Annotated in this window: 41 protein-coding genes and 1 tRNA gene (1 of these 42 cut by a window edge); 17 read left to right on the top strand and 25 right to left on the bottom strand. The window is 70.8% G+C overall.

Annotation, left to right across the window (positions count from 1 at the left end):
• From Q9R20_RS11410 to Q9R20_RS11390, 5 genes are all read right to left on the bottom strand, one after another.
• A partial coding sequence (locus Q9R20_RS11410; RefSeq protein WP_311249444.1) for a DUF2510 domain-containing protein occupies positions 1-591 on the bottom strand: 591 nt, incomplete at its 3' end.
• 64 nt (positions 592-655) lie between these two features.
• Positions 656-4,105, bottom strand: coding sequence for an error-prone DNA polymerase (locus tag Q9R20_RS11405; RefSeq protein ID WP_311249443.1), 3,450 nt, complete (start codon positions 4,103-4,105; stop codon positions 656-658).
• 33 nt (positions 4,106-4,138) lie between these two features.
• On the bottom strand, positions 4,139-5,683 hold the full coding sequence (locus tag Q9R20_RS11400) for a DNA polymerase Y family protein (protein ID WP_311249442.1): 1,545 nt from the start codon (positions 5,681-5,683) through the stop codon (positions 4,139-4,141).
• Positions 5,683-6,399, bottom strand: a complete 717-nt coding sequence (locus Q9R20_RS11395) for a hypothetical protein (RefSeq protein ID WP_396653684.1) — start codon at positions 6,397-6,399, stop codon at positions 5,683-5,685. The genes Q9R20_RS11400 and Q9R20_RS11395 overlap by 1 nt, the downstream gene beginning before the upstream one ends.
• A gap of 141 nt (positions 6,400-6,540) precedes the next feature.
• The gene (locus Q9R20_RS11390; protein WP_311249441.1) at positions 6,541-7,098 is read right to left on the bottom strand and encodes a cysteine hydrolase family protein; all 558 of its coding nucleotides are present in this window, start codon (positions 7,096-7,098) and stop codon (positions 6,541-6,543) included.
• A 226-nt stretch (positions 7,099-7,324) separates the two neighbouring features.
• On the opposite strand from Q9R20_RS11390, the gene Q9R20_RS11385 reads away from it, so the two are divergent.
• The 4 genes from Q9R20_RS11385 to opgC are packed head-to-tail and all read left to right on the top strand — an operon-like array spanning position 7,325 to position 12,470.
• Positions 7,325-9,241 (top strand): glycosyltransferase family 2 protein, encoded by a 1,917-nt coding sequence (locus tag Q9R20_RS11385; protein WP_311249459.1) that lies wholly within the window; start codon positions 7,325-7,327, stop codon positions 9,239-9,241.
• 1 nt (position 9,242) lies between these two features.
• The gene (locus Q9R20_RS11380) at positions 9,243-9,578 is read left to right on the top strand and encodes an STAS domain-containing protein (RefSeq protein WP_311249440.1); all 336 of its coding nucleotides are present in this window, start codon (positions 9,243-9,245) and stop codon (positions 9,576-9,578) included.
• Positions 9,571-9,987 (top strand): ATP-binding protein, encoded by a 417-nt coding sequence (locus tag Q9R20_RS11375; protein WP_311249439.1) that lies wholly within the window; start codon positions 9,571-9,573, stop codon positions 9,985-9,987. The genes Q9R20_RS11380 and Q9R20_RS11375 overlap by 8 nt, the downstream gene beginning before the upstream one ends.
• On the top strand, positions 9,984-12,470 hold the full coding sequence (gene opgC / locus Q9R20_RS11370; protein ID WP_311249438.1) for an OpgC domain-containing protein: 2,487 nt from the start codon (positions 9,984-9,986) through the stop codon (positions 12,468-12,470). Before Q9R20_RS11375 ends, opgC begins: the two co-directional genes overlap by 4 nt.
• A 78-nt stretch (positions 12,471-12,548) precedes the next feature.
• Here the strand turns inward: opgC and Q9R20_RS11365 are convergent, their stop codons facing one another.
• The 4 genes from Q9R20_RS11365 to Q9R20_RS11350 form a co-directional block, all read right to left on the bottom strand.
• Positions 12,549-13,709, bottom strand: coding sequence for a SpoIIE family protein phosphatase (locus Q9R20_RS11365; protein WP_311249437.1), 1,161 nt, complete (start codon positions 13,707-13,709; stop codon positions 12,549-12,551).
• 48 nt (positions 13,710-13,757) lie between these two features.
• Positions 13,758-14,255 (bottom strand): HNH endonuclease, encoded by a 498-nt coding sequence (locus tag Q9R20_RS11360; protein WP_311249436.1) that lies wholly within the window; start codon positions 14,253-14,255, stop codon positions 13,758-13,760.
• A gap of 337 nt (positions 14,256-14,592) precedes the next feature.
• Complete coding sequence (locus Q9R20_RS11355; RefSeq protein WP_311249435.1) at positions 14,593-15,513, bottom strand: M23 family metallopeptidase; 921 nt, start codon at positions 15,511-15,513, stop codon at positions 14,593-14,595.
• Positions 15,514-15,779: 266 nt separating this feature from the next.
• Entirely contained in the window at positions 15,780-16,478 is a 699-nt protein-coding gene (locus Q9R20_RS11350) for a metal-dependent transcriptional regulator (protein ID WP_311249434.1), read from the bottom strand.
• 98 nt (positions 16,479-16,576) lie between these two features.
• On the opposite strand from Q9R20_RS11350, the gene serC reads away from it, so the two are divergent.
• Positions 16,577-17,698 (top strand): phosphoserine transaminase, encoded by a 1,122-nt coding sequence (gene serC, locus Q9R20_RS11345; protein WP_311249433.1) that lies wholly within the window; start codon positions 16,577-16,579, stop codon positions 17,696-17,698.
• Positions 17,699-17,760: 62 nt separating this feature from the next.
• Here serC and Q9R20_RS11340 read toward each other — a convergent pair whose 3' ends face one another.
• Both Q9R20_RS11340 and Q9R20_RS11335 read right to left on the bottom strand, forming a co-directional pair.
• Positions 17,761-18,426 carry a DUF3027 domain-containing protein gene (locus tag Q9R20_RS11340; protein ID WP_311249432.1) on the bottom strand — a complete coding sequence of 222 codons (666 nt, stop codon included), beginning with the start codon at positions 18,424-18,426 and terminating at the stop codon, positions 17,761-17,763.
• Entirely contained in the window at positions 18,410-18,793 is a 384-nt protein-coding gene (locus Q9R20_RS11335) for a cold-shock protein (RefSeq protein WP_295781691.1), read from the bottom strand. Before Q9R20_RS11335 ends, Q9R20_RS11340 begins: the two co-directional genes overlap by 17 nt.
• Positions 18,794-18,900: 107 nt before the next feature.
• Here Q9R20_RS11335 and Q9R20_RS11330 point away from each other — a divergent pair, with 107 nt between their 5' ends.
• From Q9R20_RS11330 to Q9R20_RS11310, 5 genes are all read left to right on the top strand, one after another.
• Positions 18,901-19,182: a multidrug ABC transporter ATPase gene (locus Q9R20_RS11330; protein ID WP_311249431.1), complete on the top strand. Its 282-nt coding sequence runs from the start codon at positions 18,901-18,903 to the stop codon at positions 19,180-19,182.
• Position 19,183: 1 nt separating this feature from the next.
• The gene (locus Q9R20_RS11325; RefSeq protein ID WP_311249430.1) at positions 19,184-20,911 is read left to right on the top strand and encodes a helicase-associated domain-containing protein; all 1,728 of its coding nucleotides are present in this window, start codon (positions 19,184-19,186) and stop codon (positions 20,909-20,911) included.
• Positions 20,912-20,958: 47 nt separating this feature from the next.
• Complete coding sequence (locus tag Q9R20_RS11320; protein ID WP_295837217.1) at positions 20,959-22,608, top strand: DNA repair helicase XPB; 1,650 nt, start codon at positions 20,959-20,961, stop codon at positions 22,606-22,608.
• Positions 22,609-22,677: 69 nt separating this feature from the next.
• A complete protein-coding gene (locus Q9R20_RS11315) occupies positions 22,678-23,370 on the top strand; it encodes a response regulator transcription factor (RefSeq protein WP_055838218.1) in 693 nt (230 codons plus the stop codon).
• 134 nt (positions 23,371-23,504) lie between these two features.
• On the top strand, positions 23,505-25,172 hold the full coding sequence (locus tag Q9R20_RS11310) for a HAMP domain-containing sensor histidine kinase (protein ID WP_311249429.1): 1,668 nt from the start codon (positions 23,505-23,507) through the stop codon (positions 25,170-25,172).
• Between the two features lie 283 nt (positions 25,173-25,455).
• On the opposite strand, the gene groL is transcribed toward Q9R20_RS11310, so the two are convergent.
• From groL to Q9R20_RS11285, 5 genes are all read right to left on the bottom strand, one after another.
• Positions 25,456-27,075, bottom strand: a complete 1,620-nt coding sequence (groL, locus tag Q9R20_RS11305; RefSeq protein ID WP_295837211.1) for a chaperonin GroEL — start codon at positions 27,073-27,075, stop codon at positions 25,456-25,458.
• Between the two features lie 170 nt (positions 27,076-27,245).
• On the bottom strand, positions 27,246-27,446 hold the full coding sequence (locus tag Q9R20_RS11300; protein WP_055838224.1) for a cold-shock protein: 201 nt from the start codon (positions 27,444-27,446) through the stop codon (positions 27,246-27,248).
• A 132-nt stretch (positions 27,447-27,578) separates the two neighbouring features.
• The gene (locus Q9R20_RS11295) at positions 27,579-28,181 is read right to left on the bottom strand and encodes a LytR C-terminal domain-containing protein (protein ID WP_311249428.1); all 603 of its coding nucleotides are present in this window, start codon (positions 28,179-28,181) and stop codon (positions 27,579-27,581) included.
• 35 nt (positions 28,182-28,216) lie between these two features.
• Positions 28,217-28,471 (bottom strand): DUF3263 domain-containing protein, encoded by a 255-nt coding sequence (locus Q9R20_RS11290; protein ID WP_311249427.1) that lies wholly within the window; start codon positions 28,469-28,471, stop codon positions 28,217-28,219.
• Positions 28,472-28,480: 9 nt separating this feature from the next.
• Positions 28,481-29,470, bottom strand: coding sequence for a DUF2332 domain-containing protein (locus tag Q9R20_RS11285; protein WP_311249426.1), 990 nt, complete (start codon positions 29,468-29,470; stop codon positions 28,481-28,483).
• A gap of 71 nt (positions 29,471-29,541) precedes the next feature.
• On the opposite strand from Q9R20_RS11285, the gene msrB reads away from it, so the two are divergent.
• Positions 29,542-29,949, top strand: a complete 408-nt coding sequence (msrB, locus tag Q9R20_RS11280) for a peptide-methionine (R)-S-oxide reductase MsrB (protein WP_311249425.1) — start codon at positions 29,542-29,544, stop codon at positions 29,947-29,949.
• A gap of 14 nt (positions 29,950-29,963) precedes the next feature.
• A complete protein-coding gene (locus Q9R20_RS11275) occupies positions 29,964-30,515 on the top strand; it encodes a nitroreductase family protein (RefSeq protein WP_311249458.1) in 552 nt (183 codons plus the stop codon).
• Between the two features lie 175 nt (positions 30,516-30,690).
• Here the strand turns inward: Q9R20_RS11275 and Q9R20_RS11270 are convergent, their stop codons facing one another.
• Positions 30,691-31,635 carry a DMT family transporter gene (locus Q9R20_RS11270; protein WP_311249424.1) on the bottom strand — a complete coding sequence of 315 codons (945 nt, stop codon included), beginning with the start codon at positions 31,633-31,635 and terminating at the stop codon, positions 30,691-30,693.
• 80 nt (positions 31,636-31,715) lie between these two features.
• Positions 31,716-32,216 (bottom strand): hypothetical protein, encoded by a 501-nt coding sequence (locus Q9R20_RS11265; RefSeq protein WP_311249423.1) that lies wholly within the window; start codon positions 32,214-32,216, stop codon positions 31,716-31,718.
• Between the two features lie 79 nt (positions 32,217-32,295).
• Between Q9R20_RS11265 and Q9R20_RS11260 the strand changes: the two genes are divergently transcribed.
• The 3 genes from Q9R20_RS11260 to Q9R20_RS11250 all read left to right on the top strand — a co-directional run bounded on the left by Q9R20_RS11260 (position 32,296) and on the right by Q9R20_RS11250 (position 35,013).
• Entirely contained in the window at positions 32,296-34,185 is a 1,890-nt protein-coding gene (locus tag Q9R20_RS11260) for an alpha-amylase family protein (protein WP_311249422.1), read from the top strand.
• A gap of 4 nt (positions 34,186-34,189) precedes the next feature.
• On the top strand, positions 34,190-34,462 hold the full coding sequence (locus tag Q9R20_RS11255) for a hypothetical protein (protein ID WP_311249421.1): 273 nt from the start codon (positions 34,190-34,192) through the stop codon (positions 34,460-34,462).
• Between the two features lie 77 nt (positions 34,463-34,539).
• A complete protein-coding gene (locus tag Q9R20_RS11250) occupies positions 34,540-35,013 on the top strand; it encodes a nucleoside deaminase (protein ID WP_311249420.1) in 474 nt (157 codons plus the stop codon).
• Between the two features lie 25 nt (positions 35,014-35,038).
• Here the strand turns inward: Q9R20_RS11250 and Q9R20_RS11245 are convergent, their stop codons facing one another.
• From Q9R20_RS11245 to Q9R20_RS11230, 4 genes are all read right to left on the bottom strand, one after another.
• Entirely contained in the window at positions 35,039-35,383 is a 345-nt protein-coding gene (locus Q9R20_RS11245; RefSeq protein WP_311249419.1) for a hypothetical protein, read from the bottom strand.
• 157 nt (positions 35,384-35,540) lie between these two features.
• Positions 35,541-35,613, bottom strand: a tRNA-Thr gene (locus Q9R20_RS11240).
• A gap of 60 nt (positions 35,614-35,673) precedes the next feature.
• Positions 35,674-36,051 (bottom strand): hypothetical protein, encoded by a 378-nt coding sequence (locus Q9R20_RS11235; RefSeq protein WP_311249418.1) that lies wholly within the window; start codon positions 36,049-36,051, stop codon positions 35,674-35,676.
• A gap of 43 nt (positions 36,052-36,094) precedes the next feature.
• Positions 36,095-37,048, bottom strand: a complete 954-nt coding sequence (locus tag Q9R20_RS11230; protein WP_311249417.1) for a thioredoxin domain-containing protein — start codon at positions 37,046-37,048, stop codon at positions 36,095-36,097.
• A 210-nt stretch (positions 37,049-37,258) separates the two neighbouring features.
• On the opposite strand from Q9R20_RS11230, the gene Q9R20_RS11225 reads away from it, so the two are divergent.
• A complete protein-coding gene (locus Q9R20_RS11225) occupies positions 37,259-38,362 on the top strand; it encodes an ABC transporter ATP-binding protein (RefSeq protein WP_295783526.1) in 1,104 nt (367 codons plus the stop codon).
• Positions 38,363-38,444: 82 nt separating this feature from the next.
• Complete coding sequence (locus tag Q9R20_RS11220) at positions 38,445-39,767, top strand: DUF4032 domain-containing protein (RefSeq protein WP_311249416.1); 1,323 nt, start codon at positions 38,445-38,447, stop codon at positions 39,765-39,767.
• A 214-nt stretch (positions 39,768-39,981) separates the two neighbouring features.
• Here Q9R20_RS11220 and Q9R20_RS11215 read toward each other — a convergent pair whose 3' ends face one another.
• The 3 genes in view from Q9R20_RS11215 to cysS are tightly spaced (at most 19 nt apart) and all read right to left on the bottom strand, a layout consistent with a single transcriptional unit that may run on beyond the window.
• Complete coding sequence (locus tag Q9R20_RS11215; RefSeq protein ID WP_311249415.1) at positions 39,982-40,623, bottom strand: NAD(P)H-binding protein; 642 nt, start codon at positions 40,621-40,623, stop codon at positions 39,982-39,984.
• A gap of 19 nt (positions 40,624-40,642) precedes the next feature.
• Positions 40,643-41,638, bottom strand: a complete 996-nt coding sequence (gene rlmB / locus Q9R20_RS11210) for a 23S rRNA (guanosine(2251)-2'-O)-methyltransferase RlmB (RefSeq protein ID WP_295786838.1) — start codon at positions 41,636-41,638, stop codon at positions 40,643-40,645.
• Positions 41,631-41,785: the 3' end of a cysteine--tRNA ligase gene (cysS, locus tag Q9R20_RS11205; RefSeq protein ID WP_311249414.1), read on the bottom strand. Its footprint extends 1,246 nt past the window's final position; only the last 155 of its 1,401 coding nucleotides appear in the window; its start codon lies beyond the right edge, outside the window — the gene reads right to left on this strand; it ends in the stop codon at positions 41,631-41,633. The genes rlmB and cysS overlap by 8 nt, the downstream gene beginning before the upstream one ends.

Below are 41,785 nucleotides of genomic sequence, written 5' to 3'. Positions count from 1 at the left end.
CGCGGCGTGGGTCGGGGCGGCCGGGGCGGCGTCGGCCGGGGAGGTGGCGGTGGGCGGGGCCGGAGGGGTGGCCGGCGCGGCGCTCGGGGTGCCGTCCGTCGCCGCGGGCTCGACGATTCGCGGGGCCTCGGTCGCGCCCTCGGTCGCGGCCGCCGTCGACACGCTCTCGGGCGCCGTCGAGTCGGCGTCAGCATGCCCGTCGCCGGCGCGGGCGGCGCCCTGCGAAGCAGCGGCGTCGTGCGAAGCAGCGGCGTCATGCGACACAGCAGCGTCGTGCGAAGCGGGGGCTGCCGACTCGGTGGGCTCGGACGCGGTGAACGCGACGGCGGGGTCGTGACCGCGATCGACGTCGGAGTCGTACGCGGCGACGGCGGGGTCGTACGCGGCGACGGCGGGGTCGTGCGCGGCGACGGCGGGGTCGTGCGCCGCGTCGGAGTCGACGCTCTCGCGCGAGGGCTCGGCAGGCGCCGGCGCGGACCCGTCGGCCGCGCGCAGCTCGTCGGTCCAGCGGGCGCCGTCCCACCGGCGCAGTCCGCCGCCTCCCGCGGGGTCGGGATACCAGCCGTCGGGCGGGGTGGGAGTGTCAGTCATGTCGTTTCCCCTGTCAGGTGCGGAACCGGGCGAGATGGCCCGAGTCTAGTGATGGCGTCCGGCGTCACCGGAAGTCGCGGGACGCGTGGGCGACTCCTACGCGCAGATCGGTGAACCCGTCGGCGACGACGTTGGTCACGCCTTCGACCGACCGCTCGAGCATCCCCCGCACGATGAGCGCGGGCGATTCGCGGGCGACCCGTCGGTATCTGTTCCACACGCCCACCGAGCAGATGACGTTCATCAGACCGTGTTCGTCTTCGAGGTTGAGGAACGTGATCCCGGAGGCCGTGGCCGGCCGTTGCCGATGCGTGACGAGTCCCGCCACCTCGATGCGCCGGTCCGTCTCGAACGTGCGCAGCTCTCGAGAGGTGAGCACCCCGCGGGCGTCGAGCGCGGCGCGGAAGTGGGTCAGCGGGTGGTCGTCGGCCGAGAGACCCGTCGCCCACAGGTCGGAGGCGAGGATCTCGTAGCTCGACGGGTCGGTGAACAGCGGCGGCTGCACGGCCACGAGGGAGTCGGGGAGGAACTCCGGGCGGTCCAAGGCGGCCGAGCCCGACAACCAGATCGCCTCGCGGCGCGTGTGCCCGAGGCAGTCGAACGCTCCGGCCGTGGCGAGGGCCTCGAGCTGTGCGGTGACGAGTCCGGTACGGCGCACGAGGTCGCGCAGGTCCCGATAGGCGCCGCGCTCCTCGCGCTCGGCGACGATGCGCTCGGCGACCCTGGTTCCGATCCCGGTGACCCCGGCGAGTCCGAGCCGCACGGCGAATCCCCCGTCCCGGCGATGGGCGAGAGTCTCGTCGGGCTCCGAGGGGTCGAACTCCCCCGTCGGCGGCTGGGCCGCTCGGGCGCACGCGTCGAGTCCGGTCGGCGCGCCGCGCCCGGCGGCATCCCCCCGCTGCGCTCCCGCCCGATCCGGGGCGTCGTCCACCGCTTCGAGCGTCGCCTCGACGCCCGAACGCAGCAGATCGGGCCGGCGCACGACCACCCCGTGCCGGCGGGCATCGGCGGTGAGCGTGGCGGGCGAGTAGAACCCCATGGGCTGCGCACGCAGGAGCCCGGCGAGGAACGCCGCGGGATAGTGCAGTTTGATCCACGAGCTCGCGTACACGAGCAGCGCGAACGACAGCGAGTGCGATTCCGCGAACCCGAAGTTCGCGAACGCCTGGATCTTGGCGTACAGCTCGTCGGCGACACGGCCGACCAGCCCGTTCTCGGCCATCCCCTTGTACAGCGTCTCGCGCAGCGAGTCGATGCGTTCCAGCCCGCGCTTCGACCCCATGGCGCGGCGCAGCAGGTCGGCGTCTTCGGCGGAGCAGTTGCCGACGGCGACGGCCATCTGCATGAGCTGCTCCTGGAACACCGGCACCCCCATGGTCCGTTCGAGCACCGGGCGCAGCTTCTCGTGGACGTAGGTGATCTCCTCCTGCCCGAGTTTTCGCCGCACGAACGGGTGCACCGCGCCACCCTGGATGGGCCCGGGCCGGATGAGGGCGATCTGCACGACGAGGTCGTAGAACTTCCGCGGCTGCAGCCGCGGGAGCAGCCCCATCTGCGCGCGGGACTCCACTTGGAACACCCCGATCGAGTCGGCGCGGCACAGCATGTCGTAGACCGCCTTCTCTTCTTTGGGCAGGGTCGACAGCTCCCAGTCCTCGCCCGTCGCATCGCGGATCAGATCGAAGCAGTACTGCAGCGCCGCGAGCATGCCGAGGCCCAGCAGGTCGAACTTGACCAGCCCCATCCACGCCGCGTCGTCTTTGTCCCACTGGATGACCGTGCGGTTCTCCATGCGCGCGTGCTCGATGGGCACGACCTCGCCCACCGGACGATCCGTGAGCACCATGCCCCCGGAGTGGATGCCGAGATGCCGCGGCGCCTTCAACAGCTCGGACGCGAACTCGATGACCTGATCGGGGATGTCGTGATCGGCTCCCGTCTCGAGCGTCGCTCCCCACCGCTCGACCTGTTTGGACCAGGCGTCCTGCTGGCCCGGCGAGTGTCCGAGCGCACGGGCCATGTCGCGCACCGCGTTCTTCGGGCGGTACTGGATGACGTTGGCCACCTGCGCCGCCCGCTCGCGCCCATACTCCTGGTAGACCCACTGGATGATCTCCTCGCGGCGGTCCGAGTCGAAATCGACGTCGATGTCGGGCTCCTCGTCGCGCAGGCTCGACAGGAACCGCTCGAACGGCAGCTTGTAGAAGATCGAGTCGACCGCCGTGATGTCGAGCAGGTAGCAGACCGCGCTGTTGGCCGCCGATCCACGCCCCTGGCACAGGATGCCGCGGCGTCGGGCCTCGGCCACGATGCCGTAGACGATGAGGAAGTACCCCGGGAAGTCCTTCATCTCGATGACGCCGAGTTCGCGTTCGATCCGCCGCCGGTCGTCGTCGGACAGGTTCGGGTATTTGCGCGGGACGGCCTCCCACACCAGGTGCCGCAGCCACGACATGGGGGTGTGCCCCTCGGGCACCTTCTGCTTCGGCAGAGCGGGTTTGGCCCGACGCAGGGGGAAGGCGATCTCGTCGGCCAGTTGCACCGTGCGGGCCACCGCTCCGGGATACCGCCGGAACCGCGCCGCCATCTCGACGCCGGAGCGCAGGTGCGCTCCGGCGTGGGCGGGGAGCCACCCGTCGAGCTCGTCGAGACCGCGGTTCGCCCGCACGGCGGCGACCGCGGCCGCCAGCAGCTCTTTCTGCGGTGCGGCGTAGTGCACGTTGTTGGTGGCGAGGATCGGAAGGCCCCGCTCGGCGGCGAGACCGGCGAGCACGTCGTTGCGGCGGGAGTCGAGGGGGTCGCCCTGGTCCATGAGCTCGACGTAGACGGCCTCCGCGCCGAACAGGTCGACGAGGGTGTCGAGCTCTCGCGCGGCCCCGGCCGGCCCCTCGAAGGCGAGGGCCTGACGCACCGCCCCCTTCCGGCATCCGGTCAGCACCGCCCACTGCGGGTCGCGCGGTCCGCCGGCGCGCTCGGCGAGGTCTTCGAGGTCGTAGACCGGTCGCCCCTTCTCGGCGCCGGTGAGCTGCGCGTGGGTGATGGCCGCCGCGAGACGGTGATAGCCCTCTTCTCGTCGGGCGAGGACGAGCAGGTGGGAGCCGCCCGGATCGGCTTCTCCGTTCTGGGGGCCGGTGAGCCCGAGCGAGAGCTCCGCCCCGAAGACGGTGTTCACGGCGCGCTGCTCGGCGGCCTCGGCGAAACGCACGATGCCGTAGAAGCCGTCGTGGTCGGTGAGGGCGAGAGCGTGCAGCCCCAGCCGTTCGGCCTCTTCGACGAGTTCTTCGGGAGAGGACGCACCGTCGAGGAACGAGTACGACGAGTGCGCGTGCAGTTCGGCGTACGGCACGGTGTCGGACGGCCGCTCGATCGAGGGTGGTACGTAGGCACCGCGCTTGTGCGACCAGGCGGGGCTGTCGCCGCCGTCGCCGTTCGGCGGGGCGCCGGTGGGACGACGGGCGTCGCTGAGCAGGCGCTCGAGCTCCGACCACTTCACGGGAGGGTTGGTCCAGCCCATCAGCGCACCCCGATCCCGAGGCCGTGTCGCGCGTCAGTCATACCGCCCCTCCGCTCGCCACTCGCCCTCTTCCACCACCAGCAGCCACGCACCGCCATCGGCGTCGACCACCTGGAACCGGTGTGCCTTGCGTGCGCGCAGGGCATCCCATCCCCGCTCGTTGATCGGCCAGGGTCCCGCCCATTCGCTGATGCGCCGCCGCTGTCCCGCCGTCTCGAGCACGGCGGGTGGAGCGCTGAGCACGTCGCGTTCCCCGACCGTGACCGGCGCCCCCGCGATGTCGGTGACGCCCACCAGACGCGGTTCGGGATAGACGGTGGCGGGCAGGGGGTCGGGGAGGCTGCCCGGCCACGGCCGCGTCCGCACCTTCTCGGTGACCGCACGATCGCCCCACGGCACGAGCACCTGGCGCTCGGCGAGCCAGCGCCCGCCCCCGATCGTGGGGGTCACGACCCCGCGGTGCCCCAGCATGGCCTGCACGCGCGAGAGGGCGTGGTGCACGCGCTCGTCGGGCCCGGCGCCGAACAGCCCCTTGGCGTGGTGCGCCGCGGCGTCGACGGCCTCGGGCTCGATGTGCACGCCCGCGACACCGCTGCCGAAGATGCCCTGGGCGTCTTCGGCCAGCTGCCAGCGCACGCGGTCGACCACCCCCGCGGCGTCGAACGACCCGGGGTGCAGCCACACGCGCTCGCTGCGCTCACCCCGCTCCCCCGTGAGCACGACTCGCAGCTCGGTGCAGACGAGGTCGTGCGCGCCGAGCTGGGCGATGAACTCCTCGGCCGCGACGCGCATGCCGAACGCGATCTGGTCGGCGAGCTCGAGCGGCGGCTCGAACGCGACGTCGCGATGCAGCTCGGGCGGGGGCGTGCGCGGCTGGACCGGTTGGGAGTCGAGGCCCCCGGCAAGGGCGTGCAGGCGCACCCCTCTCTCGCCGAACCGCTCCCGCATCCGCTCGACCTGGAGTTTCGCCAGCTCGCCCAGGGTGTGCACGCCCAATCGCGACAGCAGGCTGCCGAATTCGTCGTCGTCGAGGGTGGCGATCGACAGGGGCGCGAGGAAGGCGGCCGCCCCACCGGGCTCGACGATGCGGACGGGGTCGTCGGGCCGCGTCGTGCGTGCGGCCTGCTCGGCGGTGAACACCCCGTCGGCGACGCTCGCGCGCACACCCGGGAAGCCGTCGTCGTCGAGCAGGCGGATCAGCATGCGAGCCGCCTCGAGCTCGCCGCCGTAGTAGCGGGCCGGTCCCCGTGCGCGGAGGGCGCAGAGGCCCGGCCGCACGACCTGCACCCCGGGGGCACGATCCTCGATCCGGGCGACGACCGGGGCGAACGCGCGCGCGTCACGCACCGGGTCGGCCGGGACCACCTGCAGCCCCGGACACAGCGCCTGCGCATCGCGGCGCTTCTGCCCGCGGCGCACGCCCTGCTCCCGCGCCGCCCACGAACACGCGACGACGACGTTGTTCGCGAACACCGCCACCGCGGCATCCGGTCGGGGCGGGCTCACGGCCTCGGCGAGGAACGCCGTGATCGGCCAATCGGGGAACCACAGCACGAGGCTGCGGGTGGGAGCGTGCATCACCCCACCGCCCGCACGGGGAAGGCGTCGCGTTCGCGCGGCATCAGGCGCTCGGCGGGAGCACCCAGCAGCTCGATCGAGCCGTCGGCGGCGGGCAGCAGCATGCGGGCGCGCCGGGCGTTCGGCGAACGGCGGCTGGTCACCGAGACGGTCAGCTCGCGGCCGGCGAGATACCCGTGCCCCTGCCCGATCCCCGACCACCGGGGGTCGGCCACGTCGATCACCGCCTCGGCCTGCGGCCACGCGCCCTGGACGAGCAGCACCGACCCGCGATCGCGCAGGCGCGCGGCCAGTCGCGTGGTTTCGGCGCCCCCGCGCGCGGCGGACGACCCGGCGGGAGGTCGCACGGCCACCACCGGCAGCACCTCGGTGATCGTCGCCGTCACGGCCAGCCACCGGGGGCCCGGATCGGGGATGAACACGAGTCGGTCGAGGTCGAGACCGTATTTCTCGGCGGCTTCGGCTCCGAGCTCGGGCATGCCGATCACCCCGCACCAGGCACCGTCTTGGGAGGGACGGGCCATGAGCGCCAGCAGGAGCGAGGCGGAACGGGCCAGTGCGTACGCCGACCCCGACCGCAGCCCCCCGCCGGGCAGCAACGGCGAGAACGCCGGGTGCGTCGGAAGAACGGGGGCGTCCATGCGCCGCCCCTGCATGCGTTCGAGGCGATCGCGCAGCGCATGGATGTCGGGTACGGCCTGTACCTGGTCTCTCACGATCGCCCTCACTCCCACAGGTTAGAACATCTGTTCGATGACCTCAATCCCTGTGGGTCGAAGATACGATCGACCTCCGACATCGCGTGGAAAGCCCCGATCGCGCGACAGAACGGGCGCGCTCGGCCCGAAGCTCCCGTCTCAGATCAGATCGGCTGTCGCGGCGATCCGCGCGAAACCTCCCTGCTGCAGCACCACGGCGGTGCTCGCCATGAGCTCGGCGGCCGTGCGCGTGACGGTACCCAGTCCCGCGATCTCTCCGCTCAGATCGAAGGTGCGCGTGGCATCCAGCACCACCGTTACCTCGTAGCCGAGGTTGCCGGCCATGCGCGCGGTCGTCTCGACGCACATGTTCGTCTGGATGCCGCAGATCACCAGCTCCCGGATGCCGTTCTCCTGCAACCAGGCGTGCAAGTCGGGGTCGCCGTAGAACGCCGAGTTGACGTTCTTCGACACGACGAGAGCGGCGGGGGCTGCGGCCACCGCCTCGACGAGGCCGTTGCCCTCCGCGTCCGGATGGAGCGGGGAGGCGGGAGACGCCGAATCGTGGCGCACGAGCACGATCGGCTCTCCGTCGCGGCACCAGGCGTCGATCAGGGCGCCGACGTGGCGCTCGCACTCGGGGTTCGCGGTCGGACCCCAGAAAGCGAGGTCGTCGAAGCCGCGCTGCATGTCGATGACGAGGAGGGCACGTGTCATGCCCCCATCCCATCATCCGCGTGAAGCGACACGGCCCGAAGAGACGAACCTTCTCGCTTCGACGACACGCACGTCAAGGATCGAGGCGAGCCGTCGCCCTTTCCCAGAAGATGAGAAGCAGACGGAAAGGTCCCCCCACGTGATCGTCGAAACCACGATTCGTCGCGACGACCTGCGACGACAGGCTCGGCGCCGCCAGCTCGCGCGGACGCGGCGGCTCGCGCTCGTGCGCATCGTCGTGGTCCTGTCGTTCGCCACAGGGTTGAACTACATCACCTGGAGGTGGCTCGCCTCGGTGAACTGGGAGTCGTGGTGGATCGCCGTCCCCCTGGTGCTTGCCGAGACGTACAGCCTCATCGACTCCCTGCTGTTCGGTCTGGGTGCGTGGCGGTTGCGCGAGCGCCACGACGCGCCCCCGCTGAAGCACGACGTCACCGTCGACGTGCTCGTGACGACGTACAACGAGCCGCTCGATCTGGTGATGCACACCGCTCGAGCCGCGAAGGCGATCCGCTACCCGCACGAGACGTGGATCCTCGACGACGGCGACCGGCCCGAGTTGCGCGCCCTCGCCGAGGCCGAAGGCATCGGGGTCGTCACCCGCTCCGAGGCGTGGCGGAACCGCCCGCGGCACGCGAAAGCCGGAAACCTCAACAACGCGCTCATGGTCACCGAGGGCGAGTTCCTGCTGATCCTGGATGCCGACCAGGTTCCCTCCCCCGACATCCTCCATCGCACCCTCGGGTGGTTCGAAGACGAGCGCGTCGCCCTCGTCCAGACACCGCAGTGGTTCGTCAACGTCCCGGTGAGCGATCCCCTGGGCAGCCAGGCCCCCCTGTTCTACGGCCCGATCCAGCAGTCCAAGGACGGCTGGAACGCGGCCTTCTTCTGCGGGTCGAACGCCATCCTCCGCCGCGAGGCGCTGATGCAGCTGGGCGTCTCGCGCTACGTCGGCGAGGTCACGCTCGCGGTCAACCGCGGCATCCGCTCCTCGCGTCGGGTCCTGGCCCGCGCCCGCCGCGAGTACGGCTCCGACCCGCGGATCGCGGCGTCGCTCGACGCGGTCTCCGACGCCCTCGACGACCTGAAGACCGGTATTGCCCGCGGGGACGCCCTGGCCGACCTCACCTACGCGTTCCAGCGCCGCATCCTCGAGGTGCGCCGCGAACTCGCCGACCAGGACATCGCCGGCGTCCGTGCCGAGCTCGCCGAGCTGGCGGCCGTCACGGGCGATCCCGCCGCTCTCGCCGCGATCGACGACCTCGCCCTCGACGCCCTCGGCGAGCGGAGCCTCTCGCCCCTGGCGGCGGTGGAGTCGGTGAGCATGCTCGTGGACTCCTTCGACGTCGGCCGCGAAGAGGAGGCGCAGGCCATCATGCCGCTGGCCACCATCTCGGTCACCGAGGACATGGCGACCTCGATGCGCCTGCACGGACTGGGCTGGAAGTCGGTCTATCACGACGAGGTCCTGGCGAAGGGGCTGGCCCCCGAGGACCTGCCCACGATGCTGACGCAGCGCCTGCGCTGGGCGCAGGGCACGATGCAGGTCATGTTCCGCGAGAACCCGCTCGTGCAGAAGGGCCTGAGTTGGGGTCAGCGCCTGATGTACTTCGGCACGATGTGGAGCTACCTTTCCGGTTTCGCCGCGCTGGTCTACGTCGCCGCGCCCGTGCTGTACCTGTCGTTCGGGGTCATGCCGGTGCAGGCGTGGAGCGTCGACTTCTTCGCGCGCTTCATCCCCTTCTTCGTCATCAACCAGGTGCTGTTCCTCGTGGTCGCCAACGGCCGGCCGACCTGGCGGGGCGCCCAGTACTCGCTCGCGCTGTTCCCGGTGTGGATCCGCGCGGTCACCAGCGCGTTCGACAACGTGTACCGCGGGCGGTCGCTGGGCTTCTCGGTGACGCCGAAGACGCGCTCGCTCGAGAACCGTCCGCGGTGGGATCTGGTGAAACCGCAGCTGTGGGTGATGGGCGCGATGGTCGCCTCGCTCGGGGTGGTCGCGATCCGCTACGCCGCGGGCCAGGCCGAGGGCATCGCCCCCCTGATCAACATCGCCTGGGTCCTGTACGACCTCGCCGTCTTCAGCATCATCGTGCGCGCGGTGCTGTACTCCGCCTCCGACCACCAACCGAAGGGTTACTGACATGCTCCAGGTCGACATCGACACGCGCGACGGGGGCACCGTCGTCATCCCCCGCGGCCGGCTGACGATGGTCTCCGCGAAATCCTTCCGCGAGACGGTGACCGCCGAGATCGACCGCGGTTCCGGCGAGATCGTCGTGGTCGACCTCTCGCAGACCGAGTTCGTCGACTCGTCGGGCCTGGGCGCCCTCGTCGCCTGCCTCAAGACGGCTCGGCAGTCGGGCGGCGACCTGCGCCTGGCCGCTCCCTCCGAACAGGTCACGATGGTGCTCGGGCTGACCAATCTCGATCGCGTGCTGCGTCCGCGCCCGAGCGTCGACGAGGCCTTCCGTGACTGAACCCGCCGCCCGCCGCTCCCTGGAGACGGCGGTGGCCCCGGAGAGCCTGGACGCGGTGTTCGACCTGCTCGCGCAGTGGTGGCCCGAGGTGGGTGAGGTGCCCGCCGTGACCCGCTTGGGTTTCGAGACGGCCGTGATCGAGATCGCGGGCAACATCGTCGAGCACTCGCGGGGGGATGCCGCGGCGCGACGATTCACCCTGGAGCTGTTCGCGGATGCCGAGGTGCTCGCCGCGACGTTCCGCGACGACGGGGATCCGCCGCTGCTGGATCTGGATGCCGTGCGCATGGCGGACGAGGACGAGGTCAGCGGACGGGGCCTGGCGCTGGCCAGCGCGACCGTCGACGACGTCGCTCTGCGACGCGACGGCGACCGGAACGTGTGGACCCTGGAGTCGAAGAGACGGTGAGGCGGACCGGACAGCGGGTCGCCGCGGCGCTCGGAGTCACCGCCGCGCTCCTTCTGACGGTGGCGGCTCCGGCCGCCGCCGCGGTCCCCGCCGACGACGGGGTGCGCTTCGGTCCCGAGCTCAACTGGGGCGACGACGGTCCGGACGGCTACCGCGGCCGCCTCGGTGAGCAACCGGCGATGTATAGCGTGCGTCTGTCCTATCCGCTCGATGCCCGGGCCGACGCCGAGTGGGAGCGTGCCGCGACGCAGGTCGCCCGGCAGGGTGCCGGCCTCGTGCTGACCCTCGAGCCGACGGTGGACCTCGACGATCTCACCGACGACGACGCCGCCGAGCTGAACGCGCGGCTCGAGAGCTACCGCTCGCAGAACGACGCGGTGCAACTGGTGCGCTTCGCCCCCGAGATGAACGGGTCGTGGGTCTCGTGGGGGCAGCAGCCGACCGCCTACGTGCGCGCGTTCGAGCTCGTGGCTGATGCGATCCACGCCGGTTCCTCGGAGGCGGAGACCGTGTGGAGCCCGTCCTATGCCGCGGGATACCCCTTCGAGCGTGCCGACGGTCGCCTCGACGACGTCACCGCGCGTGACCGGGTCACCCTCGACACGGACGGCGACGGCCTCATCACCGAGGCCGACGATCCGTACGGTCCGTACTTCCCGGATGCCGACGCGGTCGACCGGGTCGGACTGTCGATGTACTACTTCGGCAAGGGCGAATCGGCGGCAGCGGCGGGCCGAGACGTCCCTCTCGAGACGAACAGCGCCCCCGCCGACGGAGAGGTCGCCGCGCGCTTCGACGAGAGCTGGGGCTACGCCACCGGCCAACGCTCCTCGTTCTACGACCGTTTCGCGGCCGGCGAGGACAAGCCGATGCTGCTGGACACCGGGGCGCTGTACGACTTCGCGCGCGAGGGCGACACCGAGCTCGCGGTCAAGCAGGGCTGGTGGCGGCAGGTCCTCGCGGAGCTCCCCGACCATCCGTTGCTCACCGGGATCACCTGGCTCGAGGTGGCCCGGGAGGAGGCCGAGGCGGGCGGTCAGGTGGTCGACTGGCGGGCGACCGCGAACGGCGAACTCGCCGCGGCGCTGCGCGCCGACCTCGACGCCGCGGGGCTGATCCGCTGGGGCCCCGTCACCACGGTCGTCACCCCCGAGGAGGCCTCCGCCGCGACCGTGCAGGTCCGCCAGGGCGGGGCCGAGCCGAACGACGAGATGAACTGGATCACCGGCAGCGCGGCGGTGCTGGCCGTGGCCTTCCTGGCATCCGGGATCGTGGGCCGCGTCTTCCCGAAATGGCGCTACGACGATTCCTCCGCGAGCCGCGATCTGCGCATCGACATGATCCGCGGCTTCATCATCGTGGTCGTGGTGGTCACCCATATCGAGGTGACGAGTCCCTTCGCCTACGCCTCGCTGAAAGCGGTCGGGGCGATCACCGGCGCCGAGCTGTTCGTCCTGCTCAGCGGCATCGTGCTGGGCATGGTGTTCCCGGCCGCCGTCGCACGCGGCGGCGAATGGGCTGCCGCCCTGGCCGCGTGGGGACGCGCACGGAAGCAGTACCTGGTCGCCCTGGCCGTCATCCTGCTGATCTTCGCGGTCGGCTTCGTCCCCTTCGTCGACACGTCGGCGATCTCGACGTTCACCGACCGCGGCACCGGCGAGGGCGGTACCGGCGACAGCGGACGCGTCTACGATCTCTACCCCAACGCCGAGCGACTGCTGGACTACCCGCCGCCCTGGTACGCGGTGCGTCAGTTCCTGCTGCTCGAGATGGGCCCGTGGCCGTTCAACATCATGGGCCTGTTCGTCGTGCTGAGCCTGGCGTACCCCGCGCTGATGTGGCTCATCAAGAGGAAGCTGTGGTGGCTCGTCCTGGCACTCAGCTGGGGTGTCTACGCCCTCCACTACCTCGCACCCGAGGCCCTGCGCCTGCCCTCGCAGTTCGACGCGGTGTTCCCCTTGGCGCTCTGGCAGGTGCTGTTCACCCACGGCCTCGTGATCGGCTTCTACCGTCGGCGGATCATCCGCGCCCTCACCTCGATCCCGGGCAAGATCGGCACGGGCGTGTTCGTCGTCGGCTACGCGGGGTTCCTGGTGTACCTCTGGGCCGGACAGACCTACGGCTTCGAGCCCGTCCCCTTCTCCGCCGATCTGTACGGCTCGCTCTACGATTCGGGATATCAGCGGATCTTCCTCGAGTGGGGCCGCCTGATCGACCTGCCCCTGGTCATCATGTGCTCCTACGCGGTGCTCACCGTCGCCTGGAAACCACTGTCCACGAGCATGGGCTGGCTGTGGATCCCCCTCGGCCAGGCGAGCCTGTACGTGTTCATCGTGCACGTCTTCTTCGTGCTCGCCGTCGCGAACATCCCCGGGCTCGACCGCAGCAGTCTCTGGCAGGGCACGCTCATTCACAGCGTCGTGATCGGACTCATCCTCTTCATGGTCCGCAAGCGCTTCCTCTTCTCCGTCATCCCGCGGTGACGCCGGGCACGATCCCGGATGCCGCCACCGCGGCCTCGACGAGGGGTTCGGCGAAGCGACGGGGGACGCGAAGACGCGTCAGTGCACCGACAGCACGACGGCGGTCACATCGTCGTCGACCTGGTGCGTCGACACCCGCACGGCGAGGTCGTCGAAGAAGCCGTGCGCGTCGGCGGCGGCTCGCAGGTCGTCGCCGATGAGGCGCAAGCTCTCGAGGGTCGAGTCGTAGGCGTCGAGAGCGCCGTCCGAGACGCTGACGAGCAGGTCCCCTCGGCTCACCTCGACACGACCCGCCTCCCACTCGACCTCGGCCGGGCGCAGCCCCAGCGGGAGGTTGCGCGACGTCAGGCGCTCCGAGGTGCCGTCGGCGTGCAGCACGAGGGTCAGACCGTGTCCGGCATCGACGTAGTCGACGGTGCCGGAGGCGGCATCCACCACCGCGTGGAACACCGTCGCGAACGTCTCGCGATAGCGTCCGTCGGAATGGGCCTCCTCCTCGACGGAGAGCATGGCCTCGACGGGCGTCATGTCGCGGCGTTCCTGCAGCGCCGCCAGCAGCCGCTCGGCCACCGCGCCCGCCGCCTCGCCCTTGCCCATGACGTCGGCCAGGGTCACGACCACGCGCCCGCCGACCTCCTGCCAGCCGCTGCGGTCGCCGCTGACGACGCCGTGCGGAATGGCGAGGGAGGCGACCTCGACGCCGTCGGCGGTCCGGTCGTCGGCGCGCGTCGTACGGCCGAGCGCGGCGGCCTCGCCCTCGGCAGCGGTCTCGCTCTGACGAACCTCGGCCTGCGCCCACCGTCCGAGCTGTTCGAGGGAACGGCGCTGCTCGTCGTCGAGACGGTGCGGGTCGGCATCCAGGAGACAGAGCGTGCCCACAGCGGTGCCGTCGTCGGCGCGCAGGGGGAAACCCGCGTAGAAGCGGAGCCCGTACTCGGTGACCGCGGCTCGGTCTCGGAAGCGCGCATCGCGGGCCGCGTCGTCGACCTCGAGGATGCCGTCCTGCTTCACCGTCTCGCCGCAGAACACGTCGTCACGCGCGGAGCGACCCAGCCGGGGTCCCGGCGGCTGAGACTTCGTGTACACGACGTCGTCGCCGACGATGTTGACGAGGGCGTAGTCGACGTCGAACAACTCGCGCGCGAGCCGGGTGATGCGGTCGAACCGCTCCTCGGGCGGCGAATCCATGAGACCGGTGCGCTGCACGGCGGAGGCGGGACGGGCTGTTTCGGGGGCCACCATTCCACCCTAACGACGCTTCACCGCAGGGGAACCGGGTTGTCGCAATCAGGCCGCCAGCGCCAGATACGGCTCCCACCGCGGGTCGCTCTTGTCGACGCCGCGCACCGTCCACGACGAACCGTGCGGGGGCGCCGGCACGAGCCGCAGCTCCCAGCGCATCTCCTGCGGAGTGCGGTCGCCCTTGACGTTGTTGCAGTGCAGGCAGCACGCGACGAGGTTCTCCCACGTGTCCTTGCCCCCGCGCGAGCGCGGCAGGACATGGTCGATCGTCGACGCGGCCTTGCCGCAGTACCCGCAGCGGTGGGCGTCGCGGCGCAGGACGCCGCGGCGGGTGACCGGCACCCGGCGCGCACCCGGCACGCGCACGTACCGCGTCAGGATGATCACCGCCGGACGGTCGTACGTGCCCGCGGCGGCCCAGACGGGGTCCTCCTCGATGCGTTCGACGACGACGGCCTTCTCGTTCATCACGAGCACGAGGGCTCGCTTGAACGACACGATCGCGAGGGGCTCGTAGCCCGCGTTCAGCACCAGTGTGCGCATTCCGTTTCCTCTCGAATGGCCGAGACGGCTTCTCGGATGTTCGACTCTCGACGGCGGAAGGTGCGAAGGGATGAAAAAAGGCGCTGTCTAGACAGACAGCGCCTGAGAAGTCGCGGCGAGGCCGCGGCATCCGGAACCGCGATGCCGGAGAACGAGCAGCCCGAGCGCATCCATGGTGCGGATGCGCGGGCTGGTGTTCATCGGCTTTCCCTCCGGTTCTTCCGACGTCGCTGACAGGCTAACCCACTGCGACACGCCCGGGGTCGGGCGCGGGAGGAAACAGAAGACGGCGTGTCGGAGAACGATCGTCTCCGGCACGCCGTCTTCGAGAAGAGGATCAGCCTGCGTTCTGCTGCAACCAGGCGTACGGGTCGACGACCGACCCGTTGATGTGCACCTCGAAGTGGAGGTGGTTGGCCGTCGAGCTGCCGGTGGAGCCGACGAGGCCGATGAGCTGACCTGCGGCGACGGTCTGACCCGCCTGCACCTGGCGGCTGCCGTAGGTCATGTGGCCGTAAGTCGTCGAGACCTTCTGGCCGTTGATGACGTGCTCGATCACGATCGCGACGCCGTACCCGCCGTAGCTCTCCTGCGAGACGCTCACGACGCCGGCGGCGGCGGCGAAGATCGGCTGGCCGCCGGGGGCGAGCAGGTCGACGCCCTGGTGGTACCCGGAATCCCACAGGCCGCGGCCGAGGGTGTAGCTCGTGAGGGGCCAGCGCACCTCGCCCGAACCGGGGGCGGTCATGTTGAGGTCGACCGAGCTGACCGAGGTCGAGGCCTGCGAGGCCTTGGCGGCGAGCTCGCGCGCGCGCTCGGCGGCGGCGGCCGCGGCGGCCTCCTGGTCCTTCTTCTTCTGGATCTCCTCGGCGGTGGTGGCCGAGTAGCTGCTGCGGTCGAGACCCTCGGCGGTGGCGTCGGAGGCGACGACCAGCGACTGGTTGTCGGGAGCCGACATCTGCTGCAGCGTCACCGTCTCGGCGGCGGGCACCGTGGCCGCGTACGCCGGGATGGCGACGGTGGCGACCAGGCCGGCGACCATCGAGAGGATCACGGCGCTGCGCAGCGGCTTGCCTCCGCGACGCGGGGCCGTGGTGCGCGATGCGGCGGCGGAGCGGGCGACCGTTCCGGTCGTCGGGGCCGCGGTCCGCACCGGGCGCTTCGTCGTTCGGGCGACGGCGGTGCGGGTGGTTCTGCGGGTGGGGCCCGTCGCAGCGACCTCGGGTAGGTCCGCGGCGGGATCGTTGTGTTCAGCCAAAGTTCCTCCGGCGCCTCTGCGTCTTCGGGTGACGCTGGCTCGTCAGCACTCGATTGGGGGCACGATGTGCGGGCTGGGCCCTGCGCGGACGACGAGCCGAGGAGGCAAACCGCGAGGGGTCCGACGGCGGGCTTCCAGCCTGTGGACTCTCAGAGGCTACCCGAAGATAACGAACATGTCACGCTTCGGACAGCTGCCGACGACCGTTCCGGGTCGATCGTCAGCGTCTTCGCAGCGGGCCTCTTCCGAGGGCCGCCGGACGGGGCTCAGTCCTCGGCGACGAGGAAGATGTGGGAGGCGACCTCGACCGGCAGTTCGAGGCCCTCGTCGACACCCTCCATCTGAACGAGCACGTATCCCTCGTTGAAGCGGTAGTCGCCGCGCGCGCCCGGCAGGACACCCGCCGCCTTCAGCTGCTGCAGCAGCTCGGGGTCGACCTGGGCCGGTTCGGCGAGGCGACGGATGGTGCCCGAGATGGGCGCGCCGGCGTCGGTGAGCTTGCGCACCAGGCCGATGACGCCGTCGTCGAAGGTGGAGCTGGCGGCGTCGCCGAGCTGGTCGAGGCCGGGGATCGGGTTGCCGTAGGGCGACTCGGTGGGGTGACCCAGCAGCTCGACGAGACGACGCTCGACCTGCTCGCTCATGACGTGCTCCCACCGGCACGCCTCGTCGTGCACGTAAGCCCAGTCGAGACCGATCACGTCGCTGAGCAGGCGCTCGGCCAGACGGTGCTTGCGCATGACGTCGACCGCCTTCTGGCGACCGTCGTCGGTGAGTTCGAGTCGGCGGTCCTCGGACACGACGACCAGGCCGTCGCGCTCCATGCGCCCCACCGTCTGCGACACGGTGGGTCCGGAGTGGCCGAGGCGCTCGGAGATACGCGCGCGCAGGGGCACGATCTTCTCCTCCTCGAGTTCCAGGATCGTGCGCAGGTACATCTCGGTGGTGTCGATCAGGTCGGTCATTCGGGTGTCCTCGATGTCGCGCGGCAAGTCCTCCCAGCCTACCGACCCCCTCCGACACGAGCGCGGGCGCGGGCGAGCCGGGACCCTAGAATCGAGCCATGTCGCACGTGGAACTTCCCGCCGATCTCCTTCCCGCCGACGGTCGCTTCGGGTGCGGCCCCTCGAAGGTGCGCGGCGCGCAACTCGAGGCGCTCGTCACCCGCGGCGCGTCGATCCTGGGCACCTCGCACCGCCAGGCCCCCGTGAAGAACCTCGTCGCCAGCACGCGCGAGCGCTTGGCGCAGCTGCTGCGTCTCCCCGACGGCTACGAGATCATCCTCGGCAACGGCGGGTCGACCGCCTTCTGGGATGCCGCGGCCTTCGGCCTGATCGAGTCGCGCAGCCAGAACCTGGTCTTCGGCGAGTTCGGCGGCAAGTTCGCCTCCGCCGCGGCCGCCCCGTGGCTGCAGGCCCCCGACGTTCGCAAGGCCGAGCCGGGGACCCGCACGATCGCGGAGGCCGTCGAGGGAGTCGACGTCTACGCCTGGCCGCACAACGAGACCTCGACCGGCGTCGCCGCACCCGTGCAGCGCGTCCGGGGCGACGAGGGCGCGCTCACCGTCATCGACGCCACCAGCGCCGCGGGGGGCATCGATTTCGACGTCGCCGAGGCGGACGTCTACTACTTCGCCCCGCAGAAGAACCTCGGCTCCGACGGCGGTCTCTGGTACGCGGCGGTCTCGCCGGCCGCGATCGAGCGCATCGAGCGGGTCGCGGCATCCGGACGCTACATCCCCGAGTTCCTGAGCCTGAAGAACGCGCTCGACAACTCGCGCCTGCAGCAGACCCTGAACACTCCGGCCCTCGCGACGCTGCTTCTCCTCGACGAGCAGCTCGGCTGGATCCTCGACAACGGCGGTCTCGCGTGGGCGGGCGCCCGCACCGCGGAGTCGTCGTCGGCGCTGTACGAGTGGGCGGATGCCAGCGACGTGGCGACCCCGTTCGTGACGAGCCCCGATGACCGCTCCCCCGTCGTCGTCACGATCGACTTCGACGACCGGATCGACGCCGCGGCGATCGCGAAGAGCCTGCGGGCCAACGGCATCGTCGACACCGAGCCGTACCGCAAGCTCGGTCGCAACCAGCTGCGCGTGGCGACCTTCGTCTCGATCGAGCCCGGCGACGTCCGCCGCCTCATCGGCGCGATCGACTACACGATCGCGAACCTGCCGGGCGCCTGATCGCCCGAACGGCGAAGGCCGTCCCGCACACCGCGGGACGGCCTTCGTCGTTCAGGGAGGGATCAGTAGCTGCGCTCGCCCTCGTCCCGATCGTCGTCATCGACGTCGTCGTCGTCATCGTCGCCGTAGGTCGAATCGTCGTCCTCATCGTGCGCCGGATCGGCGTCGTCATCGTGCGCCGGATCGGCGTCGTCGGACGCCTCGGCCCCGCGCACGGACGAGCCATCGCCCTCGCCGGCGTGCTCGTCGAACTCGTCGATGTCGACACCGTCGAGGTCACCGGCGTGGAACCGCGCTTTGGGCTCCTCATCGTCGTCCTCGTCGGACTCGTCGTCGTCCTCGTCGGAGTCGTCGTCGAGGTCGTCGTCTTCCTCGTCGTCGTCCTCGTCGGCCGCCGCCGCGGCCGCCTGCGCCGCCTGGTACTCGGCCAGTCGCGTGGCCCACGGCACCCAGTCGGGCGCGAGCAGCGCGCCGTCGCCGGGAAGCAGTTCGACCTCGAGCACGGTCGGCTCGGAGTCCTCGACCACCGCCACGGCCACCGTCCAGTACCAGCCGGGGTACCCGGACAGACGGGTGTGGAACCTCAGCGAGACGACGCCGTCGTCTTCGGCCGTGTAACCGGCGGCCGGGCCGACGGTGTCGGCAGGGGTGATCTCGTGCAGCGCGGCGAGAGCCAGGTCGTGGGCGCCGGTGAGGCGCTCGTCGACCTGCTCAGGCTTCGAAGTCATCGGCGACCTTGCGCAGGACCGCGGCGATCTTCTGCGCGTGCGGACCGTTGGGGTATCGGCCGCGACGAAGGTCGCCGCCGATGCCGTCGAGGAGCTTCACGAGGTCTTCGACGATGATCGCCATGTCGTCGGCCGGCTTGCGCGACCGCTTCGCGAGGCTGACGGGTGCGTCGAGGACGCGGACCGAAAGCGCCTGCGGACCGCGCTTGCCGTCGGCCACGCCGAACTCGAGACGGGTCCCGGCCTTGGGCGCGGGGGTCCCGGCGGGCAGAGCCGTGGCGTGCAGGAACACGTCCTGGCCGTCATCGGTGCTGATGAAGCCGAAGCCCTTCTCGTCGTCGTAGAACCTGACCTTGCCGGTGGGCATGGACACCTCGCTGGTTGTCTGCGCGGAACGCGCGATGGAACGCGGGACCCGATCGGATCCCGGTCTTCCAGCCTACGACACCGGCGCCAGGCGATAGGCTGTGCCCGATGAGCACCCGCACCACCGGTGGCAGCACACCGGGCGACGACGTCCCCGTCCGACGCATCGACCGCATCCTCGCGTTCATGTCGCTGGGGCTGCTAGTGCTGTCGGTCGTCTGTTTCTTCGCGATCATCGCGGGCTCCTCGGCCGGTGCCGACACCGCCACCGGGTTCTGGCCGGTGGTGAGCCTGCTGATCCTCATCGCCCCGCCCGTGGCGTTCGGCTGTCTGCTGGCCGTGCTCATCATGAGCTTCGTGCGAAGGGCCCGGGCCAACAAGGCTCGTTGACGTGCCCGAGACCTCCGCTCAACGCGCACTGGCGGTCTCGTTGAGCGCGCGCGCCGACGGCGACCTCGCGCAGCTGTTCGCCGACCGTCACGTCTCGCCGTCGAGCACGTGGCGCGACATGTTCGACGCGGCCGAGGCGCTCCTGGAGCCCGGCTCGGTGGCACGCGCCCTACCCGCGCTCACGCGCGCCGAGGCGGCAGCGCTCCTGGCGGCGGTCGACGGGGTGCCCGCATCCGGGTCCGAGCGCGAGGCGCTGGCATCCCGAGCCCTGGTCTCCGACGACGGACTGCCCTTCCCCAGCGTCGCTGAGGCGGCGCGCGAGGCCCTCCCCGACGGTCTCGCGGATGCCGCGACCCCACGACGAGCGCCGGCCACGTCCGAGACGGCCGCCGCCGCCTCCGAAGCCGCCTTCACCAACGCCGCGAGCGTCGCCGACATCCTGCTGCAGACGCTCGAGGCACCCCTGGGGCGCATCGGTTCGGGCTCGCTCGGAGCGACCGAGCGGCGCCGATTGGTCGATTCGGGAGCCGTCACCACGCCCGCCGAGGCCGACCTCCTCGTCGGTCTCGCCGCCGAGGTGGGGCTGCTCGGTGCGAACGAGCGCGCCTGGCTGGTGTCCCCCGTCGGGCGCGAGTGGCTGCGCCTGCCGACGCTCGAGCGCTGGCACCGCACCGCCCTGGCCCTGCGCGAGGCCCTGCCACGCGCGTATCGCCGCTCCAACGGCGGATGGATCCCCACGGACGAGTGGGCGGGCGCGACCCCGTTCGATCCCGAGGGTCCGGAGCGCGCCACCCTGTGGACTCGCCGCCTGGTGCGGTGGGGCCTGCTCGACGCGGCGGGTCGCCTCGCCCCGTGGGCCGTGCCGCTCGCGGAGGGCGACGACGTCGACACGGCCGCCCTGCGCGACCTCCTGCCGCCCGAGGTCGACCGCGTGTACCTGCAGAACGATCTCACCGCGATCGCGCCCGGCCCCCTCGCCCCGCACCTCGACGTGCGACTCCGGTCCATGGCCGCGCGCGAATCACGCGCGCAGGCGTCGAGCTACCGCTTCAGCGCGGCGACCATCGGTGCGGCCATCACAGCGGGCGAGACCGCCGAGTCGCTGCGGTCGTTCCTCACCGGGATCTCGCTCACCGGTCTCCCCCAACCACTCGCCTACGTGATCGAGCGCACGTCCGCGGAGCACGGTCGCGTGCGGGTGACCTCCGATCCCGCATCGCAGATGACCCGCGTCACCACCGACGATGAGACGCTCCTGCGCTCGATGGAGGTCGACCAGTCCCTGCGCTCTATCGCCTTGACGCGCACCGACCGCGAACTCGTGTCGCACGTCTCGGCCGACGTGGTCTTCTGGGCCCTGACCGACGCGCACTACCCGGCACTGGCCGTCGACGCCGACGGGCGCCCGCGCACCCTCGAGAGGGCCAAGCTCGCCGCCGACGCCCGGCCCGGCATCGACCCCGTCGAGACGTACGCGCCGCTGCTCGAACGCCTGCGCGAGGGGGCGGGAGATTCGGATGCCGCCTGGCTCGAGCGCGAGCTCGATCAGGCCGTGCGCGCCCGCGCGGTCGTCGACGTCACCGTGCGCCTGCCCGACGGCTCGGCCCGGGTGTTCCGCCTGGAGGCGACGGGTCTCGGCGGCGGACGTCTGCGCGGTCGCGACCGCGGCGCCGACGTGGAACGCACTCTCCCGCTGTCGCACATCGACGGAGTCGCCCTCGTCGAGTGACCGACGCGGGCGTCCCGCTCGCCGCGACCCCGGTAGACTCGAACGCTATGGCTGACGGCCCCCTCATCGTGCAGAGCGACCGCACCGTCCTCCTGGAGGTCGCGCACCCCCAGGCGGAGACGGCGCGGCACGAGCTCGCAGTCTTCGCCGAGCTCGAGCGCGCACCCGAGCACATCCACACGTACCGCATCACGCGCCTCGGCCTGTGGAACGCCCGCGCGGCCGGGCACGATGCCGAGGCGATGCTCGAGACGCTCGACAAGTGGTCGCGCTTCCCCGTCCCGGCGTCGGTGAGCACCGACATCCGCGAGACGGTCAACCGCTACGGCCGGCTCGTCATCGAGCGCAACGACGAGGGCGAGCTCGTCCTCCGCTCCACCGACGCGGCCGTGCTCGGCGAGGTGTCGCGCAACAAGCGCATCGCCCCGCTGCTGATCGGTCGTCCCGGCCCCGACAGCTTCCTCGTCGACGCGTGGGCCCGCGGCCACATCAAGCAGGAGCTGCTGAAGATCGGCTGGCCCGCCGAAGACCTCGCCGGCTACACGCCCGGCACCCCGCACCCGATCGACCTCGCCGAAGACGGCTGGCACCTGCGCCCCTACCAGCGGCAGGCGGTCGACTCGTTCTCCGAGGGCGGTTCGGGCGTCGTGGTGCTCCCCTGCGGCGCGGGCAAGACGCTCGTGGGCGCGGGCGCGATGGCCGACACCCGCACGACGACGCTCATCCTCGTCACGAACACCGTGAGCGCGCGACAGTGGCGCGACGAGCTGCTGCGACGCACCACCCTCACGCCCGAGGAGATCGGCGAATACTCCGGTCAGGTGAAGGAGATCAAGCCCGTCACCATCGCGACGTACCAGATCCTCACCGCCAAGCGCGGCGGAAAGTACGCGCACCTCGCGCTGCTCGACGCCCTCGACTGGGGCCTGGTGCTGTACGACGAGGTGCACCTGCTGCCCGCGCCGGTGTTCAAGCTCACCGCCGATCTGCAGGCGCGACGCCGCCTCGGCCTCACCGCGACGCTCGTGCGCGAGGACGGCCGCGAGGGCGATGTCTTCAGCCTCATCGGGCCGAAGCGCTTCGACGCGCCGTGGAAGGAGATCGAGGCGCAGGGGTTCATCTCCCCCGCGGCCTGCTACGAGGTGCGCATCGACCTCCCCGCCGACGAGCGCCTCGAATACGCCGCCGCCGCCGACGAGGACCGTTACCGGCTCGCGGCCACCGCCCCCGCGAAGATCGACGTCACGCGGCGCCTCGTGCAGCGGCATCCCGGAGAACGCGTGCTGGTCATCGGGCAGTACCTCGATCAGATCGACGAGCTCGCCGAGGCCCTGGGCGCCCCGCAGATCACGGGCGCCACGCCGATCCCCGAGCGCGAGGAGCTGTTCCAGGGCTTCCGCGACGGCAGCATCCCGCTGCTGGTGGTCTCGAAGGTCGCCAACTTCTCGGTCGACCTCCCCGAGGCCTCCGTCGCCATCCAGGTGTCGGGCTCGTTCGGATCGCGGCAAGAAGAGGCGCAGCGCCTCGGTCGACTCCTGCGACCCAAGCAGTCGAACCATACGGCCAGCTTCTACACGCTCATCGCGCGCGACACGGTCGACCAGGATTTCGCCCAGAACCGGCAGCGGTTCCTGGCCGAACAGGGCTACGCCTACACGATCCTGGATGCCGACACGATCGACGCGGCCGCCGCCTGACCCATACCAGGGTGCGGCTTTCCGTTCCATATCCAGCGCATTGCTGGGTCCGGTCACGATAATGAGCACATGACAGCTCCTCGCATCCTCGTCGTCGACGACGAACCGAACATCCGCGATCTGCTCATCACCAGCCTGCGCTTCGCCGGTTTCCAGGTGCGAGCCGTGGCCAACGGCGCACAGACGATCTCGGCCGTGCTCGAGGAGGAACCCGACCTCATCGTGCTCGACGTGATGCTGCCCGACATGAACGGCTTCAGCGTCACCAAGCGCCTGCGCGGCGCCGGCTACACCGCCCCCATCCTCTTCCTCACCGCGAAGGACGAGACCGAGGACAAGATCATGGGGCTCAACGCCGGCGGCGACGACTACGTCACCAAGCCCTTCAGCCTCGACGAGATCGTCGCCCGCATCCAGGCGATCCTGCGCCGAACGATGCAGGCCGACGAGGAGTCCATCATCCGCACGGGCGAGCTCACCATGGACCAGGACACCCACGACGTCAGCGTCGGCGACGTGTCGATCGATCTGAGCCCGACGGAGTTCAAGCTCCTGCGCTACCTGATGCTCAACCCCAACCGCGTGCTGTCGAAGGCGCAGATCCTCGACCACGTGTGGGAGTACGACTTCAACGGCGACGCGGGCATCGTCGAGAGCTACATCTCGTACCTGCGCCGCAAGATCGACCCGCACTCCTCGGAGCCGCTGATCCAGACCAAGCGCGGCTTCGGCTACATGCTGAAGTCGGGCAAGACCGCCTGACCGGAAGGCCCGCCCTGTCGCATCCCGACGATGCCCTCACGCGCTGGTGGCGCGGTCTGAGCCTTCGGACCAAGGTCACCGGCGTCACGGTCGCGCTCCTGGCGATCGGGCTGTTCACGGCCGGGGTGGGGACGATGGTGTTCCTGCGCACGACCCTCGTCAACAACCTCGACGAGCAGCTCGCGCAACAGGCCGCGGGAAGCATCGCCAACAGCATCTTCACCACGGCGCCGGTCGACGGGCAGATCGTCTTCTCGCAGGTCGACAACGCTCCCCAGATCGGGTCGATGGTGGTCGTCTACGGCCCCGACGGTCAGCGTGAGGCGTTCTACAACGGCACCTCCTCGAAGGTGCTGCCCGAACTGCCGTCGACCTTCACGGTCGAGCAGACCTACGGCCAGATCGATCGCCGCATCGACCTGGAGGACCCCGACTCCGGGGCGCACTTCCTTGCGCGGGTGGGCGTGCTGCAGGTGCCGGGCAATCCCGGCGTCTACACGCAGATGGTGGTCCAGCCGCTCGCGCCGACCGACCGCATCGTCGCCGCCTACGTGGGCATCTACGCCTTCGTGGCGCTGCTGATCCTCATCGCGACCGCGTTGCTGACCCGGTGGCTGGTCACGCTCGCGTTCCGCAACCTCCGCCAGGTCGAGACGACCGCCATGGACATCGCCGCGGGCGACTTCAGCCAGCGCCTGACCGACATCGTCCCCGACACCGAGGTGGGCCGTCTGAAGACGGCGATCAACGCGATGCTCGCCCGCATCGACGGCGCCCTCGGGCAGCGGGATGCCACCGTGCGGCAGATGCGCCGGTTCATCGGCGATGCCAGCCACGAGCTGCGCACCCCGCTCGTCACGATGCGCGGCTACGCGGAGCTGTACCGGATGGGCGCGATCCGCTCCGACGAGGACGTCGCGCAGTCGATGGAGCGCATCGAGAAGGAGGCGATCCGCATGGGCGCCCTCGTCGAGGACCTGCTCGCACTCGCGCGCCTCGACGAGCGCCGCGACGTGAGCATCACCGCGCTGGATCTGCGTCCCATCGCCCGCGATGCCGCCCTCGACCTGCGCGTCACCTCCCCGCAGCGCGAGGTGACGGTCGACGACACCACGTCGCGCGGCGAGAAGGTCCTCCCCACGATCACGCTCGACCCACTCCTTGACTCCGGCGGCCAGCCCGCCACCGAGACCGGTCGCCGCAGGGTGGCGCCCACGACCTCGGCTATGGCGATCGCCGGGGCGACGCTGTCGCGCCTGCGCCGTCGACAGAAGGATGCCGCCGACCCGGCCTCCCCGTCCGCCGTCGACGTCCCCGCTCCCCCGGCCGCCCCGCCGGCGGTGGTCCGATCCCCGCGCTTGGCGCCGATCGTCCTCGGCGATGAGAACAAGGTGCGGCAGGTCGTGGCGAACCTGCTCGGCAATGCCCGCCGCTTCACGGCGGACGACTCGCCCATCGGCCTGCGCGTGGGCGTCGACGCCGAGACCGACATGGGGTGGATCGAGATCATCGACCACGGCGAGGGCGTGCCCGAGCAGATCCGCGAGCAGATCTTCCAGCGCTTCTGGCGCGCCGACACTTCGCGCACCCGCGAGACCGGCGGCTCGGGTCTCGGTCTGTCGATCGTGGCGTCCATCGTCGACCTGCTGCACGGTACGGTCGAGGTCGTCGACACGCCGGGCGGTGGCGCGACGTTCCGTGTCTCGCTGCCGCTGGCCGATCGCCGCGACGCGCAGGAGCACGCGCTCATCGAGACGCAGCCCCTCGAACGCCTCCCCGACGACTACCGTCCCGAGGCCTGACCGCCCCGCGCGCCGCTTTCCCGCCCCGACGTCGCGCCCGCCCTGCCCGGCGTCGCGCCGTCCCACACGTCGCCCCGCCCCGTTGCGCCCCGCCCCGGCTGCGCCGTGGCACCGCGAAAGCACACGAACGGTGCGACAGCACACCGCGCGACGCCCCCGGAGCCCGTGATCTCGTGCCGATCGTGTGCTCTCGCCTGCCCCGTTCGCTGCGGCCCGGTGCAGCCCCCGGCAACGAAGAACGCCCCCTCCCGGAGGAGGGGGCGTTCTCAGGCGTCAGCGTGGATCAGAAGTCCATGCCACCGGTCGGGTCACCCGCGGGAGCGGGGTTCTTCTCCGGCTTGTCGGCGACGACGGCCTCGGTCGTGAGGAAAAGGCCGGCGATCGACGCGGCGTTCTGCAGCGCCGAGCGGGTCACCTTGGCGGGGTCGATGATGCCCTGTGCGAACAGGTCACCGTACTCGCCCGTCGCGGCGTTGAGGCCGTGGCCCACGGGGAGCTCAGCGACCTTGTTGGCGACGACACCGGGCTCGAGACCGGCGTTGAGCGCGATCTGCTTGAGCGGGGCCTCGATGGCGACCTTGACGATGTTCGCACCCGTCGCCTCGTCGCCCGAGAGCTCGAGGTTCTGGAGGGCGTTCTTGCCGGCCTGGATGAGCGCGACGCCACCACCGGCGACGACACCCTCTTCCACAGCGGCCTTGGCGTTGCGCACGGCGTCTTCGATGCGGTGCTTGCGCTCCTTGAGCTCGACCTCGGTCGCGGCCCCGGCCTTGATGACGGCGACACCACCGGCGAGCTTCGCGAGGCGCTCCTGGAGCTTCTCGCGGTCGTAGTCGCTGTCGGTGTTCTCGATCTCGCGGCGGATCTGGGTCACGCGACCCTCGATCAGCTCGGACTCACCGGCACCCTCGACGATCGTGGTCTCGTCCTTGGTGATGATGACCTTGCGCGCACGGCCGAGCAGGTCGACGGTCGCGTTCTCGAGCTTGAGGCCCACCTCTTCGGTGATGACCTGGCCGCCGGTGAGGATCGCGATGTCCTGCAGCTGCGCCTTGCGGCGGTCGCCGAAGCCGGGAGCCTTGACGGCGACCGACTTGAAGATGCCGCGGATCTTGTTGAGCACCAGCGTCGCGAGAGCTTCGCCCTCGACGTCCTCGGCGATGATGAGGAGCTCCTTGCCCTCCTGGATCACCTTGTCGACGATGGGCAGAAGATCCTTGATGTTGGAGATCTTCTGGTTGGCGATCAGGATGTAGGGGTCTTCGAAGACCGCTTCCTGGCGCTCGGGGTCGGTGACGAAGTAGGGGTTGATGTAGCCCTTGTCGAAGCGCATACCCTCGGTGAGCTCGAGCTCGGTGCCGAAGGTGTTGGACTCCTCGACGGTGACGACGCCTTCCTTGCCCACCTTGTCGATGGCCTCGGCGATGAGCTCGCCGATCGCGGGGTCGGCGGCGGAGATCGACGCGGTCGCGGCGATCTGCTCCTTCGACTCGACCTCCTTGGCGGAGGAGAGGAGCTCGTCGGTGACGGCCTTGACGGCCTTCTCGATGCCCTTCTTGAGCGAGATGGGGTCGGCGCCGGCGGCGACGTTGCGCAGGCCCTCGCGCACGAGCGCCTGGGCGAGGACGGTGGCGGTGGTGGTGCCGTCACCCGCGACGTCGTCGGTCTTCTTGGCGACCTCCTTGACCAGCTCGGCGCCGATCTTCTCGTACGGGTCGTCGAGCTCGATCTCCTTGGCGATCGAGACGCCGTCGTTCGTGATCGTGGGGGCGCCCCACTTCTTCTCGAGCACGACGTTGCGACCGCGGGGGCCCAGGGTCACCTTGACGGCGTCGGCCAGCGTGTTGAGGCCGCGCTCGAGGCCACGGCGGGCCTCTTCGTCGAAAGCGATGATCTTTGCCATAAGTGTGTCGTCCCTCCCGGACGGGTGACTTCCAGATTTTGGCACTCGACGAAAGCGAGTGCTAACTCATTCTGGCACTCGCCCCTGGGGAGTGCAAGCCGCCGGAGTCGCCCCGGAACGACGAACGCCGTGGCATCCGCTGTCGGATGCCACGGCGTTCGGTACGGCACTCAGGCCAGTCGCACGGACTCCGCCTGGGGTCCCTTCTGTCCGGTGCCGACGGTGAACTCCACCGCCTGCCCCTCCTCGAGCACCCGGAAGCCGGACATCTCGATGCTCGAGTAATGGACGAAGACGTCCTGACCGTCGGCGACGGTGATGAAGCCGAAGCCCTTCTCGGCGTTGAACCATTTGACGGTGCCCTGGGTCATGCGAATCTCCTGTTGCTGAACGACGAGGTCATCGTAAGCACGGGACGCAGGGCGGAACCGGGCCCCGGGGTCATTGTTGACGCGCGGGAATCCAACTTTTTACGCCCAGGAAACACGCCCTCACGGACGCGGTCAGCCTGCCGGGGTCTCGCTCGTCTCGCCGGCGGCGCGGTCCATGCCGATCACCACGATGAGGCGCTTGACGTCGCTCTCGTCGTCGGGGGTGTTGGGGTCGTCCGTCGGCTGGAGGAAGTCGCTCTGCGCCGTCTCGGCGCCACCGATGGTCTGGGCCAGCCCCTCGGCCGCGGCCTGGTCGCTCTCGCGCAGGTAGTAGACCGTCGTCTCGGCGAAGTCGGTGCTGTCGGAATTGCCCGTCTCGACCGTGTCGCCCGCCCACCCGGCGGCGAGGATCTGATCGCGCACGGCAGCGGCGAGACCCTCATCGGAGGTGCCGTTGAGCACGACCACCGAGTACGAGGTGTCGACGACCGCGGCGGTGGTCGGCTCCGCCGACGCGGTCGGCGCGACGGAGGGGTCGTCACCGAGCGAGATGCGCCCCGACACGACCAGCGTCGCGAAGATCCCGGCGATGATGAGCACGAGCGTGGCGATGGCGGCCCAGAGGAACACGATCCACCCGCGCGAGCGCGGCCGCTCGGCCCGGTGAGCGCCGACACGACCGGCGGCTTCCGGCAGGTCGTCGAAGCGATCCCGAGGGAAGGTCGATCTGGCCATTCGAGAATGCTACCTGTCGGAGTCCGAACGCCCCGTCAGCGGGTCGCCGTCCGACCCAGTCGGGAACGGTGCGCGGCGGCCGCCTCGTCGCGACGGCGGCGAAGCCGTCGCACCAGCATGGGGTCGTGCGCGAGCGCCTCGGGGGCATCGATCAGCCGGCCGAGGAGCTGGTAGTACCGCGCCGGCGGCATCCCGAACCGGGCGCGGATCGCCTCCTCCTTCGCTCCGGCATGGCGACGCCACTCCCCCTCGAAGGCGAGGAAGGCGAGGTCGCGGTCGGTCAGAGGCACGCCGCCACGTTACTGCGGGGCGGGCGTCGATCCCGGATGCCACGCCACCCACGCCCCGAGCGGATCCACCTCGGCCCGCACCTCGCCGTCGAGGGCGAGCGAGAACCCGCCCCGGCGCGACTCCCGGCGCCGCGTCCACCCGTCGTGCAGCCCCGGCGCGTCGAGTGTGATCCAGCGTCCCGCCGCCCGCGCCGCGGCGATCAGCGCACCGCGCCGCGCGCGTGGGACGTGCGCGAGCACCCCCGGCGTCGTGACCACGAGCGTGGCGTCGCGCGGCGCCTCGGCGGCGAGCGCGGGCAACGCCGCGGCACCGTCGCCGCGCACGAGACGTGGGGGCTCGGCGGCGGCGATGTCGAGCGCGGCGACGATCCGCTCTCTCCGTCCGTCCTCCCCCGGCCAGACCAGGCCCGACAGCCACGTCCGGTCGTCGACGTCACGGGCGTCGAGGGGGTTCACGTCGATCCCGGCCCGCCAGACGATCTCCGGCATCCGCAGGTCGGGAGTCCCCTCCAGGTCGCTCTCGAGCATCACCCCGCTCCTCCCATCGACGGGATCGAGAGCGGTGACCTCGTCCCCTCGGCGATAGCGGTACGAGTACCGGTCGGGGTAGAGGCACAGGCCGGCGCTCGCGCCGACCTCGAGCAGGGCGATCGGTCCGTCGACGAGTGCGAGGGCCGGCAGCAGCGCGGCGCATCGCAGTGGCTCGTTCGTCTGGACGCTGCGCCGACCGCACTCGAACACGAGCGCGTCCGCATGCTCCGGCACCCACCGCGCCCACACATCGACGTCGTCCAGGGGTGCACCCAACAGGCGCATCACGGCGAAGACGAGCGGGGGTTGACGACGGGTCTCGGGGATCCGCGACAGCGCGAGCGCCACCGTCCGGTCGTCGGCGACGCGGCGCGCCCACGCCTCGTAAAGGGCCGATCGGCCGGGCGCCTCCTCGCGGGCGAAGCGCTCGTAGCGTTCGACGACGGGGGTCACGGCATCCTGGTCCACCCGGGAATTATGCCGCTCCGACCTGACGGTCCTCGGGCACGGGAGAATAGAGGAGACGAAGGAGAGACACCATGACCTACGCCGTCGAGAAGTCCGACGATCAGTGGCGGGCCGAGCTGAGCCCCGAGCAGTACGCGGTGCTGCGCCAGGCCGGTACCGAGCGCGCTTGGACCGGTGAGCTGCTGGATGAGAGCCGCGCCGGCTTGTACACCTGCGCCGCGTGCGGGAACGAGCTGTTCCAGAGCGGCACGAAGTTCGACTCGCACTGCGGGTGGCCGAGCTTCTACGAATCGGTCCGCCCCGAGGCGGTCGAACTCCTCGAAGACAACAGCCACGGCATGCAGCGCACCGAGGTGCGATGCGCCAACTGCGGCTCGCACCTGGGTCACGTCTTCCCCGACGGCTTCGGCACGCCCACGGGCGACCGGTACTGCATGAACTCGCTGTCGCTGACCTTCACCCCCGACGAGAAGGCGTGAGCGCTCTCGAGGCGATGCGCGACCGTCGGTCGTGGTCGAAGGTCACCGACGAGGCTCCCTCGGGTCCCGAGCTCGAGGCGTTCGTCGCCGCCGCGGGGCGTGTCGCCGACCACAAGACGCTCCGGCCGTGGCGCATCATCGAGATCCGCGGCAGCGACCGCGACCTGCTCGCTCGTGCGCTGAACAAGGCCGACGGCAAGAAGGGCTTCTCGTCGAAGCCGCGCCGCGCCCCGCTCATCCTCGCGGTCGTGGCTGATCTCGGCTCCAAGAAGATCCCCGCGTGGGAGCAGGAGGCCGTGGCCTCCGGTGTCGCCCACATGCTGAGCCTCGCGCTCGACGAGGCCGGTTTCGGCGTGTTCTGGCGCACCGACGACAACACCCGCAGCAAGGTGCTCGCCAAGGCCCACGGGCTCGCGAAGCACGAGGTGCTGCTCGGGTGGCTCTACGTCGGCGGCAAACCGCAGCGCTCGCGTCCGGTCCGGCGCAAGACCGTGGATGCCGCGAAGCACATCTCCCGCATGCCCGGCGGGAAGAAGCGACGCAAGGTCGACGAAGCGCGCGCCTGACCCGCTCGTACGCCATGACGCCGCCCGGGGCTCCCCCGGGCGGCGTCGTCGTCCGCCGCCCGCCGTCGAGCGCCGAGAACGCATTTGATCGACGAGGCCGCGGTCGTTCGCGGCCCAGGGCATGCGGCCTCGGGTCACGGCTACGGTCTCGGCGCGGGCCCGACGGCGCGCGGGGTCAGCGACGGCCGGGGCGACGCCAGGGCACCGCGGCCACGACGACCCCGGCGATGGCCACCGCAGCGGCGAGCACGGCTACGGCCGTGGTGGGGGCTGCGGGCGCGGGCCAGAGCGCGTCAAGCACCACCGAGGTGCTGAGCAGGCCCACCACCGATCCGAGGCCGAGCAGCAGCACCCCGGTGCGGCGCACGACGACCGCCGACAAGAAGATGTAGATCACGCCGACGGCGCCGCCGAGGTAGAGCCAGGGCTCGCTCGGGACGGCGCGCGGCGCTCCGGCCACGGCGACGTGCACGACCGCCGCGAGGAGCAGCACCGCGGTGCCTCCGATGAAGTTGACCAATGTCGCGGTGAGCGGGCTCTCGACGCGCACGCGCAGACGTCCGTTCGTGCCCTGCTGCCAGGCGACCCCGGCCCCCGCGACGGCGGGGACGACGAGCATCCACAGGGGCACTCCGCCGAGGGCGTCACCCGACAGGCACACGATCACTCCGGCGATGGCCAGCGCCGCACCGACGAGCCGGCGCACCGTGACCGGTACGACCCCCGCCGGTCCGTAACCCACCCGGTCCAGGACGAGACCGCCGGTGGTCTGGCCCGCGACGAAGCCGACGGTGAACAGCGCGACGCCGATCGTGGCGACGGTGAGGCCCTGACTGGCCACGGTGAACGCGCCGACGAGCCCTCCGAGCAGCATCCACGGGGGGATACTGCGTTCCCGGATGCCGCGCACCAGGCGCCCGAAGCCGCGTCGCCCCTCGGGCACGAGCGCCGACAGCGCGGCGAGGATCACGAGGCCGGAGCTGAACGACACCGCCGCGGCGACGATCCCGTCACCGAGCTCCGCTCCCAGCGTGCCGTTGATGCGCGCCTGCAGGGCGGTGAGGGCGCCGATGAGGGCCGCTCCGCCGACGGCGACGCCGATCGATCCGCGCTCCGACACGGTTCTCCCCTCGCGCCCGCGGCGCGGGCCATCGTCGATCGTACGACGCCCGGCATCCGCCCGCTGCCTGGGCGCCCGCTTCAGGCGCGTGCGAGCGCGAGACGCTCACGCCGGGCGCGCCAAGCCGCCCCGACGGACAACACGAGGAGCAGGACGACGGCGAGAGCGCTGGCCGCGGCCAGCGCGAGCGACGCCCGCGAATAGTCGCCCCCGTTGATGAAGTAGGTGTCGGCGAGGCCCATCCCCGGCCCGAAGGACGCGAAGAAGTACCCGACCGCCCCCATCGCGAGAAGTCCGAGGTACCCGGCGACCGTCGGCCATACGCCCGCGTCGGTCGCGACGAACAGCGCGAACATGACCGCGGCGAGCAAGGGCCCGAACACGACGATCCCGACGACGAGCACTCCCGGCGGTCCCTGCTGCGCCGCGGCGACCTCGGCCCAGATCTGGTCGGCGGTGAGCCCGGGAACGGCGGCCTCGGGGTTCCACACGAGGATCTGCATTAACGCGACGGCCGCGTACGCGCACACCGCCAGCAGCCCGGCCGTGGCGATCAGCACAGTGGTTCGACGCGTCGACATCTCCCCATGCTGATGCACCCGACACACGGCGACAACCTCCGTGTCGACGGAACGGCCGCGGATACGCCAGGCTTTCCCCGTGACCCAGCTCAGCCCCGGCCCCCACGACGTCTCCCGCCTCCTCGGCGATCTCTCCGCCGCGGGCGCCGATCCGGAGTTCCTCGCGCACGCCGAGGCGCACCTGCCGCGACTGCACGAGCTGTTCGTGCGCCTCTACGGCGAGCGCCTCGACGGCGTCGAGCGCTTGGCATCCGTCGTCGACCTCGCCCGTCGCTCCTGGACCGAACGTCCCCGGGCCCTCAAGGCGCTCGACCGCGAGCGCGAAAGCGCCCCGGACTGGTTCGAGAGCGAGCGCATGCTCGGGGGCGTCTGCTACGTCGACCGATACGCGGGCGGGCTCAGCGGCATCCGGGAATCCATCCCGTACTTCCGCGAGCTGGGACTGACGTACCTGCACCTGATGCCTCTGTTCGAGAGCCCCGAGGGCAACAGCGACGGCGGGTACGCGGTGTCGAGCTACCGGCGGGTGAACCCCGCCCTCGGCACGATGGAAGAACTGGCCTCCCTCGCCGCGGAGCTGCGGCGGGCGGGCATCTCGCTCGTGGTCGACTTCATCTTCAACCACACCAGCAACGAGCACGAATGGGCGCAGAAAGCCGTCGCGGGCGAGGCGGGGTATGAGGACTTCTACCTCATCTACCCCGACCGCGAGATGCCGGACGCCTACGAGCAGACCACGCGCGAGATCTTCCCCGACGACCACCCGGGCTCCTTCGTGCAGCTCGACGACGGTCGCTGGATCTGGGCCACGTTCTACCACTTCCAGTGGGACCTCAACTACGCCAACCCCGCGGTCTTCGAGGCGATGGCCGGCGAGATGCTGTTCCTCGCGAACCAGGGCGTCGAGATCCTGCGCATGGATGCCGTGGCGTTCATCTGGAAGCAGCTCGGCACGACCTGCGAATCGCTTCCCGAGGCCCACCTGCTGCTGCAGGCGTTCAACGCCGTGCTGCGCATGGCGGCGCCGGGGCTGCTGTTCAAGTCCGAGGCGATCGTGCACCCCGACGAGGTGATCTCGTACATCTCGCCGGAGGAATGCCAGATCTCGTACAACCCGCTGCAGATGGCCCTGACCTGGGAGGCACTAGCGACTCGCGACGGCCGCCTCCTGCAGCAGGCGCTCGAGCGGCGTCACGCCCTCCCCGCCGGAACCGCCTGGGTGAACTACGTGCGCAGCCACGACGACATCGGCTGGACCTTCGCCGACGAGGATGCCGCCGAGCTCGGCATCGACGGCTACCCCCACCGCCGCTTCCTCAACGACTTCTACGTGGGACGGGCCGAGGGGACGTTCGCACGCGGCGTGCCGTTCCAGGAGAACCCCCGCACCGGCGATGCGCGCGTCACCGGCACCACGGCATCCCTCGCCGGAATCGAGGCGGGAGACGCCGGCGGCGAGGACCGCGTGATCCTCGCGCACGCCCTCGCGCTCTCGACCGGCGGCATCCCCCTGCTGTACCTCGGAGACGAGGTCGCCCAGCTCAACGACTACACCTACGTCGAACGCGCGGACGAGGCGGGAGACAGCCGGTGGGTGCACCGCCCGCACCGTCCGGAGCACAACTACGCCGACAGGACGGATGCCGCGACCCCGGCCGGACGGGTGCACGCCCGGCTGACGCGGCTGATCGACGTGCGCCGCGCCGCCCCGGAGTTCGCCGGCAACGACCTGATCGCCTTCGACGCGCGCGTCGCGTCGATCGTGGCGTTCCTGCGCCCCGGCGCGCAGGGGTTCTCGGTGCTCGTCGTCGCGAACGTGGCCGACTCCCCCGTCGAGATCGCGGCCCTCACCCTGTCCGGTCTCGTTCCCGAGGCGCTCGACATCGTCGACTCGCGACCGGTGTGGCTGGGCGCCGGACTCACCGTGCCCGCCCACGGTGTGCGGTGGCTGCGCGTGCGGACGCGCTGATCCCGTGGACGAGCCCTCGGGCGCCCCGGTGCGCCACCTCGCGGCGCTGGCCGCGGGGATCATCGCGGTCAGTGCGGTGGTGTGGGCGCCCGCGGGCATCGTCGGCGACCTCGTCATGCTCGTCGTCGCGGTCGCCGCGCTGCTGTTCGCCCTGGAGGCGTGCAGGCACCCGGGGCCCCTGCGGTGGACGGCGTTCGCGGGCGCTCTGCTGGGAGGGCTGGTAACGATCGCGGCGGCCGGGATCTTCCTCGTGGCTCTCGCCCGCACCCTCTCCTGACGCACGACAGCCATAGCACGGATGCCACGTCGACGGCAGGGCCGCTCTCTCGGCGCCCGGCCCCCTAGCGTGAGGCCATGAACGACAACGAGCTGTCCGCGCTCACCATCTCCCGCGCGCGCGAGAACGTCCGCGCCGGCGGCAAACCCTTCGCCTGTCTCATCGTGAAGGACGGGGAGATCGTCGTCGAGGCGGTCAACCACGTCGCGCAGGAGGGTGATCCGACGGCGCACGCCGAGATCCGCGCGATCCGCGCCGCGGCGGAGCAGGGCATCGGCGACCTCGCCGGGTACGACATGTTCGTCACCGCCTACCCCTGTCCGATGTGCCTCGGCGCCGTGTATTACGCGCAGCCGGACCGCCTCGTCTTCGCGGTCACGCGGGAGGAGGAGGGCGAGCATTACGAGGACGGCAACCGCCTCATGAGCCTCGCGACGTTCTACGACGAGTACGCCAAGCCCGTCGCGGAGCGCACCCTCCCCACGCAGCGGATCGCCGTCGACGACGCCGCCGCCCCCTTCCGCGAATGGACCGCGAAACACGCGGACTGACACGGGCGGCCGATCGCGCGCGAGCTCACCGCAGGGCGGATGCCGCTTCCACGGTGCGCTGCTGAAGGTACGCGCACAGCCTTCCGGCGGCGGAGACCTCGGCACCGAGGCCGATGAGATCGAGGCTCGTCCCGGTGAGATCGTTCGAGCGGGCCGTCAACGTGGCCACCCAGACCGAATCGGCGCCGAGCTGCAGGTACACCGCCGCGGGCGCGTGCTGCAGATGGACCACCACGATGCCTTCGCCGGTCTCGTCCGCGCCGTCGGTCGGCAGCACGCGGGCCAGGCCGAGCTGCGGGACGTCCGCGCGGGGGAAGTCCTCGACCCATCCGCTCAGGTCAGCCAGAGTCGGGCGGGTCGGGAGCGTCATGAGTCGATCCTATGATCCGTGGGGCCGAGCGGACGCGAATCGCGACGGTTCGCGGGCCGCATCCCGAGCAGGAAGCGGTGTCCGCCCGCTCGTCGCTATGTGCCTCGCGCTGCGCATCCGGACAAGCCCCCGCCCTGCGCAGGACGGCGGAACGACGTGCCGGCTACAGGACTTGAACCTGCAACCCCCGTATTACAAGTACGGTGCGCTACCAATTGCGCCAAGCCGGCGGATGAGGCGGGGCCTCGCTGCACGAGTCTAGGGCGTCCGAGACCCCGACCCTCGACGGGTCAGTCGGTGTGCCTGCCGCTCTGACGGTCCCACTCGAGCGACTTGAACTGCAGGAACGAGCAGAGGTTGCCCGCGACGACGAGCTCGGCGGCGAGGCTCGCCATCTCGTGCGGCGACAGCGTCGTGTCATCCGGACGGCCCGTGAGGGTCGCCTCCCACAACGGCTCGTCGTAGCCGCGGGGCTGCATGTACACCGAGGCCTTGGTGTTGGAGAGGTTCATCACCACGAGCCCGGTGTCCTGGCCGTCGGCGTCCTCCTGGTCGACAACCTTCAGGTTGCCCGCGACCACGTGCCCCTGCTCGCGGAACTCCTGGACCCACGCCTTCAGCTGATCACGGGACCGCCGCGGCGGGGAGTCCTCGATCTCATCGTTCATGACAACAGAATCGCACACGAGCAGCCCTGGGCGAGAGAACCGCTCAGCCTTCGGGGGTCGCGGTCGGGGTGGGCGTGGGGGTCGCCGTGGAGTAGTAGGCGTTGCTGTCGACGGTGAGCACGAACTGTGCGAACTCCTTCGCGTCGTCCATGCTGCCGACGTACGGGGTGCCGTTGACGAGCACGGTGGGCGTCGCGGTCAGCGCCTGACCGTCGGTGTCGGGCAGCCCCTTGATGGCGCGGTCGGTGGCGGCCTTGGCCCACCCGGTGAACGTCTCGTCCTCGATGCACTGGCGGACGGTGGCGATGTCGCTCACGCCCGCGCCCTGCGCCATGTCCGCGAGCTGCTGGTCGCTGTACCCGTCGGAGTCGACCGCCGGCTGATTGGTCAGCAGCTCGTGGTTGAACGCGAAGAAGCGGTCGGGCGCGTGGGTGGCCACGCACGCGGCGGAACCGGCTGCGCGCAGGCTGTACTTCGTGCCGTTCGACTTCGAGGTCAGCATGGCGACCGGGTAGTAGGTGAGCTTCGCGGCGTCGTCACCGACCCACTTCGACAGCTGGGTGGCGTTGGCCGCCTGGAACTCCCGGGCCTCGGTCGACATGTAGTCGACGTACACGCGGATGTCGACCGGAGCCGCCGTGCCGGTGGGCTCGGGGGTGGCCGACGCGGTGGGCGCGGCACCCGCCGCCATCGTCGCGGAGCTGCCGTCGACCGTCTGGTCGGCGCGCGGGTCGGCGACCGCCGAGGCGGTGGTCACGACGAAGCCGTCGTCGCTCGCGGCATCCGGAAGCGCCTGCGAACGGGCCTCGCGGGAGTTCAACGCCATCGAGACGCCCACGGCTCCGACGCCGATGACCGCGACGGCGCCCAGACCGATGAGCGAGCGGCGCGCGATGCGCCAGCGCGTCTGCTTGGCCTTGACCTGCTGCGCCTTCTCGCGCACCGCCTCACGACGGTCGCGTTCGGCTGGCACGTTCGGGGACTCGTCGTGGGACATGGAACCTTCCGGGGCACGGACGACGCCGTGGAAAATGGGGGGACGCTCGGGTGGGCGAACGAGCATCGATGCTAACGAGGCTGGCTGAGAAATGGCCAGACACATGCCATACTGACCCTGCGTCCAATGGCGGGCGCACGGGGTCGCCCCCGTTCATTCCATTCACTACGGATCGTCCGGCACGTACCTGCCGGTGAAGGAGAAGAAAACATGGCGTCCGTCACCTTCGACAACGCAACCCGTCTGTACCCGGGCGGCACTCGCCCCGCGGTCGACAAGCTGAACCTCGACGTCGCCGACGGCGAGTTCCTGGTCCTCGTCGGCCCCTCCGGCTGCGGAAAGTCCACCTCGCTGCGCATGCTCGCCGGCCTCGAAGAGGTCAACTCCGGCCGCATCCTCATCGGCGACCGCGACGTCACCGACGTGCCGCCGAAGGACCGCGACATCGCGATGGTCTTCCAGAACTACGCGCTCTACCCGCACATGACCGTCGCCGAGAACATGGGCTTCGCGCTCAAGATCGCCGGCGTCGGAAAGGAAGAACGCGCCGCGCGCGTCCTCGAGGCCGCCAAGCTCCTCGACCTCGAGCAGTACCTGACGCGCAAGCCCAAGGCCCTCTCGGGTGGTCAGCGTCAGCGCGTCGCCATGGGCCGCGCCATCGTCCGTCAGCCCCAGGTGTTCCTCATGGACGAGCCGCTGTCGAACCTCGACGCCAAGCTCCGCGTCCAGACGCGCACCCAGATCGCGTCGCTCCAGCGCCGCCTGGGCGTCACCACGGTCTACGTCACCCACGACCAGACCGAGGCGCTCACGATGGGCGACCGCATCGCCGTGCTCAAGGACGGCCTCCTGCAGCAGGTCGGCACCCCGCGCGACCTCTACGAGACCCCGAAGAACGTCTTCGTCGCCGGCTTCATCGGTTCGCCCGCGATGAACCTCTTCACGGCCGACCTGGCCGAGGGCGGCGTCCGCTTCGGCGACCTCGTCGTCCCCGTCGAGGCCGACACCATCGGCAAGGCCCACGGCTCCGAGGTCACCATCGGCGTGCGTCCCGAGGACATCCAGGTCGCCCCGGCCGACGGCCGCGGCCTGAAGGTCGTCGTCGACCTCGTCGAGGAGCTCGGCGCCGACGGCTACCTCTACGGTCACACCGACATCAACGGCAAGCGCACCGACCTGGTCGCGCGTGTCGACGGTCGCCGTCACCCCAACGCGGGTGAGACGGTCGTGCTGGCGCCAGTCCCGGGCCACGTGCACGTCTTCGACCTCGAGTCGGGCGAGCGCCTGACCGACCGGGCCATCGCCTCGGCCTGATCCACGCACCGACGCGGCGCGTCCTCGATCCCGATCCGTCGGGGCCGGGGGCGCGCCGCACCGCTTTTCCCGGAGGTCCTCCGTGTCCGAATCGCTCAGCATCACCGCCAGCACCGTCGACCCCGGCCTTCTGCAGCTGCCCTGGTCCACGGGGCTCGCGGATTGGCCGAGCAGCCACATCGTCGCGCTGCCCAAGGGCATCTCACGGCACCTCGTGCGCTTCGCCAACCTCTCCGGGCGGGTCGTCGCCATCAAGGAGACCACGGAGGAGATGGCGCGCCGAGAGTACGACATGCTCGGCAACCTCGACCGCCTCGACGCCCCCTGCGTCGAGCGCGTCGCCGTGATCGCCGGTCGGACCGATGCGTCGGGGCGCCCCCTGCCCGCGGCCCTCGTCACGGCGCACCTGCGGTTCTCCCTCCCCTACCGGGCCCTGTTCACCCAGGTGCTGCGGCCCCACACCGCCACCCGTCTCGTCGACGCCCTCGCGGTGCTGCTCGTACGTCTGCACAACGTCGGCTTCTACTGGGGCGACGTGTCGCTGTCGAACACCCTTTTCCGCCGTGATGCCGGCGAGTTCGCCGCGTACCTCGTCGACGCCGAGACCGGCGAGCTGCACGGCAACCGGCTGAGCCCGGGTCAGCGCGCGCACGACCTCGACATCGCCCGTGTCAACATCGCGGGCGAGATCATGGACCTCGAAGCCGGGGGACGCCTCGAGGGCGGGGTGGATGCCATCGCCATCGCCGACGGACTGGTCTCGTCCTACCACTCGCTGTGGGGTGCGCTCACCGACCGGGAGTCGTTCGCCGTCGACGAGTCGTGGCGCATCACCGAGCGCGTGCACCGTCTGAACGCGCTGGGCTTCGACATCGGCGAGATGTCGATCCGCACGGCCAGCGATGGCACCCAGGTGTCGATCCAGCCCAAGGTGGTCGATGCCGGACACCACCAGCGTCGCCTCCTGCGCCTGACCGGCCTCGACGTCGAGGAGAATCAGGCCCGCCGCCTGCTCAACGATCTCGACGAGTTCCGCGCGCGCGTCTCGCGCCTCGGTGCCGACGAGGAGCGCGTGGCCCACGAGTGGCTGACCCGCGTCTTCGAGCCCATCGTCATGGCGATCCCGTGGGACCTCCGGGCCAAGCTCGAGCCCGCCGAGGTCTTCCATCAGGTGCTCGAGCACCGCTGGTACATGTCGCAGGCGCGCGGCCGCTCGGTGCCCCTCGCCGAGGTGGTCAGCTCCTACATCGACGACGTCCTGCGCCACCGGCGCGACGAGGCGACGGTGATGGGCCCGCCCACCGACACGATGTCGCTGGCGACGGTATCCGACGCCGACGCCCCCGCGACGGGCGAGGTACCCACGACCGACACCGACACGGTCGACTGGCGCGACCTGGTCTGACCGCCCGATCGCGCGCGAGATCACGTGTCCTCGGGGCGATCGCGCGCGAGATCACGTGACTGGACGAGGTCGCACGCGAATTCGTGGGATCTCGTCCAGGTCACGTGTCCTCGCGGGGTTGTCCGTCGCAGGGGCAGGTGCTCGCACGGAACGACGAAGGCCGCGGCATCCGGAGTTCAGTCCGGATGCCGCGGCCTCGACGTCGCGTGGGAGGTCAGTACCCCACGGTGAAGCGCTCGCGCGTGTGCCTGGGGTTCTCGATCTCGTCGAGGACGGCGATCGCGAAGTCGGCGCCGCCGATGAACGAGTCGCCGTTGTCGTCGACCACGAGCACGTCGCCGCCGTCGCGGTACGAACCGGTGCGCTCGCCCGGCGCCCACGAGCCGAAGCCGCCGGCCGGGTGCACGTAGAACCAGTCGCGGCCGGTGTCGTCGGCCTGCAGATCCTCGAGGATGCCAATCGCTTCGCGCGCCTCGGGCTTGTACTCCTCGGCGAAGCCGTCCGTGTCGATCAGACGCGGTCCGCCCTCGGCCGCGAGCGAACCGCCGGCGCCGCCGACGACGCCCACGCGGACGTTCTCCGGGAGCGCCGTGACGAGCTCGGCGATCGCGGGACGAAGCTTGCCCTCCATGTCGCCGCGGGGAGCGGCGGCCGACACCACCACGTCGACGCCCTCGAGCTGGGCGACGAGACCGGGGACGTCGAGGACGGTCCCTTCGAGGTAGGTCGCGCCCTCGACACGCTCGGTGGGCACCGAGCGGGCGATCGAGACGACGGTATGGCCGCGGCGGACGGCCTCGGTGACGATGTGGCTGCCGGCGTAACCGGTGCCTCCGATGACGGCGATGCGGGGCATGGGCGTTCCTCTCGGTGGATCAGACGGCGCCGCGCAGCGTCGACACCTGGTACAGGGCGACGGATGCCGCGATGCCGGCGTTGAGCGACTCGGTGGCGGTGGAGATGGGGATCGACACGACCTGGTCGCACGTCTCGGTAACCAGGCGCGAGAGGCCCTTGCCCTCGGATCCGACGACGATCACGACGGGGCGATCGGCGAGCTCGAGTGCGGGAAGCGACACGTCGCCGTCGCCGTCGAGGCCGAGCACGAAGACACCCTGCTTCTTGAATTCCTTGAGCGTCGCGGTGAGATTGGCCGCCAGGGCGACGGGGATGCGGGCGGCGGCTCCGGCGCTGGTCTTCCAGGCGGCGGAGTTGACGCTCGCCGAGCGACGCTGCGGGATGATCAGACCTTGACCGCCGAACGCTCCGGTGGAGCGGATGATCGCCCCGAGGTTGCGCGGGTCGGTGACGCCGTCGAGCGCGACCAGCAGGGGGACCTCACCGCGGTCGATGATCTTCTCGAGCAGGTCCTGCGGGTGCGCGTAGGAGTACGGGGGCACCTTGAGCGCCACTCCCTGGTGCACACCGTCGAAGCCTGCCATGCGGTCGAGCTCGGGACGGGTCACCTCGAGCACGGGGATGCCGCGGTTGGTCGCGATTGACAGCATCTCTTTGACGCGGTCGTCCATCTCGACGCGCTGGGCGATGTACATCGCCGTGGCGGGGATCTTCGCGCGCAGCGCCTCGAGCACCGAGTTGCGCCCGGTGACGGTCTCGGTGTCGTCGGCGGCCTTGGGGCTCTTGCGGTTCGGGTTGCCGACGGCGCGGACACCCGGCCGTCCCTTGCCACCGGCCGCGGCGTATCGCTCCTCGGCCGCCTTGCGCTTTCCGGCGGGGTGCCAGGCGCGGTCCTCCGCCTTCGGGGTGGGTCCGCGACCCTCGAGCGCCTTGCGGGAGTGTCCGCCGGTGCCCTTGAGGGGGCCCTTCTTCTTGCCGGGGTTGCGTGCTCCCGGGCGTCCAGGCTTAGCCATCGATACTCCAATGCGTTCCGGCCGGAGTGTCCTCCAGCGTGATTCCTGCGGCGGCGATCGCGTCTCGAATGCGATCCGCGGCCGCCCAATCCTTGTCCGCGCGGGCTTGCGCGCGCTGCGTGATCATCGTCTGGACGAGGGCGTCCA

Origin of the sequence: Microbacterium sp. PRF11, from assembly GCF_031844085.1 — a bacterium.
Classification (GTDB): Bacteria; Actinomycetota; Actinomycetes; order Actinomycetales; family Microbacteriaceae; genus Microbacterium.
The sequence above is the reverse complement of the archived record's forward strand: the minus strand, read 5'-3'. Positions and strand labels throughout refer to the sequence as shown.

Coding starts and splice junctions, on each gene's coding strand:
- Q9R20_RS11405 (WP_311249443.1), bottom strand. CDS start 4,105: ATGGGCTGGACCAACCCTCCCGTGAAGTGGTCGGAGCTCGAGCGCCTG.
- Q9R20_RS11400 (WP_311249442.1), bottom strand. CDS start 5,683: ATGCACGCTCCCACCCGCAGCCTCGTGCTGTGGTTCCCCGATTGGCCG.
- Q9R20_RS11390 (WP_311249441.1), bottom strand. CDS start 7,098: ATGACACGTGCCCTCCTCGTCATCGACATGCAGCGCGGCTTCGACGAC.
- Q9R20_RS11380 (WP_311249440.1), top strand. CDS start 9,243: ATGCTCCAGGTCGACATCGACACGCGCGACGGGGGCACCGTCGTCATC.
- Q9R20_RS11360 (WP_311249436.1), bottom strand. CDS start 14,255: ATGCGCACACTGGTGCTGAACGCGGGCTACGAGCCCCTCGCGATCGTG.
- Q9R20_RS11350 (WP_311249434.1), bottom strand. CDS start 16,478: ATGACCGACCTGATCGACACCACCGAGATGTACCTGCGCACGATCCTG.
- serC (WP_311249433.1), top strand. CDS start 16,577: ATGTCGCACGTGGAACTTCCCGCCGATCTCCTTCCCGCCGACGGTCGC.
- Q9R20_RS11340 (WP_311249432.1), bottom strand. CDS start 18,426: ATGACTTCGAAGCCTGAGCAGGTCGACGAGCGCCTCACCGGCGCCCAC.
- Q9R20_RS11335 (WP_295781691.1), bottom strand. CDS start 18,793: ATGCCCACCGGCAAGGTCAGGTTCTACGACGACGAGAAGGGCTTCGGC.
- Q9R20_RS11330 (WP_311249431.1), top strand. CDS start 18,901: ATGAGCACCCGCACCACCGGTGGCAGCACACCGGGCGACGACGTCCCC.
- Q9R20_RS11320 (WP_295837217.1), top strand. CDS start 20,959: ATGGCTGACGGCCCCCTCATCGTGCAGAGCGACCGCACCGTCCTCCTG.
- Q9R20_RS11315 (WP_055838218.1), top strand. CDS start 22,678: ATGACAGCTCCTCGCATCCTCGTCGTCGACGACGAACCGAACATCCGC.
- Q9R20_RS11310 (WP_311249429.1), top strand. CDS start 23,505: ATGGTGTTCCTGCGCACGACCCTCGTCAACAACCTCGACGAGCAGCTC.
- groL (WP_295837211.1), bottom strand. CDS start 27,075: ATGGCAAAGATCATCGCTTTCGACGAAGAGGCCCGCCGTGGCCTCGAG.
- Q9R20_RS11300 (WP_055838224.1), bottom strand. CDS start 27,446: ATGACCCAGGGCACCGTCAAATGGTTCAACGCCGAGAAGGGCTTCGGC.
- Q9R20_RS11295 (WP_311249428.1), bottom strand. CDS start 28,181: ATGGCCAGATCGACCTTCCCTCGGGATCGCTTCGACGACCTGCCGGAA.
- msrB (WP_311249425.1), top strand. CDS start 29,542: ATGACCTACGCCGTCGAGAAGTCCGACGATCAGTGGCGGGCCGAGCTG.
- Q9R20_RS11275 (WP_311249458.1), top strand. CDS start 29,964: ATGCGCGACCGTCGGTCGTGGTCGAAGGTCACCGACGAGGCTCCCTCG.
- Q9R20_RS11265 (WP_311249423.1), bottom strand. CDS start 32,216: ATGTCGACGCGTCGAACCACTGTGCTGATCGCCACGGCCGGGCTGCTG.
- Q9R20_RS11250 (WP_311249420.1), top strand. CDS start 34,540: ATGAACGACAACGAGCTGTCCGCGCTCACCATCTCCCGCGCGCGCGAG.
- Q9R20_RS11245 (WP_311249419.1), bottom strand. CDS start 35,383: ATGACGCTCCCGACCCGCCCGACTCTGGCTGACCTGAGCGGATGGGTC.
- Q9R20_RS11235 (WP_311249418.1), bottom strand. CDS start 36,051: ATGAACGATGAGATCGAGGACTCCCCGCCGCGGCGGTCCCGTGATCAG.
- Q9R20_RS11230 (WP_311249417.1), bottom strand. CDS start 37,048: ATGTCCCACGACGAGTCCCCGAACGTGCCAGCCGAACGCGACCGTCGT.
- Q9R20_RS11225 (WP_295783526.1), top strand. CDS start 37,259: ATGGCGTCCGTCACCTTCGACAACGCAACCCGTCTGTACCCGGGCGGC.
- Q9R20_RS11215 (WP_311249415.1), bottom strand. CDS start 40,623: ATGCCCCGCATCGCCGTCATCGGAGGCACCGGTTACGCCGGCAGCCAC.
- rlmB (WP_295786838.1), bottom strand. CDS start 41,638: ATGGCTAAGCCTGGACGCCCGGGAGCACGCAACCCCGGCAAGAAGAAG.